The organism is Stenotrophomonas sp. STEN056, assembly GCF_056759635.1.
In genome coordinates this window covers 1-57,067 of the sequence record NZ_JBRRDL010000009.1, presented here as the reverse complement: position 1 = coordinate 57,067, position 57,067 = coordinate 1, and the positions used below count along the sequence as shown (strand labels likewise).

Annotated in this window: 50 protein-coding genes (1 of these 50 cut by a window edge); 32 read left to right on the top strand and 18 right to left on the bottom strand. The window is 65.6% G+C overall.

Translation table 11 applies throughout. From position 1 onward, the window contains the following. From ACVOLO_RS07390 to ACVOLO_RS07380, 3 genes are all read right to left on the bottom strand, one after another. A protein-coding gene (locus tag ACVOLO_RS07390; protein WP_481569606.1) for a TldD/PmbA family protein crosses the window boundary here: on the bottom strand, positions 1–29 show its start. The gene continues 1,306 nt to the left of window position 1, outside the view; the window shows 29 of its 1,335 coding nt (coding positions 1–29); it begins with the start codon at positions 27–29; its stop codon lies off the left edge, out of view. A 21-nt stretch (positions 30–50) separates the two neighbouring features. After that, entirely contained in the window at positions 51–1,685 is a 1,635-nt protein-coding gene (locus tag ACVOLO_RS07385; protein ID WP_481569605.1) for a TldD/PmbA family protein, read from the bottom strand. Positions 1,686–1,932: 247 nt separating this feature from the next. Then, positions 1,933–2,832, bottom strand: coding sequence for a LysR family transcriptional regulator (locus tag ACVOLO_RS07380; protein WP_481569604.1), 900 nt, complete (start codon positions 2,830–2,832; stop codon positions 1,933–1,935). 105 nt (positions 2,833–2,937) lie between these two features. On the opposite strand from ACVOLO_RS07380, the gene ACVOLO_RS07375 reads away from it, so the two are divergent. Beyond that, entirely contained in the window at positions 2,938–3,711 is a 774-nt protein-coding gene (locus ACVOLO_RS07375) for an SDR family oxidoreductase (protein WP_481569603.1), read from the top strand. Positions 3,712–4,026: 315 nt separating this feature from the next. Here the strand turns inward: ACVOLO_RS07375 and ACVOLO_RS07370 are convergent, their stop codons facing one another. Continuing rightward, positions 4,027–5,655, bottom strand: coding sequence for a TldD/PmbA family protein (locus tag ACVOLO_RS07370; RefSeq protein ID WP_481569602.1), 1,629 nt, complete (start codon positions 5,653–5,655; stop codon positions 4,027–4,029). 155 nt (positions 5,656–5,810) lie between these two features. On the opposite strand from ACVOLO_RS07370, the gene ACVOLO_RS07365 reads away from it, so the two are divergent. After that, entirely contained in the window at positions 5,811–6,440 is a 630-nt protein-coding gene (locus ACVOLO_RS07365) for a DUF938 domain-containing protein (protein WP_481569644.1), read from the top strand. 43 nt (positions 6,441–6,483) lie between these two features. Then, a complete protein-coding gene (locus ACVOLO_RS07360) occupies positions 6,484–8,385 on the top strand; it encodes a M61 family metallopeptidase (RefSeq protein WP_481569601.1) in 1,902 nt (633 codons plus the stop codon). Positions 8,386–8,626: 241 nt separating this feature from the next. Here the strand turns inward: ACVOLO_RS07360 and ACVOLO_RS07355 are convergent, their stop codons facing one another. From ACVOLO_RS07355 to ACVOLO_RS07345, 3 genes are read right to left on the bottom strand one after another with little or no spacing between them, the layout of a single operon-like run. Further along, positions 8,627–10,876: a TonB-dependent receptor gene (locus tag ACVOLO_RS07355; RefSeq protein WP_481569600.1), complete on the bottom strand. Its 2,250-nt coding sequence runs from the start codon at positions 10,874–10,876 to the stop codon at positions 8,627–8,629. A gap of 17 nt (positions 10,877–10,893) precedes the next feature. After that, entirely contained in the window at positions 10,894–12,114 is a 1,221-nt protein-coding gene (locus ACVOLO_RS07350; RefSeq protein ID WP_481569599.1) for an MFS transporter, read from the bottom strand. Next, positions 12,104–12,490: a hypothetical protein gene (locus tag ACVOLO_RS07345; protein WP_481569598.1), complete on the bottom strand. Its 387-nt coding sequence runs from the start codon at positions 12,488–12,490 to the stop codon at positions 12,104–12,106. The genes ACVOLO_RS07350 and ACVOLO_RS07345 overlap by 11 nt, the downstream gene beginning before the upstream one ends. A gap of 134 nt (positions 12,491–12,624) precedes the next feature. Here ACVOLO_RS07345 and ACVOLO_RS07340 point away from each other — a divergent pair, with 134 nt between their 5' ends. Both ACVOLO_RS07340 and mauJ read left to right on the top strand, forming a co-directional pair. After that, on the top strand, positions 12,625–13,572 hold the full coding sequence (locus ACVOLO_RS07340; RefSeq protein ID WP_481569597.1) for a helix-turn-helix transcriptional regulator: 948 nt from the start codon (positions 12,625–12,627) through the stop codon (positions 13,570–13,572). A 333-nt stretch (positions 13,573–13,905) separates the two neighbouring features. Beyond that, on the top strand, positions 13,906–15,132 hold the full coding sequence (gene mauJ, locus ACVOLO_RS07335; RefSeq protein WP_481569596.1) for a methylamine utilization protein MauJ: 1,227 nt from the start codon (positions 13,906–13,908) through the stop codon (positions 15,130–15,132). A gap of 32 nt (positions 15,133–15,164) precedes the next feature. On the opposite strand, the gene ACVOLO_RS07330 is transcribed toward mauJ, so the two are convergent. Together ACVOLO_RS07330 and ACVOLO_RS07325 are read right to left on the bottom strand one after the other, a co-directional pair. After that, a complete protein-coding gene (locus tag ACVOLO_RS07330; protein WP_481569595.1) occupies positions 15,165–16,148 on the bottom strand; it encodes a S1 family peptidase in 984 nt (327 codons plus the stop codon). A gap of 299 nt (positions 16,149–16,447) precedes the next feature. Then, the gene (locus ACVOLO_RS07325; RefSeq protein ID WP_481569594.1) at positions 16,448–20,158 is read right to left on the bottom strand and encodes an indolepyruvate ferredoxin oxidoreductase family protein; all 3,711 of its coding nucleotides are present in this window, start codon (positions 20,156–20,158) and stop codon (positions 16,448–16,450) included. A gap of 171 nt (positions 20,159–20,329) precedes the next feature. Here ACVOLO_RS07325 and ACVOLO_RS07320 point away from each other — a divergent pair, with 171 nt between their 5' ends. The 8 genes from ACVOLO_RS07320 to ACVOLO_RS07285 all read left to right on the top strand — a co-directional run bounded on the left by ACVOLO_RS07320 (position 20,330) and on the right by ACVOLO_RS07285 (position 27,594). Continuing rightward, positions 20,330–20,968: a tetratricopeptide repeat protein gene (locus ACVOLO_RS07320; RefSeq protein WP_481569593.1), complete on the top strand. Its 639-nt coding sequence runs from the start codon at positions 20,330–20,332 to the stop codon at positions 20,966–20,968. A 193-nt stretch (positions 20,969–21,161) separates the two neighbouring features. Next, complete coding sequence (locus ACVOLO_RS07315; protein WP_481569592.1) at positions 21,162–22,076, top strand: AEC family transporter; 915 nt, start codon at positions 21,162–21,164, stop codon at positions 22,074–22,076. Positions 22,077–22,133: 57 nt separating this feature from the next. Next, on the top strand, positions 22,134–23,177 hold the full coding sequence (locus tag ACVOLO_RS07310) for a hypothetical protein (RefSeq protein WP_481569591.1): 1,044 nt from the start codon (positions 22,134–22,136) through the stop codon (positions 23,175–23,177). Between the two features lie 275 nt (positions 23,178–23,452). After that, positions 23,453–24,085 carry a nucleotide-binding protein gene (locus ACVOLO_RS07305; RefSeq protein WP_481569590.1) on the top strand — a complete coding sequence of 211 codons (633 nt, stop codon included), beginning with the start codon at positions 23,453–23,455 and terminating at the stop codon, positions 24,083–24,085. Between the two features lie 18 nt (positions 24,086–24,103). Next, on the top strand, positions 24,104–24,580 hold the full coding sequence (locus ACVOLO_RS07300; protein ID WP_481569589.1) for a SixA phosphatase family protein: 477 nt from the start codon (positions 24,104–24,106) through the stop codon (positions 24,578–24,580). Positions 24,581–24,584: 4 nt separating this feature from the next. Further along, positions 24,585–25,163 carry a YceI family protein gene (locus ACVOLO_RS07295; protein WP_481569588.1) on the top strand — a complete coding sequence of 193 codons (579 nt, stop codon included), beginning with the start codon at positions 24,585–24,587 and terminating at the stop codon, positions 25,161–25,163. Continuing rightward, the gene (locus ACVOLO_RS07290; protein ID WP_481569587.1) at positions 25,160–27,133 is read left to right on the top strand and encodes a phospholipase D family protein; all 1,974 of its coding nucleotides are present in this window, start codon (positions 25,160–25,162) and stop codon (positions 27,131–27,133) included. Before ACVOLO_RS07295 ends, ACVOLO_RS07290 begins: the two co-directional genes overlap by 4 nt. A gap of 32 nt (positions 27,134–27,165) precedes the next feature. Continuing rightward, on the top strand, positions 27,166–27,594 hold the full coding sequence (locus tag ACVOLO_RS07285; protein ID WP_481569586.1) for a hotdog fold thioesterase: 429 nt from the start codon (positions 27,166–27,168) through the stop codon (positions 27,592–27,594). A gap of 279 nt (positions 27,595–27,873) precedes the next feature. Here ACVOLO_RS07285 and ACVOLO_RS07280 read toward each other — a convergent pair whose 3' ends face one another. Then, positions 27,874–30,447: an EAL domain-containing protein gene (locus ACVOLO_RS07280; RefSeq protein WP_481569585.1), complete on the bottom strand. Its 2,574-nt coding sequence runs from the start codon at positions 30,445–30,447 to the stop codon at positions 27,874–27,876. A 210-nt stretch (positions 30,448–30,657) separates the two neighbouring features. Here ACVOLO_RS07280 and ACVOLO_RS07275 point away from each other — a divergent pair, with 210 nt between their 5' ends. The 4 genes from ACVOLO_RS07275 to ACVOLO_RS07260 are packed head-to-tail and all read left to right on the top strand — an operon-like array spanning position 30,658 to position 35,249. Then, a complete protein-coding gene (locus tag ACVOLO_RS07275; protein ID WP_481569584.1) occupies positions 30,658–31,449 on the top strand; it encodes a lysophospholipid acyltransferase family protein in 792 nt (263 codons plus the stop codon). Between the two features lie 55 nt (positions 31,450–31,504). Then, on the top strand, positions 31,505–32,494 hold the full coding sequence (locus ACVOLO_RS07270; RefSeq protein ID WP_481569643.1) for a YheT family hydrolase: 990 nt from the start codon (positions 31,505–31,507) through the stop codon (positions 32,492–32,494). 59 nt (positions 32,495–32,553) lie between these two features. Beyond that, positions 32,554–34,623: a tetratricopeptide repeat protein gene (locus tag ACVOLO_RS07265; protein ID WP_481569583.1), complete on the top strand. Its 2,070-nt coding sequence runs from the start codon at positions 32,554–32,556 to the stop codon at positions 34,621–34,623. Positions 34,624–34,637: 14 nt separating this feature from the next. Further along, positions 34,638–35,249, top strand: coding sequence for a YbhB/YbcL family Raf kinase inhibitor-like protein (locus ACVOLO_RS07260; RefSeq protein WP_481569582.1), 612 nt, complete (start codon positions 34,638–34,640; stop codon positions 35,247–35,249). Positions 35,250–35,514: 265 nt separating this feature from the next. Here the strand turns inward: ACVOLO_RS07260 and ACVOLO_RS07255 are convergent, their stop codons facing one another. Continuing rightward, the gene (locus tag ACVOLO_RS07255; protein WP_481569581.1) at positions 35,515–36,330 is read right to left on the bottom strand and encodes a DUF4377 domain-containing protein; all 816 of its coding nucleotides are present in this window, start codon (positions 36,328–36,330) and stop codon (positions 35,515–35,517) included. A gap of 83 nt (positions 36,331–36,413) precedes the next feature. Beyond that, entirely contained in the window at positions 36,414–37,208 is a 795-nt protein-coding gene (locus ACVOLO_RS07250; protein ID WP_481569580.1) for an undecaprenyl-diphosphate phosphatase, read from the bottom strand. A 215-nt stretch (positions 37,209–37,423) separates the two neighbouring features. Here ACVOLO_RS07250 and glnA point away from each other — a divergent pair, with 215 nt between their 5' ends. From glnA to ACVOLO_RS07235, 3 genes are all read left to right on the top strand, one after another. After that, positions 37,424–38,833 (top strand): type I glutamate--ammonia ligase, encoded by a 1,410-nt coding sequence (glnA, locus tag ACVOLO_RS07245; protein WP_481569579.1) that lies wholly within the window; start codon positions 37,424–37,426, stop codon positions 38,831–38,833. 305 nt (positions 38,834–39,138) lie between these two features. Further along, the gene (locus ACVOLO_RS07240; RefSeq protein ID WP_481569578.1) at positions 39,139–39,477 is read left to right on the top strand and encodes a P-II family nitrogen regulator; all 339 of its coding nucleotides are present in this window, start codon (positions 39,139–39,141) and stop codon (positions 39,475–39,477) included. A gap of 163 nt (positions 39,478–39,640) precedes the next feature. Further along, positions 39,641–41,056, top strand: a complete 1,416-nt coding sequence (locus ACVOLO_RS07235; protein ID WP_481569577.1) for an ammonium transporter — start codon at positions 39,641–39,643, stop codon at positions 41,054–41,056. Positions 41,057–41,125: 69 nt separating this feature from the next. Here ACVOLO_RS07235 and ACVOLO_RS07230 read toward each other — a convergent pair whose 3' ends face one another. Further along, a complete protein-coding gene (locus tag ACVOLO_RS07230; protein WP_481569576.1) occupies positions 41,126–41,344 on the bottom strand; it encodes a DUF6500 family protein in 219 nt (72 codons plus the stop codon). A 248-nt stretch (positions 41,345–41,592) separates the two neighbouring features. On the opposite strand from ACVOLO_RS07230, the gene ACVOLO_RS07225 reads away from it, so the two are divergent. The 5 genes from ACVOLO_RS07225 to ACVOLO_RS07205 are packed head-to-tail and all read left to right on the top strand — an operon-like array spanning position 41,593 to position 46,135. Next, complete coding sequence (locus ACVOLO_RS07225) at positions 41,593–42,330, top strand: N-acetylmuramoyl-L-alanine amidase (RefSeq protein ID WP_481569575.1); 738 nt, start codon at positions 41,593–41,595, stop codon at positions 42,328–42,330. Positions 42,331–42,358: 28 nt separating this feature from the next. Continuing rightward, positions 42,359–43,417, top strand: a complete 1,059-nt coding sequence (locus tag ACVOLO_RS07220) for a two-component system sensor histidine kinase NtrB (protein WP_481569574.1) — start codon at positions 42,359–42,361, stop codon at positions 43,415–43,417. Next, positions 43,410–44,864: a nitrogen regulation protein NR(I) gene (gene ntrC, locus ACVOLO_RS07215; RefSeq protein ID WP_481569573.1), complete on the top strand. Its 1,455-nt coding sequence runs from the start codon at positions 43,410–43,412 to the stop codon at positions 44,862–44,864. The genes ACVOLO_RS07220 and ntrC overlap by 8 nt, the downstream gene beginning before the upstream one ends. A 42-nt stretch (positions 44,865–44,906) precedes the next feature. Beyond that, positions 44,907–45,473: a superoxide dismutase family protein gene (locus ACVOLO_RS07210; RefSeq protein ID WP_481569572.1), complete on the top strand. Its 567-nt coding sequence runs from the start codon at positions 44,907–44,909 to the stop codon at positions 45,471–45,473. 44 nt (positions 45,474–45,517) lie between these two features. Continuing rightward, a complete protein-coding gene (locus ACVOLO_RS07205) occupies positions 45,518–46,135 on the top strand; it encodes a superoxide dismutase family protein (RefSeq protein ID WP_481569571.1) in 618 nt (205 codons plus the stop codon). A 347-nt stretch (positions 46,136–46,482) separates the two neighbouring features. Here ACVOLO_RS07205 and ACVOLO_RS07200 read toward each other — a convergent pair whose 3' ends face one another. Continuing rightward, positions 46,483–47,370 carry a hypothetical protein gene (locus ACVOLO_RS07200; RefSeq protein WP_481569570.1) on the bottom strand — a complete coding sequence of 296 codons (888 nt, stop codon included), beginning with the start codon at positions 47,368–47,370 and terminating at the stop codon, positions 46,483–46,485. Between the two features lie 88 nt (positions 47,371–47,458). On the opposite strand from ACVOLO_RS07200, the gene ACVOLO_RS07195 reads away from it, so the two are divergent. After that, complete coding sequence (locus ACVOLO_RS07195; protein ID WP_481569569.1) at positions 47,459–48,754, top strand: acetyl-CoA C-acetyltransferase; 1,296 nt, start codon at positions 47,459–47,461, stop codon at positions 48,752–48,754. A gap of 220 nt (positions 48,755–48,974) precedes the next feature. Next, positions 48,975–49,919: a hypothetical protein gene (locus tag ACVOLO_RS07190; RefSeq protein ID WP_481569568.1), complete on the top strand. Its 945-nt coding sequence runs from the start codon at positions 48,975–48,977 to the stop codon at positions 49,917–49,919. Between the two features lie 78 nt (positions 49,920–49,997). Here the strand turns inward: ACVOLO_RS07190 and ACVOLO_RS07185 are convergent, their stop codons facing one another. From ACVOLO_RS07185 to ACVOLO_RS07170, 4 genes are all read right to left on the bottom strand, one after another. Beyond that, entirely contained in the window at positions 49,998–50,435 is a 438-nt protein-coding gene (locus ACVOLO_RS07185; RefSeq protein ID WP_481569567.1) for a hypothetical protein, read from the bottom strand. Positions 50,436–50,473: 38 nt separating this feature from the next. After that, positions 50,474–51,736 carry a heme biosynthesis HemY N-terminal domain-containing protein gene (locus ACVOLO_RS07180; protein ID WP_481569566.1) on the bottom strand — a complete coding sequence of 421 codons (1,263 nt, stop codon included), beginning with the start codon at positions 51,734–51,736 and terminating at the stop codon, positions 50,474–50,476. Next, positions 51,733–52,713: a uroporphyrinogen-III C-methyltransferase gene (locus tag ACVOLO_RS07175; RefSeq protein WP_481569565.1), complete on the bottom strand. Its 981-nt coding sequence runs from the start codon at positions 52,711–52,713 to the stop codon at positions 51,733–51,735. The genes ACVOLO_RS07180 and ACVOLO_RS07175 overlap by 4 nt, the downstream gene beginning before the upstream one ends. 115 nt (positions 52,714–52,828) lie before the next feature. Next, positions 52,829–53,617, bottom strand: a complete 789-nt coding sequence (locus ACVOLO_RS07170) for a uroporphyrinogen-III synthase (protein ID WP_481569564.1) — start codon at positions 53,615–53,617, stop codon at positions 52,829–52,831. 34 nt (positions 53,618–53,651) lie between these two features. Between ACVOLO_RS07170 and ACVOLO_RS07165 the strand changes: the two genes are divergently transcribed. From ACVOLO_RS07165 to ACVOLO_RS07145, 5 genes are all read left to right on the top strand, one after another. After that, entirely contained in the window at positions 53,652–54,110 is a 459-nt protein-coding gene (locus tag ACVOLO_RS07165) for a YiiD C-terminal domain-containing protein (protein WP_481569563.1), read from the top strand. Between the two features lie 26 nt (positions 54,111–54,136). Continuing rightward, complete coding sequence (locus ACVOLO_RS07160) at positions 54,137–54,568, top strand: hypothetical protein (protein WP_481569562.1); 432 nt, start codon at positions 54,137–54,139, stop codon at positions 54,566–54,568. Positions 54,569–54,617: 49 nt separating this feature from the next. After that, entirely contained in the window at positions 54,618–55,055 is a 438-nt protein-coding gene (locus ACVOLO_RS07155) for a rhodanese-like domain-containing protein (RefSeq protein ID WP_481569561.1), read from the top strand. Positions 55,056–55,158: 103 nt separating this feature from the next. After that, a complete protein-coding gene (gene secB, locus ACVOLO_RS07150; RefSeq protein ID WP_481569560.1) occupies positions 55,159–55,677 on the top strand; it encodes a protein-export chaperone SecB in 519 nt (172 codons plus the stop codon). Between the two features lie 19 nt (positions 55,678–55,696). Next, on the top strand, positions 55,697–56,725 hold the full coding sequence (locus ACVOLO_RS07145; protein WP_481569559.1) for an NAD(P)H-dependent glycerol-3-phosphate dehydrogenase: 1,029 nt from the start codon (positions 55,697–55,699) through the stop codon (positions 56,723–56,725). Positions 56,726–57,067 lie beyond the last annotated feature (342 nt).

Genomic DNA, 57,067 nt, shown 5'->3' with positions numbered 1-57,067 from the left:
TTGGCTTCCTGTTCGGTGAAGATGCTCATGGTTCAAAAGCTCCTTGACGATCAGCCGAGGCTGCGCGCGGTATTGATGACGTTGATGCCGTCGAAACGGGCGGTGGACGAGCCGTGCGACACGGCCGAGACCTGGCCCGGCTGGCCCTTGCCGTCGAAGAACGAACCGCCCAGGCGGTAGTCGCGTTCGTCGGCCACGGCGCTGCAGGCGTTCCAGAATTCCGGCGTGCGGATCTGGTAGGCCACGTCTTCGAGCATGCCGGTGATCTTGCCGTTCTTGATCTCGTAGAACAGCTGCCCGCCGAACTGCGCGTTGTAACGCTGCTGGTCGATGGAGAACGAGCCGTCACCGATGATGTAGATGCCGTTCTCCACGTCCTTGACCAGGTCGGCCACCGACAGCGGCGCCTTGCCCGGTGCCATCGACACGTTGGCCATGCGCTGGAACTGCACGCTGGACCACGAGTCGGCGTAGCAGCAGCCGTCCGATTCGGTTTTGCCCAGGATGTGGGCCTGGTCGCGGATGGTCTGGTAATCCACCAGCTTGCCGTCGGTGATCAGGTCCCAGCGCTTGGTTTTGACGCCTTCATCGTCGTAGGCCACCGCACCCAGCGAGCCGGGCTGGGTCTTGTCGGCAAACATGGTGACCTTGTCACTGCCGTACTGGAAGCGCTGTTCGCGCTTGTCCAGGGTGGCAAAGCTGGTGCCGGCGTAGTTGGCTTCGTAGCCGAGCACGCGGTCCAGTTCCAGCGGGTGGCCCACTGCTTCGTGGATGGTCAGCCAGGTGTGCGAGGGGTCCAGCACCAGGTCGTACTTGCCCGGTTTGACCGAGGTTGCCTGCAGTTTTTCCTGCGCGTGCCTGGCCGCGGCGATGGCGTCCTCGCGCATGTCGTAGGACTGGCCGTAGACGGTCACGCCGTTGGGCAGCACGGTCTTGGCGGAGGCATCGCCGTCCAGGTATTCAAAGCCCAGACCCATCGGCGAGGACAGGCCGGAACGGGTGCGGAACTTGCCGCTGGTCTTGTCGATGGCGGTGACCGTCATCGGTGCCCAGATGCGGTGTACGTCCTGGTCGATGTAGGAGCCGTCAGTGGAGGCGAAATACTTCTGCTCGTTGACCAGGAACAGCATGGAGTTGATGAAGCTGGCACCGGCGCCCATGGCTGCGGCGTTGACGCCCAGCAGCAGGTCGGCCTTGTCCTTGATCGGCACTTCCATCGCGTTCTTCTTGATCGGCGTGCGCCAGCTCACCTCGCCGTAGCCCGGCGCCTTGGCAAACTGCACCGGCGCGGTCTGCACCTTGGCATTGGCCCTGGCGATGGCAGCGGCCTGCTGCGCGGCCTTGACCACGCCGGCCGGGCTGAGGTCGTTGGTGGCGGCAAAGCCCCAGGCACCGTTGACGATCACGCGGATGCCGGTGCCGGTGGACTCGGTGTTCACCACGTTCTGCACCTTGTCCTCGCGGGTGATGACGAACTGGCGCAGGTAGCGGCCGATGCGCACGTCGCAATAGGTGGCACCGGCGGCGCGGGCCGCATTCAGCGCGTCATCGGCCAGGCGTTTTTTCAGCGCCGGGTCGAGCACGGTGAGCAGTTGCTCGGCGGCGATGGCCTTGCCGAAGAACGCGGGCACCATCAGCCCGCCAGCGGTAAGCCCGGTCAGGGCGAGGAAATCACGTCTTTGCAAGGCTGCTCTCCAAGGGACACGGCCCGCGCGGCGGGCGTTACGGCAACAAATGACGAGGGCTTCGCGGTGCGCTGCGAACCATTCGATTCTTGCGGTGACGCGCTTGCAGCGGTAGTGACTTTAGGCATGGAAGCGCAGGGTTATTTGTATTTCTGCGTACCGCTCACCCTCCCTTTGGCCATGGGCCAAGGAGAGGGCCGGGGAGGGGTGAGCTTCTGCTTTGCCTGCCAGCAGGCAAAGCATCCAGTTACCCAACCGCATCTCCCAGCACCTGCTGCAGCCAGTCCACGAACACCCGCAGCCGTTGCGAGGGATGCCGGCGATGCGGGAACAGCAGATGCATCGGCATGGGATCGGCACGATGCCCGGGCATCACTTCCAGCAGGCTGCCAGCCGCCAGCTCGGCACGCACGTCGTAGGCGGGGATCTGGATCAGGCCCAGGCCGGCCATGCAGCAGGCGATGTAGGCTTCGGCATTGTTGACGGTGACACGCCCGGCCAGTGACCGGCTGCGCAGGATGCCGTTCTCGCGCCACTCCCAGTCTTCCACCCGGCCGCTGCCGGGCGAGGCATACAGCACGCCCCAATGCGTGCCCAGCTGCGAAGGATGCATGGGCATGCCGTGCCGCTCCACATAGACGGGACTGGCGGCATTGACCAGTGTCAGCTGGCCCATGCTGCGCGCGACCAGGCGTGAGTCCTGCAACGGCCCAACCCGCAACGCACAATCCACGCCGTCTTCGACCAGGTCGATACTGCGGTCGGTCATGCCCAGTTCGACGTCGATCTGCGGATACGCCTGCAGGAAGCCGGGCAGTGCCGGGGCGAGGATCAGGCGACCGATACGGCCGGGCACGTCCACCTTGATCCGCCCGCTCAAACTCTGCGGTGATTGCCGGAACAACTGCTCGGCTTCGTCCGCATCGGCGATCAGTTGTTGGCAACGGGCATGGAACAACAAGCCGTCCTGGGTCGGCGTGACCTGGCGGGTGGTGCGGTGGAGCAGGCGTGTACCCAGCCGTTGCTCCAGCGTGCGTACCGCTTCGGACACGGTGGAGCGCGGCAGGTTGAGCTGGTCGGCGGCGCGGGTGAAGCCTGCGCAGTCCACCACCCGTACGAAGACGCGATACAGCTCGATACGATCCATGGTCATTGTTCGGGTGAGCCGACAAGTGAAGTCAGAATGACGGGCTTTATCCGCAAATCCAAGTCGATAGGCTCTGTTGGCATTCCCCCGCCACAGGAGTTCGCCATGACCGACCATCGCATCCACGGCAAGACCGTCCTCATCGCCGGTGGCGCCAAGAACCTGGGCGGGCTGCTGGCCCGTGACTTCGCCCGCCAAGGCGCCAGCGGCATCGCCATTCACTACAACAGCGACGCTGCCCGTGCCGAGGCCGAAGCCACCGCCGAGGCGGTGCGCACGGCAGGGGTCAATGCGCATGTGTTCCAGGCCGACCTGACCTCGGCTGCAGCGATGGAGCAGCTGTTCAGTGATGCCAGGCAGGCCCTGGGCAGCATCGACATTGCCATCAACACCGTAGGCAAGGTGTTGAAGAAGCCGATGACGCAGATCAGCGAGGCCGAGTTTGATGCGATGGATGCGGTCAACAACAAGACCGCGTTCTTCTTCCTGAAAGAGGCCGGGCGCAACCTCGCCGACAACGGCAAGGTGTGCACGCTGGTGACCTCCCTGCTGGGTGCCTTTACCCCGTTTTATTCCAGCTACGCAGGCACCAAGGCGCCGGTGGAACACTACACGCGGGCGGCGGCCAAGGAGTTTGGTGAGCGCGGCATCTCGGTGACCGCGATTGGCCCGGGGCCGATGGATACGCCGTTCTTCTATCCGGCCGAAGGGGCCGATGCGGTGGCGTATCACAAGACTGCGGCGGCGCTGTCACCGTTCTCGAAGACCGGGCTGACCGACATCGAGGACATCGTGCCGTGGGTGCGCTTTTTGGTATCCGAAGGCTGGTGGATGACCGGGCAGACGATCCTGGTCAATGGTGGGTATACGACGCGGTAATTGCTGGGTTTCGCTTGTTGGAAGCTCCCGCTCACCCCAACCCCCGCTCCGCGCCCCGGCCTTTGCGCTGGCGCAAGGGCGTTCGATGGGCAGCGAACCGATGGTTCGCAAGCTGCCCCTCTCACCCCGCACGCGGGAGAGGGGCTTTAAGCTACAGCTCGCAGTAGACACATCCCTTCTCCCGCATGCGGGGTTAAGAACAGGCGCTTATGAGCCAAAGGCTCGTGACTGTTCGTACGCCCCGCGTGCTACGCGGGGCCGGGGCGCGGAGCGAGGTGCCCCGAAGGGGCGGATGAGGGGAGCTCTTGCTCTGCCTTACCCCAACGACCGCGCCGTATTGATGATGTTCACCCCATCAAAGCGCGTCGTCGCCGAGCCGTGCGATACCGCCGACACCTGACCCGGCTGGCCCTTGCCGTCGAAGAACGAACCGCCCAGACGGAAATCGCGTTCGTCGCAGATCGCGCTGCAGGCATTCCAGAACTCCGGCGTACGGATCTGGTATGCCGCGTCCTCGACCATGCCGGTGATCTGGCCGTTCTTGATCTGGTAGCAAAGCTGGCCGCCGAACTGCGCGTTGTAGCGCTGCTGGTCAATCGAGTACGACCCCCGGCCGTGGATGTAGATGCCGTTCTCCACGTCCTTGATCATCTGCGCCGGGGTCAGCGGCGTCTTGCCCGGTGCCAGCGACACATTGGCCATGCGCTGGAACTGCACGCTCTTCCACGAATCGGCATAACTGCAACCGTGCGACGCGTTTTCACCAAGGATATGCACTTCATCGCGCGTGGCCTGGTAGTTGACCAGGATGCCGTCCTTGACCAGATCCCAGCGTTTGCACTTCACGCCTTCGTCGTCATAACCCACCGCGCCCAGGCTGTAGGGCTCGGTCTTGTCGGCGGTGAAATTGACGATGTCACTGCCCCAGCGGTAGCCGGCATCGCGCTTGTCCAGCGTGGCGAAGCTGGTGCCGGCGTAGTTGGCTTCGTAGCCGAGCACGCGGTCCAGTTCCAGCGGATGGCCAACGTTCTCGTGGATGGTCAAGAACAGGTTGGACGGGTCCAGCACCAGGTCGTACTTGCCGGCCTTCACCGACGGGGCGGTGAGCTTCTCGCGTGCGTGTTTTGCCGCAGCGATGGCGTCTTCCACCGGGTCGTAGGAATGGCCGTAGGCGATCACGCCGCCCGGCAGCTGATGCTTGTCCGCAGCGTTGCCGGCAAGGAATTCCCAACCCATGCCGGCCGGCGCGGAGAGCCCGGCGCGGGTGCGGAACTTGCCGCTGGCCTTGTCGATGGCGGTGGCAGTGAACGGCAGCCAGATGCGGTGCACGTCCTGGTCGATCCACGAGCCATCGCTGGAGGCGAAGTACTTCTGCTCGTTGACCAGGAACAGCTGCGAGTTGATGAAATTGGCGCCGGCATTCATCGCCGCCGCGTTGATCGACAACAGCAGCTCCACCTTGTCCTTGACCGGCACCGCCATCGCGTTCTGGCGGATCGGCGTCTGCCAGCGCACCTCGCCCACGCCGGGGGTTGGTGCCAGCTGCACCGGCTTGGTCTGGATCCTGGCATTGGCCCGGGCAATGGCGATGGCCTGCGCCACGGCGGCCGCCACGCCCTGGGCGTTGGTCTGGTTGCTGGCGGCAAAGCCCCAGGCGCCATCCACGATCACGCGGATGCCGACACCGGCCGACTCACTGTTGGTGACGTTCTGCACCTTGTCTTCGCGGGTGACGATGGCCTGGTTGAGGTAGCGGCCGATGCGCACGTCGCAGTAGCTGGCACCGCCGCGCCTGGCCAGCGCCAGCACGGTGTCGGCCAGGGCCTTCTTCTTTGCCACATCCGACGGCGCCAGCAGCTCCTCGGCGGCGATCAGGCGGGCATTGGGCAGCATCATCCCGGCGAAGCCGAGGCTGGAAAGCGTGAGGAACTGACGGCGTTGCATGGTGGACCAGGCTCCAGAGCAGCGATGCCACGCATCGCACATGACCCCCGAATCTCGGCGGCGGCGCACCCTGGGCACAAGTGACCATGGTCATGCGTGGGGCAGAAAACCCATTGCGGCACAATCAGCGCTGGTTTCCGTTGCCGCCCGTGATGATGCAAAAGCCGTATTCCGAATCCTGCGAACGCAACCGCGGCCCGATCCTGTCGGTGCTGCAGCGTTATCTGGGCGATGCCCGTCATGTCCTGGAGATTGGCAGCGGCACCGGCCAGCATGCGGTGCACTTCGCCGCGGCCATGCCGTGGCTGCGCTGGCAGGCCAGCGACCACGCCGATCACCTGCCGGGCATCGGCCAATGGCTGGAAGAGGCGGCATTGCCAAACACCCCGGTGCCCATTGAACTGCAGGCCGTGGCCGGTGCGATGCCCGGCCTGCAGCCGTTGCCGCAAACCGGCGTTGAAGCCGGTTTCGATGCCATCTTCACCGCCAACACGCTGCACATCATGGGCTGGGACAACGTGCAGGCATTGTTCGCGGGGCTGCCTGCGCTGATGGCGCCGCAGGCCTTGTTCATCGCCTACGGGCCGTTCAACTACAACGGTGCATTCACCAGCGACAGCAACCGCACCTTCGATGGCTGGCTCAAGGCGCGCGATCCGCGCTCGGGCATCCGCGATTTCGAGGCCGTTGATGCATTGGCCAACGCGCAGGGGCTCACACTGCGTGAGGACGTGGCGATGCCGGCCAACAATCGCCTGCTGGTATGGCAGCGCCTGCGTGGCTGAAGCCGGGCTAGGATGCACAAACTTCCGGGGAGGGTGGCGCGTGGTGAAGCACGGACGTAACTGGCTGTTGGCGATGGCAGTGGGCATGACGCCATGGTTGGTGCAGGCACAGCAGGTGGATGCGCGGCAGGCCGCCATGCAGGTGCAGGCCAGCTATCCCGGTGTGATCGAACTGGAGGTGGACGCCAGCGACGTCACGCGCCGCATCCAGCATGTGCGCGAACGCATTCCGGTGGCGCCCGGCCCGTTGAGGTTGTGGTACCCGCAGTGGATTCCCGGCAACCACGCGCCGACCGGGCCGATCAACCAGATCGCCGGGCTGGTGATCCGTGGCAACGGCCAGCCACTGCAATGGGCCCGCGATTCCGGCGACATGTATGCGTTCACGCTGCAGGTGCCCGAGAGCGTGAGCATGCTGGAGATCGAATTCCAGTACCTGTCGCCGACGGCATCGGACCAGGGCCGTGTGGCGATGACGCCGAACCTGCTCGACCTGCAATGGCACCGCGTGGTGGTGTACCCGGCCGGTGTTGATGCGCGTGGCATCCAGGTCAAACCGTCATTGCGACTGCCCGAGGGCTGGCAGAGCGGCAGCGCGCTGGATGTGGCACGCCGTGATGGCGGCACCGAGCACTACGCAACCGTGCCACTGATGACGCTGATTGATTCGCCGGTGTTTGCCGGTCGCCACTTCAAACGGTTTGCCTTGGATGAAGCCGCCAAGCAGCCGGTGTGGCTGGACGTGGTCGCCGAAAACCCTCAGGCGTTGCAGGCCGACGCAAAGGTACTGGACGCACACCGCGCGCTGGTGCGCGAGGCCGATGCGGTATTCGGCACACGCCCGTACACGCGCTACAACTTCCTGCTGGCGGTGTCGGATGTGTTCAGCGGGATCGGCCTGGAGCATGCACAGAGCAGCGAGAACGGCATGCACGACGGCTACCTGCGCGGTGAGCGTCCGTTCCTGGACAACGATCTGTTGCCGCACGAATACGCCCATGCGTGGGTAGGCAAGGCGTGGCGCCCGCGCCCGACCTGGGTGCCGCATTACAACGCGCCGATGCATAACGACGAATTGTGGATGTACGAAGGGCAGACGCAATATTGGGCGGTGGTGCTGGCCGCGCGTTCGGGCCTGTGGAAACTGGACTACGCGATGGCGATGCTGGCGCAGTTGCAGGCCAACTACGCCACCCAGCCGGGCAGGCAGTGGCGCGACCTGCATGACACCGTCCATCAGGGCATCCTCGATTTCAACTCCAGGCCGCAGGCCTGGGCCGACTGGCAGCGCGCATTCGAGTTCTACAACGAAAGCACTTTGCTGTGGCTGGGCGTGGATGCGCGCCTGCGTGCGTTGTCCAAAGGCAAGGTGACGCTGGATGACTTCGCCAAACGCTTCCATCAGGGCGGCAAACAGGGTGAGATTCGCCTGTATGACCGCGCCGATGTGATGCAGGGCCTGGAAGCGGTGCAGCCCGGCAACTGGGATGCCTTCATCGGCAGCCGCCTGGACGCGCGCGATGGCAAGGCACCGGATGGTTTGGCAACCGCGGGCTGGGAGCTGTACTTCGACGACCAGCCCAACCTGGTGGTCGCCGACGGCGAAGCTGATGGCGCTACCGACCTGCAGTATTCCTTGGGTTTGAAGATCGGCAGTGATGGCGTGCTGCAGGCCGTGGGTTGGGATAGCCCTGCCTTCAAGGCGGGCTTGGCCAAGGATGTGACGATTGTTGCGGTGAATGGCCTGGCCTATAGCGGCGGCCGGATCAAGCAGGCGCTGATCGATGGAAAACAGAGTGCGACACCGATCGAGCTGATCGTGCGCCAGGCGGACAGCTTCCGCACCGTGCGCATCGATTACCGCGACGGACTGCGGTATCCGCACCTGCGGCGGATTGAAGGAACGGCGGATTTGTTGACGAAGATTCTGGCGGCGCGGAGGTAACGAACTGCTCGCGCTGCTGGCTATTGCTTCTCCCGCTTGCGGGGTTAAGAACAGGTGTTTACGAGCCTGCGGCTCGTGACTGTTCGTACGCCCCGCGTGCTGCGCGGGGCCGGGGCGCGGAGCGAGGTGCCCCGCAGGGGCGGATGAGGGGAGCCTTAATAGCTTTGGGCCTGCTTGCTGGAAGCTTCCCCTCACCCCAACCCCTCTCCCGCGTGCGGGAGAGGGGCTTCAAGCCAAAGCCTCAATATTCCCAGCGATAGCCAAGCCCAAACGTCCGGCCCTGCGCCGGTACGCTGGAAATCTGCCCGTACGTCGCCGCCGCCTGCTGGCCATACACCGTCTTGTAGTCGCGGTCGGCCAGGTTGTAGATGCCCGCACTGAAGCGCCCCGCGCCCAGCGGAATTTCCGCGATCAGGTCGAACACCGCATAGCCGCTGATCCTGGCCGAGGGCGTTGCACGGATGGTCGGGCTGACCGCTGCCACGCGTGCGTCGCGCCATGCATGGTCGCTGCCGCCCACCGCCTGGCCCTGCAGGCGCAGCAGGCTGTCCTGGGCAAAGCGCCACTGGCCGTACAGGCCGGCCTTCAACGGCGACACGCGGAAAGCGTTGAGCTCGCGCCACTGGCCGGCAGCATCCTTGTACTGGCCGCGCGTGCTGGCCACGCTGGCGCCAAATTCCCACTGCTCGGTGGGCAGGTAACGCAGGTTGGCTTCCACGCCCCACACGCGCTCGTCGGTGTCGGCCACCGACACGCTGTAGTCGCGGTTGAACTGCACGGTCTTGTCCGAGCTGTTGTAGAACGCGGTCACGCCGCCCTGCAGCACCGTGTCGTCGCTGCGGCGCCAGCCCAGCTCGTAGTTGTTGACCTTGATCGGGCCGATGTTGCGGCTGTCGATGACGAAGCTGGCCGGCACGTCGCGCAGCATGCGCTGGGTGTCGGGCAGGCTGAAGCCCTGCGAGAAGTTGGCAAACAGCTGCTGGCCTTCGGCCACCTTGTAGACCACGCCGGCATTGAACAGCGTCTGCGAATGGCGCACCTTGCCGCCGTCCAGCAGCTTCGGCACATACGCCGGGTTGGCGGTGGCGGCGATGGCCTCGGTGTAGGGCACCGAATCATCGACGCGGTTGCGCAGGATCTGGTGGCGCATGCCGGCCTGCACGGTGACGCGCTCGGTCAGCGGGTAATCGCCCTGCAGGAACAGGCCGGTGGTGTCCACGCGCACGTCCGGGCCCATCGCATAGCGCTGGCTCGGCACATAGTTCAGGCCGTTGCTGGCGATGAAGGCATTGATGTCATACATCTGGCCGAGCTGGCTGTCCTTCTCGCGCTCGTGGTCCACGCCGTAGGAAAGCTGCAACGCGCGGCCATCCACGTCAAAGGCCTTGTGCAACGCGCTGCGCATGCCCCACACGTCGATGTCGGTGTTGGACTGCATGGCCACATAGGCAAACCCACCCGGCAGCGCCGGGTGCACCGCCGCCGACACCGACGGGAACCAGCGGCCCTTTTCATTGCGGTAATACGCTTCCACGCTCAACTCGTGGCCACCGAGGATGTCGCGGTTGCGGTACTGCGCGTTGATGCCCTGGTGTTTGGTGCGCGGTTGCTGGTCCAGCTGCAGGCCCTTTACCGCCAGGTGGCTGGGGGTGAAGGCGGGATTGAACAGCACGGCCAGGCGCGGGCCGTAGTCCGGGCCGTAATCGCTGTCCTGCTGGTCGTCGTACCAGCGCAGGCCCACGCTGAGCTGCTGCTTTTCGTCCGGGTTCCAGTCCAGGCGGCCGTTGAATTCCTTGGTCTCGGTGTCCTGGCGGTCGGTCTGGGCGATCTCCGGGCCGATGCGGCGGCCATGTGCATCCAGCGAGGCACCCTGGCGTGCGTAGTTGATGCCGGCCGCACCGCTGAGCGTGTCCTTGCGGAAGGTCAGTGTCTGCGCCAGGTTCCAGGCCAGGTTGTCGCCATCGATGTCCGACGGGCTGCGCAGGCCCAGCTGCGTGCTCATCGCCAGCGGCTGCTCGCCCGGCTGCAGGGTGATGATGTTGATGATGCCGCCACTGGCGCCGGCGCCGTACAGCGCGGTGGCACCGGAGATCACCTCGATGCGTTCGATCATCGTCGGCGAGATGCTGTTGAGCTGGCGCGAGCCATCGCGCGCGCCGGTCAGCGGCACGCCGTCGATCATCACCTGCACGCTGCGGCCACGCATGCTCATGCCGTAGTTGCTGGTGGTGCCCGAGGCCGGCGCCAGCGACGGCACCAGCTGGCCGAGGATGTCGGCGGTGCTGCGGCCGGCGGCAATCTGCTGCGCCACCTGCTCATGGTCGATGCGGTACACGGTGCCGGCGATATCGGCCACGCTGCGCGCGGCACGGGTGGCGTTGACGCTGACCGTATCCAGTTGCTGCACGGTGGTGTTGTTCTGCGCGTGCAGCTGGCCACTGATGGCCAGGCTCAACAAGGCGAGCGGAAGGGTTGCTGCGGTATGCCGCATGGTGTCCTCGGAACGTATCAGGGGGAAGAAAGAGAGGGTGCGAAGCGGCGCAGCAGTGGCCGGCACAACAGCAACCCAAGCGCGGAGACGATCGCCAGCGCCACGTAGTAAGCGGGGTAGCCCATGCCCTTGGCGAGGAAGCCGGACAAGGCACCGCCGATGAAATAGATCAGCAGTTCAAAGCAGACCAGCAGGGTGAAATCGGTGCCGGCCTGTTCGCGCGAGCTGATCCGCATGAACAAGGCATACAGGCTGGTCATGGCGACATAGCGCAGAGCGAGCAGTGCGATCACCAGCGCGCCCAGCCCAAACTGCGAGGAGGCAAGCACACCGCTGTACAGCAGGGCGGCCAGCAACACATACAGCAGCGTGCGCCACCAACCGGCGTGCATCAGCAGCTGTTCGGCGCTGCGCTGCTTGAGCAGCCAGGCCGCGCCCACGGCAGCCAACATGCCAACGCCGGCGCCCCCTACCGAAATCAGCAGGCCGATTTCGGTCAGGCTCCACTTCTGGTCGACCAGCAGCGGATTGACCATCGCCATCGCCGGTGCTTCCACCATGCGGTACAACACGATCAGCAACAGCGCCCAGCGCAGCTCGGGGCGGCGCAGCGCACGCAGCACGCTTGGCCGCTGGCTCGCCGCCGGCCGCGGCACCTCGTTGATCTGCTGCACGGCGAACAGGGTCAGCGCACTCATCGCCGCCAGGCTCAGTAGAGCCACGTTCCAGCCGCGGGTTTCATACAGCCACAGCACGCCGGCACCGCCGACCATGCTGCCCAGCGCCACGCCCACGCTCTGCGCCATGCTGCCCAGGCGGTGCTCGGCGGGGGCCAGTGCTTCGACCGTATAGCCGTCGATGGCGATGTCCTGGGTGGCGGCAACGGTGGATATCCACATGCCGACCAGCACGAACACGGTCAGGCCGTGGTCCAGCCCGGTGAAGGCCAACGCCAGGATGCCCACCAGCAGCAACAGCTGGGTCAGCCACAGCCAGCTGCGGCGGCGGCCCAGCGCAGGCAGGTGCCAGCGGTCCACCAGCGGCGCCCACAGGAACTTGAACGCCCACGGCAGATATAGCAGCGACAACATGCCGATCCAGCGCAGGTCCACGCCCTGGCTGCGGAGGATGGCCGGCACCGCCACGTTGTAGAAATACAGCGGCAGCGCGTGGGCCATGTACAGCACCACGATCACGCCCAGCCCGAGGTGCGAGGCGGCGGAGCGCTCAGCGCGCATCGGCGGACTCCATTTGCATGCACACCCAATGCGCGCCAGCGGCGGCATCGGTGGTGACGAAGTAGGGCACGCCCCAGGCCGCATGCAGGGCGGGGGTGTCCAGGCGCTGCTGTTCCTCCGGCGAGGTGGCAATGCGCACCAGGCCCTTGCAGTAGCGGCGGAAGGCGGCCTTGTGCCGCTTGTACCAGACCGCCTGGATGGCCCGGTAGTCCTCACAGAAGCCGGCGCCGGGCAAGGTGGTGGCGATGAAATAGAAGGGCATGCGGGCCACGATCAGGCGCTCCACGCCGGCCAGCCATTGGTGGATCTCCTTTGCGCTGACCTCGTCGTGGAAGACGGCGCGGATCACCGTCGCCTGCTGGATCATCAAACCCATTGCTGCTGCCTGTTCAGAAAGTAAACGGCAGCAGCGCACGCCACGGCCTTAAATGAGAATAGTTACCAATTCCATTGCAAGTTTAGGCGCGGCGAAGGAAAATTTAGCCACGACGACATTCGTGGGTGCCTTGCATGCAGGTCTACACCTGCGCCGAATTGATGGATGCAGCCCATGCCCTGGGCGGCCAGGTGGACTTCGAGTCCGGCCTGCCGGACGCCATGCCGGTGCTGGCCGGATGGCAGCAGGTGCAGGCCGTGGACGCGGGCCTGGTGCTGTACCTGAGCCGCAGCCGCGACATGGTGGGCGGCCGCAGCCACAACCGTTTGCCCGGCGGCTTGACCGCCAGCTTCCTGCTGCAGGGCGAGGCCGACGTGGCCATCGGCGACGAACGCCTGCGCCTGGACAGCCGCCGCAACCGCAACCCGGCCATGCTGATCCACCTGCGCGAGGACGATCAGTTCCTGCGCCACTGGCAGGCCGGCCGCCAGGAAACCAAGGTCAGCCTGCACGTCAGCGACGACTGGCTGGCGCAGCAGCTCGACGCCGTCGCCACGCCAGGCATCACCCGGCTGCGCCGCAGCCACGGCCGCAACCATCGCTGGCAACCGCCCGTCGCGCTGATGCAGCGTGCAGCGGGGCTGTTTGAAACCGATGACGCAGGCCCGCCCCTGTTGCGGCGCCTGCAACAGGAGAGTTTTGCCCTGGAACTGGCGGCCGGCGTGGTGCACAGCCTGGTGGCAGAGCCGGGCGAGCGCGCGCTGGGCGCACGCCTGCAGCGCTGCGTGGAACGCCTGCAGCAATGGCTGCACAGCGGCGAGGCCGACACCCTCAGCATTACCCAGATGGCACGTCAGCTGGGCACCAACGCAGTGGACCTGCAGCGCGGCTTCCAGCAGCAACACGGCAGCAGCATCGCTGCTTACCTGCGCACATTGCGATTGGAGCGCGCGCGGCAGGCACTGCTGCAACAACGCGTGCCGGTGGACGTGGCCACCGCCATCGCCGGTTACGCGCATACCAGCAGTTTCAGTGCCGCGTTCAAGCGGCAGTTCGGTGTGTCACCGTCGCAGGTGAAGTAGCCCCAATCGGTGAGAGCGGTTAAGCCGTGAAGCCGGAAAAATGAAGTGCCACAGGAATGATCGAGCTGCGCATGATTGCAGGGGAATTAGCATTAATGCCTTGGCTGCTGCTGCAGTTGTTGTTGATCCTTCTGGCCTGCAAAAGAATGTGAGTAGTAACCCGGTACTTCATCAACTGGCTCGTCGGATGATCTCGATGGCAGGTTGCGACCCTAAGCCGACGTCCACTGCTGGCAGAGGTCGCTAGTGAAATCACAATTACTGATACTGTAATGCTGAATGGAAAGCAACGTGAATAATCCAAGTTGGTGATAGTTGAAATAAGGACTTGTGATGACAACGATTGATGGGCTCTTACTGGGCGGGCGTCCTGACTCGGAAGGTGATTCTGGCCACGGGGCAGCTATTGCATATCGCCTTCGCGCGCCCTGCCAGGAAAGCCGTTGCGACGAGATCGACGGCTGGAGCGTGGAAAGCGCCATGGGCAAGTCCACCATCGTGGCGCGGTCGCCGCAGAAACTCAGCAAGCGGGAAGCGATTGAGGCAGGAACGGAGTGCATCCAGCGCTTTCTTGACCTGCTGTCCTACGAGCGATTCAAGGTCTCTGAGTTCGCTGGTATCGGAAGCAGCCACGTCCTGCTCTATACGGAGGGGAATCGCTACGTCGTGGAGATCTTGGCGACTGATGACATGGTACTGGGCGTTTCCGCGACGGCTGTTGTCTACGACCGCGACGGCAATCCGAAGCCGACACCGCCCGCCCCCCGCCCGGTGTGGACACCGGCGCTGCGTTTTTACCGGCTCTCGCAGGCGAGCAGCGATCTATACGAGGCCTACCGGAACCTATGGTTGGGCCTGGAGGCTCTGCTGTCCGCCATTAGCGCAAAGAGGGCGGATGAGGGCGAACGCAAGTGGTTGCGTCGTGTGCTCGCCGAGATCGATACCAGAATCGACGTGCGGCAATTGCTTCCTGACAACCGAGATTTGGCTGACTATATGCTGGCCGATCAGTACGAACGCATGCGCTGTTACCTGTTCCACGCAAAGCCGGAGGAGGGAATGGCGGCGCCGACCCTTCCAGATCCGGAGGCGCTGGCGCTCGCATACGCGCAGTTGATCCGGATCTGGCGTGACATTGCCCATCATCTCATCGGAGTCCGCCAAGGTGGGATTGGCGTCGTCACTTACGAAGGTTTCAAGGCCTTGCTCTTTACGCCATTTTCGTCAGGCTTGGGAGTTGTTTATTCGGATGCCAGAGCCCCAGCAGGCAATGCTGATACCCAGATCAATCCCAACGGAGAGAGTAGGATCGAGCTCGAGAATCCCAGTTACCAGGATGGTGCAATGCCGGGATTAATCTCGGTATCTGCATCGCTGCTGACAGAAGGGCAGGACTCGCTGCCGGTACTATGGCGTTTCGGTTGCGAGATCGGACCTGAGAAGAAATTGTTCTGCGTGGGGAGAGTCGAAGGTGGTCTTCGGCTATCTGGCGTCGACCAGTTGGACATCCTGCAAGTATTCCGTCTGAAGAATGCGTCCTCGCCCAAGGTGTCGTTTTGATTGATCGCTGCCGGCCGGCAGCATCATTTCGTTCAGACGCTCAGATCTACGAAATTAGTGGTACCAATTCGATTGGCGATTGGTCGGACGTCGGCGGATCCCTCGAGCGTCGATGCAGCGACTTCGGCTTGTTCCTTCGTGGCATGCATACTGATTGGCTCGGGAGTCACCGAGGCGAACACGCCCCAGCATTTGCGCCAACCTGGATTGAACCTATCTACGTTCGGCGTCAGTAGTTCGATGTCGCGGGCCAAGCTGAAATGCACCGCGTACCCGGTGCCGGCATGCTCGGATTCGGCGCGCAGTGACCGACTCACCATGCCAACGACCTCGCCGTCGCGGTTGAACACAGGTCCACCACTCATTCCCCCGGGCCAATCGCTCTCCACCTCGAATACCGGGGTAGGATTCGATCGACTAACCCCTTCCTCATGGATCGCCACAATCCGACCATAGGCGCCGTACATGCCTTCGTCGAGAAGGGACGATTGCTTGGCAACGTCTACTTCGGAGAGATCTAACTTTGGGAAGCCGACCGCGAGCACTATCTCGCCTACTCTCGGCGCCCAGCCGTTTGTCCGTATCGGCAATGTCTGTGGTGGCCGTGCGCCTGGACCGATCGGTTCGGGCTTCAGCAAAGCCACGTCAATGGCCGGTCGCCGGGAGGCTTGGCCACGGAGCGCTGCCATCGGATCGTCGGACTCCATCATCGAGGCGATCACCTCGTCCGCAGGTACGAAACAGTCGGGCGGAATGTTGATCGTTCCGAACACGACCGCATGCATACTCAGGAACAGGATCGGGCGATCGGAAAGATGCTTTTCGACAAAGTCGATCACGTGGTAGGCGGTGAGGAAGTTGTCGAAGCCATCGACATGGAACGCGGTCCCTACGCCATACATCCGTCCATCTACCTGCTGGCAGAACACCGGAATGATCGCGTTGCGAAGGCCGAAAGGATCATAGATCTCGAAGGGCGCGAAGGGCTGGTCCGGTTTCGGTTCATAGCCGCGCACGCGCGGCCGAGTTCCGGAAGGACCCTCGCAAGTTCGGATGACGAAAGGCTCGAATGCATTCAATCGAAGCAACCCCCTCGCGATGGCACAGCTAAGCCTCCGTGCAACTCTGGCTGAACAGTCAAAAGATTACCGAGAATAGTGACATATCTAGCGACTGCTCTTGGCCGGAAGCGGATTCCGCTGGCGCAGGTTCAGTCGGAAGCAATCCGTAGCTTCAACGCCAACGCTGAAGCTCACGCCTCGCAATGCAACCCGCGAAGGTTGCATCGCGCAAAGGCAACGCATCCGTTGCCTGCTCAGGCCATCTGCACGATATGCAGCGCCTTCGGGTTGCGCCACGTTGCCAGCAGCGCGGCCTCGCGGGCCTTGGCTTCGTGCAGGTGCGCTTCCTTGACGTGGCCGTAGCCGCGGATGTGCTCGGGGATGCTGGCGATATCCACTGCCAGTGCCAGGCGACGCGCATCCAGCGAGCCGATCAGTTCCTGCAGGGTCTTCTCGTAGTCACTGATCAGCTGGCGCTCGCCGCGGCGTTCTTCGGTGTAGCCGAACACGTCGAAGCGGCTGCCACGCAGGCCCTTGAGTTTGGCCAGCAGGCCGAAGGCCTTGAACATCCACGGGCCGTATTCCTTCTTCTGCAGCTGGCCGTGTTCGTCGCGCTGGGCGAACAGCGGCGGGGCGAGGTGGAAACGCACCTGGTAGTCGCCTTCAAACTTCTCTGCCACGCGCTTGATGAAGTCGCCGCTGGTGTACAGGCGGGCTACTTCGTATTCGTCCTTGTACGCCATCAGCTTGAAGAAGTAGCGCGCCACCGATTCGGTCAACGCGGTACTGCCCGGGATGGCCTGCTGTTCGGCGCTGCGCACCGCATCGACCAGCGTGCGGTAGCGGTTGGCGTAGGCGGCGTCCTGGTAGTCGGTGAGGAAGCTGCTGCGGCGGGCGATCAATTCGTCCAGCGAACGCGACAGGTGGGCGTCGTCCAGCGGGGCGAACGCGGCTTCGCTGTTGAGCACGCTTGCAGCGGGCAGGCCACGCACGTCCGGTTCGTTGTCCGGGTTGCGCGGTGCCGACGGCGCGCCGGCTTCGCTGCCTTCCCAGTCGCCCGGCGGCAGTTCGCGCAGTGCGGCCGGCTTGCGCTCGGCATCGGTCGGTGCGTTGTGGACCAGGCCGGCAGCCTGCTGCACGGCCTGCGGATCAATCGCAGCCAGGCGGCCCCAGGCAAACGCGGTCTGGTTCATCGTCACGGCGGCGCCGTTGAGCTCCACCGCGCGCATCAGCGATTCCAACGACAGTGGCACCAGGCCCTGCTGCCAGGCGAAGCCGAGGATGAACAGGTTGGAGGCAATCGCATCGCCCAGCAGGGCGGTGGCCAGCTGGGTGGCGTCGAGCAGGATCGGGTCGCGCCCGCCCAGTGCCAGCTTCACCCCGGCAATGATGTCGGCGGCCGGGAACTGCATGTCCGGGTGCGTGGTGAAGGTGCCGGGCATCGCTTCGTAAGTGTTCAACACCACCTGCGAGCGCTCGCCGCGCACCTTGGACAGCGCCCAGTAGTCGTTGACCACCACCATGTCGCAGCCCAGCACCAGGTCGGCCTCACCGGCGGCGATGCGCACGGCGTGGATGTCGGCCGGCGTATTGGCCAGGCGGATGTGCGTGGTGACCGCGCCGCCCTTCTGCGCCAGGCCGGTCTGGTCGAGCACGCTGGCGCCCTTGCCTTCAAGGTGGCCGGCCATGCCCAGCAGCGCGCCGATGGTCACCACGCCGGTGCCGCCGACGCCGGTGATCAGGATGTTCCAGGGCTGCGAGAAATCGGTGCGGAACGTGGGCGCCGGCAGGTTGTCGAGCAGGCTGGCGGCATTGCTCTTCTGTCCCTTGCGCAACTGGCCGCCGTGCACGGTGACGAAGCTCGGGCAGAAGCCCGTCGTGCAGGAGAAATCCTTGTTGCAGTTGGACTGGTCGATGTCGCGCTTGCGGCCGAATTCGGTTTCCTTCGGCAGCACCGACACGCAGAAACTTTTCTCACCGCAATCGCCACAACCTTCGCAGACCAGCGAGTTGATCATGGTGCGCTTGGGCGGATCGACCAGCTTGCCGCGCTTGCGGCGGCGGCGTTTTTCGGTGGCGCAGGTTTGTTCAAAGATCAGGATGCTGGTGCCCTTCACCGTGCGCAGCTGCTTCTGCACGGCGTCGAGCTCGGCGCGGTCGTGGAACTCCACATCGCTGGGGAATTCATGGCGACGTGCCTTCCACTTGGCGATGTCGTCGGACAGCAGCACGATGGTCTGCACGCCCTCCGAGCGCATCTGCTGGGCGATCTGCGGCACGGTCAGGGTGCCGTCCACCGGCTGGCCGCCGGTCATCGCCACCGCATCGTTGTAGAGAATCTTGTAGGTGATGTTGACGCCCGCAGCGATGGCCTGGCGGATCGCCAACGAGCCGCTGTGGAAGTAGGTGCCATCGCCGAGGTTCTGGAACACGTGCGCGGTGTCAGTGAACGCAGCCTGCCCGGCCCAGGTGACACCTTCGCCGCCCATGTGGGTGAAGGTGTCGGTGTCGCGGTCCATCCACGTCACCATGTAGTGGCAGCCGATGCCGGCCAGCGCACGCGAGCCTTCCGGCACGTTGGTGGAGGTGTTGTGCGGGCAGCCGGAGCAGTAATGCGGCACGCGCGGGAACTGCGCGCGCGGCAAGGCCATTTCGGCTTCCTTGACGTCCATCCAGCGCAGGCGTTCTTCAATCGAATCGGTATTGAAGAAACGCTGGATGCGGCGGCCAATCACGCCGGCAATCGTGGCCGGTGTCAGCTCGCCGGTGGACGGCAGGATCCAGTCGCCCTGCTCGTCGTACTTGCCGACGATGGACGGGCGCGCGCCCCAGTTGGCCGGCCAGTTGTAGAAGTATTCCTTCATCTGCCGCTCGATGAAGGCCTTCTTCTCCTCCACCACGACGATGTCTTGCAGGCCGCGGGAGAATTCACCGATGCCCTGCGGCTCCAACGGCCAGGTCATGCCGACCTTGTAGACGCGGATGCCGATGTCGGCGCAGGCCTTTTCGTCCAGGCCCAGGTATTCCAGCGCCTGCAATACGTCCAGGTAGCTCTTGCCGGTGGTGACGATGCCCAGCCGCGCCTGCGGCGAATCCATCACCACCTTGTCGATGCGGTTGGCGCGGGCAAAGGCCTGCGCCGCCTTCACCGCATAACGGTGCAGGCGCATTTCCTGCTCCATCGGCGGGTCCGGCCAGCGGATGTTGAGGCCGGCGGCGGGCATGTCGAAATCTTCCGGCAGGATGATCTGGCGGGCGAACGGGTTCACGTCCACCGACGCGGACGACTCCACCGTCTCGGCAATGGTCTTGAAGCCGATCCAGCGGCCGGTGTAGCGGCTCATCGCCCAGCCGACCAGGCCCATGTCCAGGATGTCCTGCACGCCGGCCGGGTTCAGCACCGGCATCATCGCGCTGACAAATTCTTCCTCGCTGCCGTGGGGCAGGGTGGAACTGCGACAGGCATGGTCATCGGCGGCCAGCGCCAGTACGCCACCGTACTTCGAGGTGCCGGCGGCGTTGGCGTGCTTGAACACGTCGCCGCAGCGGTCAACGCCCGGGCCCTTGCCGTACCACATGCCGAACACGCCATCGACGTTGGCGCCGGGGAACAGGTTGGTCTGCTGCGTGCCCCAGACCATGGTCGCGCCCAGGTCTTCGTTCAAGCCGGGCACGAACTTCACCTTGGCCGCTTCCAGGTGCTTGCGCGCGCGCCACAGCTCCAGGTCGAAGCCGCCCAGCGGTGAGCCGCGGTAGCCACTGACGAAGCCGCCGGTGTTCAGGCCTGCGGCACTGTCGCGCTGCTGCTGCATCAACGGCAGGCGTACCAGTGCCTGCACGCCGCTCAGATAGATGCGGCCGTCGGTGCGCGTGTATTTGTGTTCCAGCGTGTAGTCGGAATCGCGTACGCCGATCAGTGGATCGTTGGCGGAGGCAGGCGAGGTAAGTTCGGCGGTACTGGTCATGGCTGGCCCATTGCAGAAACGGCTGGCGGCAGGCAACGCGGGGCAGTGCCCGCGGCGGTCGGCGATTGTAGCAGCGCCGCTTTCATCACCCTGTAACGCAGTCGCGTCATGGGCCGGGAGCGGTTAGCATTGGCCGCTTGGCTTGATAACTGATTCATGGGGAGTGCAGTTATGGGGTTTTCTAGGCGCATGGCAGCCGGGGTGGCGCTGCTGGCGGGCATGGTGTTTTCGACGGTACAGGCGCAAAGCCTGCCGAAGATCGCCGAGTTCTATTTCGATGACGATGCGGCGGCCAAGCCCATCGTGGCGGTGCCACCGGAACAGATCGACGCGGTTGACCAGCTGATGAAGCTGCGCGATCGGGGCCGCAAGGCGTTCGAGGCCACCGTGCAGCTGGCCGGCGTGGCCTATTCCGAAGGCCGTGTCGAGCTTGGCGAAAAGCTGTACCAGGAGGCGTTGGGGTCGGTCTCGGACAACTCGCTGCAGGCACGCAGCGTGCGCTGGAACCAGGGTTGGGATCTGTACCGCCAGGGCGACGCCAATGCTGCCCTGGCGCACTGGACGCGGGCGGCGGAGGGCATGCGTGGCAATCCCTCGTGGCTGCCGCAGACCCTGGCGCTGGTGCTGTGGAAACTGGACCGCAAGGACGAAGCCGTGGCCTGGTACGCCGCAGCCGTGCGCACCGAGCCGCAGCAATGGAACGATCCGGCACAGTTCTCGCGGTTGCTGCCACAGTGGCAGGACGGCGAGCGGGCACAGCTTGCCCAGGTGCAACAGGTCTGGGCGGCCAATCCACCGGCCTGGCCCTGAGCCGAAAACCGTTGTCGCGCTGGTTTGCATGAGCCTCACCCCGCGCAGACGGGGACCGCGCCTGGACACGCTGGCCCGCCCGTAACAACACCCAGGCCCCGCCCGTTGTCACTTGCCAGCCGGCTGCGCGTACCCGTCAGACTTAGGTCGAAGGACGGTTCCATCGACTGCACCGCCGGTGCATGCTTGATCGATGGCCTTTGATGCATTCGCGCTGATCCTGGCCATGCTCGCGTTGGGCATGGTCTTCGCAAGGTTGCGCACCTTTCCCGACAACGCCGCCGACACCCTCAACAAAGTGGTGCTGTATGTGTGCCTGCCCGCGGCGGTACTCACCTACGTGCCGCGCCTGCAGCTGGATGTCTCGCTGATCGGCATCATCGCCACGCCGTGGCTGCTGATGCTGCTTACCGTCGGCCTGGTCAGTGCGGCGACGCGGGTTTTCGGCTTCGAGCGGCAGGTGCATGCGGTGCTGTTGCTGTGCGTGGCGCTGACCAACTCCAGCTTCATCGGTTACCCGATGGTGCGCGCGCTGCTCGGTGACCACGCCCTGCCGTATGCCGTGGTCTATGACCAGTTCGGCACCTTTGTGCTGCTGTCGACCTTTGGCCTGTACGTGCTGGCGCGCTACAGCGGCGACACCCCGCCGACCACCGCGCAGATCCTGCTGCGCATTCTCAAATTCCCGCCGCTGTGGGCACTGCTGTTTGCCTTGACGCTGATGCCGGCCACGCCGCCGGCATGGGTGGCATCGGCGCTGAAGAACCTGGCCGATGCCATGTTGCCACTGGTGATGCTGGCGGTCGGCCTGACCATCCAGCTGCGCTTGTCACGCGCCGAGCTGGCGCCCTTGTCGATTGGCCTGCTGCTCAAGCTGGTGGTGCTGCCGGTGGCGGCGATCGGCTTGTCACTGGCGTTTGGGTTGCAGGGCGAAATGCTGCGGGTCAACGTGCTGGAGACCGCCATGCCGACCATGATCACCGCCGCCGCCCTGGCCATTTCGCACCGGCTGGCGCCGCGCCTGGCCGCGGCCATGGTGGGTTACGGCATCGTGCTGTCACTGGTCACCCTGCCGGCCTGGGTGTGGGTGCTGGGAAAACTGTCGTGATGGCATCCACGGCCTGACCGTGGCAGGCTCATTGCCCAGTCCAGGGAGGCGACGGTGATGAAGAACAGGCAGTGGATTGTCGCTTGCGTGGCCGCGATGGCGGCCCTGAGTTCGTTTGCCGTGGTTGCCGCCAGCGCGCCTGCGCCGGCCGTGCAATCCGAAGCTGCTGGTTGGGCCGATTTCCACGCACCGTTGCGGGAGCGGGCACAGGCGGCCGCCGCCAGCGGCCAGCCGCTGGATCTGTTGGTGGCCTCGCGCTTGATGCTGCCGTCGGAGCTGTCCGCAGCGCAGGCGGCATCGACCACGGCGCAGCAGGGTGCGGTGTGGTTGGAGCAGGCAATACGCCTGGGGAGCGACCAGCCGGTCATTGCCCGCGCCGCGGTAACGCGTTGCCTGGGCGGCGGCAGTTGCGATATTCCCGCGGCGGTTCAGACCTTGCAGACCCGGGAATCGGACGACGTCGTCGCACAGTTGCTGCTGTGGCAGATGCACACAGCCAAGGGCGATGCCGACGCGGCCGCACAGGCGTGGGCACGCGCCACGCAGGCGACGCGTTATGCGGACGATGTTGCCGAAGGCGTAGCGTTGTTGGACCGCGCCACCGGCGGCGTGCGATGGCCGGCATCCCCTGCCGGCGGCGATCAAGCCTTGAGCGTCGATGGTGAGACCAATCGCGCCATTACCGTATTCGCCTTGGTATCGGCATCCTTGATGCCGGGGCTTTCGGACATCTATCGCCAGTGTCCGCCCGACGTCGCCGCCGAGCGGCGTGAGCCGTGCCGCCATCTGTTCACGGTGATGGCCGAGAGTGGGTCGCACATCGCGGCCCTGCTCGGTGTCGGCCGGATGCGTGACCTCAGCGATGATGCGGCAGAACGGGAAAACTGGGAGGCACGCAGGCGTGAGCTGATGTGGCTGTCGCTGCGTTCGGCGGAGCTGCTGTCCGCCGGGTCCAATGATGTGTCGCCACTGAACACCAGCAACCATCTGAAATGGACGGGCGAAATGGGTGAGCTGCCCGCGTTGCGCCGCTTGCTTGCCGACAACAGCGTCGCGGCACAACCACCGGCCGACTGGAAGCCCGCCTGGCCCAGCAAATGAGAGAGCTGGCGCTGCCGTGGGCAACACGGCCTGACGGGACACCATCACATGGCGCGAGTTGCCGCATGCAGGCCCGCAGGTGACAGCCCGGCTGTCCGTCCCTGGTCCTGGGGCCGGATGACGGACAGCATCGCAGGGCCCTGTGGTTCAAGCCATGGAGTTCCATCGGGGGAGCACCCGGTGGCGCAGGATCGGCGGCTTCCTCACTTGATGACTACCTTTGGCAACGCGCCGCGGTGTACGCTGCGGACAGGTTCAGCGGAAACGAGGCGTGCATGAAGACGATCCTGGTAGCCGGCTCCAAGGGCGGTGTCGGCAAGACCACCATCGCCACCCATCTGGCCGCGCATTCGGCGCTGGCCGGCAAGGCAACGGTCATCGCCGATGCCGACCCGCAAGGCTCCAGCACCCGCTGGGCGCAACGCCGTTCCATGCTCGACAGCGCCGTGTTGCCCGTTGACGTGCACCGCAAGAAGAACTGGGAAAAGCTCATCCCCGACGGCGCCGAACAGGTCATCGTCGATGCCCCGGCCGGTGCCTACGCCGAGGACCTGGAGCGCTTCCTCGACCTGGCCGACGCCGTGGTGGTGCCGGTGCTGCCCTCGGCGCTGGACATCGAAGCCATCGTTGGCTTCCTCAACAGTCTGTCCAAGATCAAGCGCGTGCATTCGCGGGCGTTGCCGGTGGGCCTGGTGCTCAACCGCACCAAGCCATGGACGCAGACCTCGCAACAGGCCCGGCAGATGCTGGCGCAATGGCCGTATGAGGTTGTCGCGCAGTTGCGTGACAGCCAGAGTTACGTGGTGATGGTCGGGCTGGGCCGCAGCCTGTTCGACTACCACTCCGCCCAGGTACGCGAGCACCAGCAGGACTGGGACCCGCTACTCAAATGGTTGAACAAGGTCTGACAGGAGTACTACCCACCCATGCGTGAATTGATCTTGCTACGGCATGCCCATGCCGAACCGGCCGACAACGGCCAGGCCGATATCGACCGACCGCTTTCCCCGCACGGGTTGGCCGAGGCCGAAGCCGCCGGGCGTTGGCTGCATGAACAGCGGTTGGTGCCGGACCGCGTACTGTGTTCACCGGCGCGGCGTACCCGCGAGACGCTGGAAGCGGTGCTTGGCCTCACCGGCTATGTGGAACAGCGCCTGGACGAACGCATCTACGACGCCGTGCCCGGTACCCTGGCCGCCCTGGTGGATGAGCATCGCGAAGTGGAGCGGCTGCTCGTGGTGGGCCACAACCCGGGCCTTGAACAACTGGTGGCGCTGATGCACAGCGGCCAGTCCGGTGATTACCGTGGCATGCCGCCGGCATCGGTGGCGGTGCTGTCCTTGCCCATGGAAGCGGCGATCGAGCCCGGCATCGCCCGTTTGGCAGCATTCTGGTGGCCGTAAGCGCATGGCGGCAGTACGGGGGGTGTTGCTGCTGATGGCATGGGCGCTGGCGGGCACGGCATTGGCCGGACCGCCAGTGGCAGTGCCGCAGATTGATACGGCGCGTTCGCAGTTTGGCTTTGAGATACGCACCCGCTTTGGGCAGAAGATCGAGGGCGTGTTCCCACGCTTTGAAGCCCTGGGCACGCAGTTGCCCGATGGCCGCCACCAGATGCGGTTGCGGATGTATGCGCAGTACGTGGAAATCCCCAACAAGCCCCGCTATACCGGATGGATGCGGGGCGAGGATTTTTTCGACGTGGCGCGTTACCCGCTGGTCGAATTCCAGTCCGATCCCTATTCGCCTGAGCTGATCACCCACGGCGGGGCGGTCGAAGGCTGGCTGACCATCCGTGGCATCAGCCGCCGTGAAACACTGCGTCTGGCAGAACCTGAATGTGCAAGGCCCGGCTATGATTGCGACCTTGTCAGCCGAGGTACCGTCCTGCGCGGTCGTTACGGCATGGACAGCTGGCAGATGGCCCTGGGTGATCGAGTGACCTTTATCTTGCGTACGCGTCTTGTTGGCGCCCCTCAACCGTGAACCCGGCGATTCGGCTTTTCCTGCTGCTGGCGATGCTGCTGGCCGGTGGCTGCGCCTCGCTGTCGCCGCAGCAGCGCGAGCGTGCCCAGGGCATCGCGGTATCGGCGCGCTCGACCACGGTGGAATGCACCCAGCCGGACCGTTGCGCGCTGGATTCGCCGCTGCGCGCGCTCGGTGGCCGGGCGATGGCCGAATCCACCGCGCAGGCGCCACGGCACTATGCCACCATCCTGGATGAGGGTGAGCTGTCATTGGTGGCGCGGCTGAACCTGCTGCGCAGCGCCACCCGCAGCATCGACCTGCAGACCTACATCTTCGATACCGACGACAGTGCGCGGCTGGTGATCGACGAACTGCTGGCTGCGGCGCGGCGCGGGGTCAAGGTGCGGGTGCTGATCGACCAGCTTTCGGCGATCTCCGATGTGCAGATGCTGGGCGCGTTGTCCGGAGCGCACGTCAATTTCGAGCTGCGGGTCTACAACCCGGCCTTCGGCAAGGCCAAGCTCAATTACCTGGACTACGCCGGCAGCGTGCTGTGTTGCTTCCGCCGCTTCAACCAGCGCATGCACAACAAGCTGCTGGTGATTGACGACGTGATTGGCGTGGTCGGCGGCCGCAACTACCAGGATGACTATTACGACTGGGACTCGGAATACAACTTCCGCGACCGCGACGTGATACTGGCCGGGCCGGAAGTGCGCGAGATGGCGGCCAACTTCCAGGCGTTCTGGGACGCGCGGCGGAGCGTGCCGGCTGAGCGGCTGAACGATGTCGGCAAAACCCTGTTGCGGGGCGGGGTGCCGGCCATGCCCGACGCCGCGTTCCGCTACCCCGAGCGCATCGCGCGGGTCGATGACGAGGCCTCCGATGCCGGTTTCATCAGCCGTGAATTTGTTGATACGGCATTGCCGGTGGCGTCGGTCAGCTACGTCGCAGACCTGCCCCGCAAGCACCGCAAGGAACGCGAGAAAGCACCGCTCGACGGGCAGCATCTCACCGAGCCGACGCTGGATGCATTGATCGCCTCGGCACAGAGCGAGGTGCTGCTGCAGACCCCGTACCTGGTGTTGTCCAAGCCGGCGCAGAATCTGTTCAAGAACCTGCGCAAGCGCGAAGCGCCGCCGCGGGTGGTGGTTTCCACCAACAGCCTGGCGGCGACCGACAACCCGGTGGTCTATGCGCTGTCCTACAAATACAAACGCCGCAATCTGCGTGAGTTGGGCTTCAACATCTACGAATACAAGCCGTTCCCGCTGGATGCGCCGGTGGATTACGGCAAGCTGGTGCCGGCGCCGCTGGGGGACGTGGCCAAGGGCACCTCGCGCGGCAGCGTGATTGGTGGAAGCGCGGCGGGCAGCAATGTGCGCGGCAGCGGCGCGGGCCGCAGGTCCACACCGGGCGGCAGCGAGGTGGAGCGTGAGGTGCTGCGCACTGAGACCCGGCCCTCGTTCCTGAGCACACGCCCGGCCAACCGGCCGGTGCCGGTGACCCGCGACGGCGCGCGCATGGGCCTGCATGCCAAGTCGCTGGTGGTGGACCGCCGCATCGGCGTGATCGGCACCCACAATTTCGACCCGCGCAGCGAGAACTACAACACTGAAGGCGCGGTGATCATCGACGACCCGGTGTTTGCCGAACAACTGGCGCAGAGCATCCTGCGCGATATCCACCCGGACAACTCCTGGGTGGTGGCGCCGCGGCAGAAGGCACCTGTGTTTTCCGGCCTGAACTACAGCCTGGGCAAGGCCTCCGAGGCACTGCCCGTGCTCGATTTCTGGCCCTGGCGCTACGCCACCAATTATGAGTTCCAGCCGGGCGCGCACTGCCTGACGCCACTGCGCCGGCAGGACCCGCGCTTCCACGAGTGCTACATCGCCGTGGGCGATTTCCCCGAGGTGGACGTTGGCCCCAAATGGCTGCTGGTGCGCATGCTGACAGCCTTCGGCGCCGGCCTGGTCCCCATTCTGTAAACCTTCTTCATTCCCCCGAACAGGTCATGCCCATGTCCCGAGTATTCCGTGAGCCGGTCGATCTACAGCAGGTCAATGCACTCAGCCGTGGCACCTTGATCGACCACCTGGGCATTGTGTTCACCGCCGCCGGTGATGACTGGATCCAGGCCACGATGCCGGTGGATGCGCGCACCCGCCAGCCCTATGGCCTGCTGCATGGCGGTGCCTCGGTGGTGCTGGCCGAAACCCTGGGCAGCAGCGCCGGCAACCTGTGCGTGGACCCGGCAAGCCAGGTCTGCGTGGGGTTGGAGATCAACGCCAATCACCTGCGTGCCGCCCGCGAGGGAGTGGTCACCGGCACCGCCCGCGCGCTGCATGTGGGCCGCACCACCCAGGTCTGGGAAATCCGCATCGAGAATGAAGCCGGCAAGCCGGTATGCATTTCGCGGCTGACCCTGGCGGTCGTGGCGAAGGCGTGAGGGCAGGGCGGTTGTGGGTGTGAGGGTGCAACTGCAGGCGCTGAAAGCACCCCTCCCCAACCCTCCCCTTCGCTCACGCGAAAGGGAGGGGGGATCCTGCGAGGGCTGTCAGATCACAGTGAAAGCTGCTTCTGCTCCCTCCCTTTCGCGTGAGCGAAGGGGGAGGGTTGGGGAGGGGTAGCGCGCGTGAGCGCATTGTTGAAGTAATTGCGATCAGTGACGGCTTTGTGCATTGCCGCACCGTCACCATGACGGCGTACGTGTGGCTTGCCACTGCGCTCAACTCACCAGCACGCCTCCCTCGCTCCTGGCCTTTACCCAGTTGGCCAGCGCCGCAGCGGGCAGGGGCGGGGTGAAGTGGAAACCCTGTGCGATGTGATAGCCCTGGATGCCCAGCAACTGCAGCTGTTCACTGTTTTCCACGCCTTCGGCCACCACTTTCAACTGCAGGCTGTGGCCGATGTGGGCGATGGCCTGGGTCAGGGTGCTGGCCACGGTGTCGTGGGCGATGTCATGGACAAAGCTGCGGTCGAGTTTGAGTTCACTGATCGGCAACTGGCGCAGATAGCTCAGGCTGGAATAGCCGGTGCCAAAGTCGTCCATCGACAGCCGCACGCCCAGCGCATGCACCTTGTGCAGCGTGCGCAAGGTGGTGGGGTCGGCGTCGAGCAGGACGTTCTCGGTGATCTCCAGGGTGAGGTCCGAGGCCTTGAGGGATTCCTCGCGCAGGATCTGCCAGATGGTGTCCGGCAGCGCCGGGTTGTGGAAATTGGTGGGTGACAGGTTCACCGAGACCGACGGCACCGCCAGGCCTTCGTGGCGCCAGCAACGCAGTTGATGACAGGCCTGCTTCAGGGCCCATTGGCCAAGCTGCCCGATCAGCCCGGTTTCCTCGGCCAGTGGGATGAAACGAGCCGGCGACACCTCACCCAGCCGGGCGTGGTTCCAGCGGGCGAGGGCTTCAACGCTGTGCAGGCGTCCACTGCCGATATCGATCTGCGGCTGGTAATGCAGTTGCAGCTGCTCCTGGTCCAGGGCTTCGCGCAGTGCTGTCTCCAGTCCCAATCGTTCCTGCGCGCTGCGGTCCATCTCGCTGCTGTAGAAGCGCGCATGGCTGCGGCCGCTGTGCTTGGCCTGGTACATGGCCATGTCGGCATGGTGCAGCAGGCTTTCCATGTCCGAGCCATCGTTGGGAAACACGCTGATGCCGATGCTCGCCGAAGGCCGTATCTCCACCTCGCCCAGCTGCAGCGGTTGCCCCAGTGCGCGCAGGATGCGTTCGCTGCGCTCGCCGGCGGTCTGCCCGTCACAGGGGTTGAACACCACCACGAACTCATCGCCGGACAGCCGCCCGACGATATCCATCGGCCCGGTCTCCTGCTGCAGCCGCCGCGCCACGGTGCGCAGCAGTTCGTCGCCGCCGGGGTGGCCAAAGGAGTCGTTGACCTGCTTGAAGCGGTCCAGGTCGATGAACAGCATCGCCAGCGAATCGTTCCGGTGCGCGGCGGCAGAGATCGCCGTGTCGGCCTGCGCATGCAGCAGGCTGCGGTTGGGCAGGCCGGTGAGGTCGTCGTAGAAGGCCAGCCGACGGATGCGGTTGCGGGCTTCCTCGCGCTCCAGTGCCAGCGCGCACAGGTGCACGATCACCTCCACCAGGCGGCGGTGGAAGGTGTCCGGGTCGTGCGGCTGCCGGTAATAGAAAGCGAATGTGCCCAGCACGCGGCCATCGCTGGCCTTGATCGGCGTGGACCAGCATGCGGCCAGCCCGTGTTCCAGTGCGAAATGGCTCAGGCCTTTCCAGTTCGGGTCGGTGGCGATATCACGCGCCAGCACGGGTTCCCCGCTGTAGGCCGCGCTGCCGCAGCTGCCGCAGTGCGGGCCGATCAAGATGCCATCCACCAGGCGGTTGTAGGCATCGGGAAGGCTGGGCGCGGCCAGGGTGCGCAGCTTGCCGTCCTCAAGGCGCAGCATCGAGCACAGCACCTGCGGCGCGATGTGTTCCACTTCCAGGCACATCTGCTGCATCAATTCGACGATGGGCACCTCGCGCACCATTGCATCGAGCATCTTGTGCTGCAGCACCTCATGCACCTTGGTGCGGGTGATGTCCATCAGCACGATGACCAGGTTCACCAGCGCGCCGTAGTCGTCGAAGATCGGGTTGGTACTGACCGAACACCATAGCGGCTGGCCATTCTTGCGGTACACGCGCTCGTCGGCCTGGACGGGCCGCCCGGCGCCCAGCCGCGAGGCATAGGAGGCGATGTGTGCGGACGAGTAACCCTCCGGTGCCAGCAGGGCCGGAACATAGCGGCCCAGTGCCTCGGCATCGACAAAGCCGAACAGGCGCCGGAAACCCTTGTTCAAATGCACGATGCGGCCCTTGCCGTCGGTGATCAGCACCGCGCTCTGGGTTTCGTCAAAGCCCAGTGACAGCAAGCGCTCGCGGGCCTGGGTCATGCGCCGCGCGGTGACATCGGTGACCAGCGCCATGCGGATGTCGCGGCCATCACTGTGGATCTGCGAGAGGGCCACGCTGATCCAGCAATGGCTGCCGTCCTTGCGGACCAGCTGGATGTCGTGCGGCATCTGCGCCAGTTCCTGCACCCGGTTGCTGTCACCGGGGTAGATGCGCGTGTCGTAACGCTCGCGCATGGGCAGCGGCGCCAGCACGCCAAGGTTCTGGCCCAGCACCTCCTTGCGCGACCAGCCGGAGATCGCCTCCATGGCGTGGTTGAAGTACACGATGCTGTTGCTCTCGTCGAACAGGATCACCCCGTTGCCGATCTGCTCCAGCGCCGTGGAAAAGAACTGCAGCATGTCTTCGGTCGAGGACAACAGCTGCCGGTCCATCGTTCGCCCCCTTGGCTTTGATCTTCGCTTTTACACCTTATTGCGTCCCTGCGGCGTGCAATGTGTGGCCCGGGCCCGGATTCAAGCGCCGCCAGTGTGGCCCCGAACCGCAGAGCGTGCGCGGCCGTACGTTTGAACGGACGGGCGCAGCGGTGGCCCGGCAGGTTGCCGCGCTGGCGGAAGCCCGACCCCATCCGGTATCGTTCGCGGATGACTTCCCCCCCTCCCGCCCGCCAGGGCGGTGTGGCTCGCGTGTTCCGTTACCTGTACCGCGTCCCGCTGCTGCTGGTGCACATTGTCCTGTTCCTGCCGCTGATTCTGCTGCTGATGCTGCCGCCGTTCGGGCGCATGGGTGGCCCTGCCGATCCCCTGGAGCACCGGGTGGTGCGCTGGTGGTCGGGCTGCCTGATGTGGATCTTCGGCTTCCGCCTGCACCGTTACGGCCAGCCGTTGCCGGGGGCGGTGTTGTTCGTGGCCAACCACGTGGGCTGGGTGGACATCAGCATGGTCCACAGCCAGCAGATGGTGGGCTTCGTGGCCAAGCGCGAGATCGCCCACTGGCCGGTGGTTGGCTGGGTCGCCAGCCGTGGCCACACCATTTACCACCAGCGCGGCAATACCGAGTCGCTGGGTGGGGTGATGGAAGAAATGGTCAAGCGCCTGCAGGAGCAGCGCCCGGTGGCGGTGTTCCCGGAAGGCCGCACCCGCGGGGGCACGGAAGTCGGGCCGTTCCACGCGCGCATCTTCCAGGCCGCGGTTGAAGCCAATGTGCCGGTGCAGCCGGTCGCCCTGCGCTACGGCGAGCGTGGCGATGCACAGACCGTGGTCGCGTTCGCGCCCGGGGAGAGCTTCGCGGGCAACTTCCTGCGGCTGCTGGGCGAAGCGCCGCGCCGCGCCGAAGTGCATTTCCTGGAGCCGATCAGCGGTGCTGATCTGGAAGGCCGCCGCCGCATCGCGGAAACCGCGCGTGCGCGTATCGTGGCGGTGATGGAAGGGCCATAAGGATGGCGATGGCCCACGTCGCGTTCTGTCGCAGCGGCGCTGCATGAACGCCGTGCTGGATGCCGCCGGGTACCAGCCGCCGCGGTGGCTGCGCAATCCACATCTGCAGTCGATGCTGGCTTCCAGCCGGGTACGGCTGCGCCGTGGCCAGCAACTGCTTGCCTCGACCGGGGCGCTGACCACCGAGCTGATGCTCGACGGTGGAGATGGCGTGCGATTGCAGGCCTGGCACAGCCGCCTGCCGGGTGCCGCGCCGCTGGGGATGGCCCTGCTGCTGCATGGCTGGGAGGGCAGTGCCGAGTCCAGCTACATGCGCATGACCGCCGCGCGCATGCTGCAGAGTGGTTTTGATGTGGTGCGGCTGAACTTCCGCGACCACGGCAATACCCATCACCTGAACCCCGGCATCTTCCATTCCTGCCGTATCGAGGAAGTGGTCAATGCGGCCGGCGACATCGCCGCACGTTTCCCGCAGTTGCCGCTGGTGGCCGCCGGATATTCGCTGGGGGGAAATTTCGTCCTGCGGCTGGCCCTGCATGCACCGGCGGCGGGCGTGCCGGTGCAGCATGTGGCTTCGGTCTGCCCGGTGCTGGACCCGGCCGTGACGATGGACAGCATCGAGCGCGGGCCGGTGATGTACGACTGGTATTTCCGTCGCAAGTGGACCAGTTCACTGCGGCGCAAGCGCACCTTGTTCCCCGAGCTGGCCGATTGCGACGACACCGTGCTCAAGCTCGACATCCGCGCGCTGACCGGCTGGCTGGTGGACCGGCATACCGACTTTGCCTCGCTGCAGGATTACTTCGACGGCTATTCCATTGCCGGGCAGAAACTGGCCGCGCTGCAGGTGCCGGCCGACATCCTGATGGCGCAGGATGATCCGGTGATTCCCTTTGCCACGTTCGACCAATGGCAGTTGCCGTTGCACGCGCGCCTGCAGATCGCCCGTTGGGGCGGCCACTGCGGTTTCATCGAGAACCTGCGTGGCGATGGCTTCTCCGAGCGCTGGGTGGCGCAGCAACTGGTGGCGGCCGTCCAACGCTGAACCGTGTGCCGCGGGTATGGCCGCTACAATGTGGTTTTTGCGCTCAACGCTGGACCACCATGCAAGACAAGATCATTGAAGCCCTGCGCCGCACCGCCACCGATGAGGGCGTGGCCCTGGCCCGTGAGTGGGCCACCGCCGAACCGCAACAGGCCCAGGCCCACCGCTGGTTGGCACTGGCGCTGCAGCAACAGGGCCAACTGGCCGAGGCGCAGGCCAGCCTGGAGCAGGCCCTGGCCCTGGCACCGGACGATGCCGCCCTGCACCTGCAGCAGGCGGGCCTGTTGCTGGCCCTGCGCCAGATTGACGCCGCCGGTGAAGCGCTGGAGCGCAGCACCACGCTCAACCCCAATGAATTCTCCGCCTATCTGATGCAGGCGCATCTGGCGCTGGCCCGCGATGACGCCGACGAAGCCGACCGACTGGCCCGCATGGCCGCGCGCGTGGATCCGGACAGCCCCGAGCTGGCCGGCATCCAGGGCATGGTCGCGCTGCGTCGTGGCGACGTGGACCGCGCGCTGAGCGTGCTGTCGGCCGCCAGCCAGCAGTTGCCCAATGACCCGCGCCTGCTGCACGCACTGGGCTTTGCCTACCTGGGCAAGGACATGCTGGCCTTCGCCGAACAGGCGTTCCGCCGCGTGCTCGAACTCAGCCCGGGCACGCAGGCCCTGCGCGGCCTGCTGGTGCAGCTGGCGCTGCGCCAGGGCCATGTGGACCGCGCCGCCGAGGTGATGCGCGAGGTGGTGAGCAATGAAGGCGGCGACAGCCCCGGCATGCGCCGCCTGGCCGGCGAGCTGGAACTGGCCTCGGGCCAGCCGCTGCAGGCGCTGGAGCAACTGCGTCCGCTGCTGGCCCAGTTGCCGGGTGACCGCGCCACGCTGCAGATGTTGCTGATGGCATGGCAGCGCCTGGGCCGCGACGAAGAAGCGCGTACTGATCTGGAAGCTGCGCTGCAGGAAAACACCCAGCTGCACGACCTGTGGCTGGCACGCCTGGCTGTCGCGCCGGTCGGCAGCGACGAAGCCGTGGACGTGGTCGATCGCTGGCTGGCCGCCATGCCCGAGCATCTGCCGGCACTGGAAGCCCGCATGAGCCTGCACGACATGAGCGAGCAGGCCGATGCCGCCGAAGCCATCGCGCGTCGCATCATCGCCCTGGAGCCGGGCCGCGTCAGTGGCGAGCAACGCATTGTCGAAGCCCTGCTGGTGCGCGAACCCGCCGCCGCAGTGGCGCATGTGCAGGCCTTGCTGGACAACGCCCCGGAAAGCGCCCAGCCGGCGCTGCGCACCTGGCTGGGCAGCGTGCAGGACCGCGCCGATGATCCGGCCGCGGCACTGGCGACCTGGATGAGCGTGCATGAAGCCCAGGCGCCGACACGCCTGCCGCTGCCGCCGCAGGCCAAGGCCCCCGGCGAGTGGCCGGCATTGGGTGAAGTGAGCGAAGGCAACGCAACCCGCCCGATGTTTGTCTGGGGCGCACCGGGTTCGGGCGTGGAACGCGTGGTGGCGGTGATGGATGCGGGTAGCCGCGTACTGCGTGGCGACCGTTTCGGGCCGACGCCGCCCAACGATGGCTTCCAGAATTTCTTCACCCTGCAGCGCCTGGCCACCGACGCGCTGAGCCCCGAACAACTGGTGCAGCAGTGGCGCGAACAACTGCCGTCGCGCGGCATCGAAGACGGCAACATCATCGACTGGCTGCTGTGGTGGGACAACGCACTGCTGTGGGCATTGCGCCCGCAGTTGCCCGAAGGCCGCCTGGTTGTTGTCCTGCGCGACCCGCGCGACATGCTTGTGGAGTGGCTGGCGCTGGGCGCACCGGCACCGCTGGCGCTGACGTCCTCCGGTGAGGCGGCGCAATGGCTGGCGCGGTCGCTGGAGCAGGTGGCCGAGCTGCACGAGCAGGATCTGTACGCGCACCTGTTGATCCACACCGACGAGGCGGTCAACGACCCCGCCGCGATGGGCGCGTTGCTGGAACAGGCCTTTGGCCTGCGTTTCCCGCCGGTGCGCAGCCTCGGGCCGGGCACCATCGCGGCTGGCCATTGGCGCAAGTACGCGCAGGTGCTGTCGGCCGAGTTCGCACGCCTGACCCCGGTTGCGGTGCGTCTGGGCTATCCCGAAGTCTGAGCGGAGGAATGACGATGAAACTGGACAGCCAGAGCTTCCACAACACCCAGCCGATCCCGGCCACGTTTGCCGCCGGCGATGCCAACGGCTTTGCCGGCAACCGCAACCCGCAACTGGCCTGGAGCGAGGTGCCTGAAGGCACCCGTTCCTTTGCATTGCTGTGCGTGGACCCGGACGTGCCCACCGTGCCGGAGCTGGTCGGTCGGGACGATGTGACCATTCCGCTGGACCAGGTGCGCGGTGACTTCGTGCATTGGGTGATGGTGGATATCCCGGCGGACGTGCGCGAAATTGCCGCTGGCAGCTGCAGCGAGGGTTTCACGGTGAAGGGCAAGCAGCAGCCGGCCGGGCCGGCCGGCGCGCGTCAGGGCATCAACGACTACACCGGCTGGTTTGCCGGCAACGCGGAGATGGCCGGCAGTTACTACGGCTATGACGGCCCGTACCCGCCGTTCAACGACGAGCGTCTGCACCGCTATTTCTTCCGCGTGTTCGCGCTGGACGTGGCAACGCTGCCGGTGGCCGGGGCGTTCACCGCTGCCGAGGTATACCGCGCCATGCAGGGCCATGTGCTGGCCGAAGCCACTTTCCACGGCACGTATACGCTCAATCCTGCATTGGCGTAACGGTGGGTGGTTTGGGTGGGGGGCTTTTCCCCTCTCCCCAACCCCCGCTTCGCGCCCCTCTCCCCAACCCCTCTCCCGCGAGGGGAGAGGGGCTTTGAAGCTGCAACTGCAGGCAGTGCTTCAACTTGCCGTAAAGCCATAGCCCCTCTCCCCTCGCGGGAGAGGGGTTGGGGAGAGGGGGGGGAGAGCTTCCAGCGCCCCAATCCCTGAAAACAAACAAGGGCGCCTCGCGGCGCCCTTGTTCGTATTGCTTGGCCAGCGGGAATTACTTCACCAGTTCCGAGCTGACCACCATGTCCAGCACATAGGCCACCGAAGAGGCATCGGCCGGCGGATTCTTGACCTGGTAGCGCTTCAGGCGCAGCACGTTGCGCACGCCCGGCTCGTGGGTGTAGCCCTCGATGTTGCCGTAGAAGTTTTCATACGCGCCGCGCTTGCCCTGTTCCAGGCCCTTGTCGTCGTACTTCACTTCGCGCACCTGCATGCACTGGTAGTCCTTCATCAGCGGGTGCGAGCAGGGCTTGGTCTGGGCATCGATTTCCATGAACACCTGCTCGCCTGCGCCGCCGTAACGGGTTTCTGCGGTCGGCTCACCACGGAAGGTCAGCACGTCGCCGCTGGCCGTTGCCAGGACCAGGGTCGAAGCGTCCAGCGAGCGCACCGTCAGCGTGCCCTCCAGGCGCTCGCCAACCAGCTTGTCCAGTTCCATCAGGCCCGGTTCCGCGCAGGCCTTCATGGTGGATGCCAGGTTGCCCACGGTCAGGGCGTCACCGGCCAGTGTGTAGCCGCCGCCGATGTGGTTGCAGGTGTTGCTGGCACTTACCCGGCCGTCCATGAAGTCCAGCGTGACCGGCTTGTCGGCACGCACGAACAGCCCGTCGATACGCTTGCCGCTGGCGTCCACGGCGTTGTCCAGCAGCCAGTGGTTCGCGCCCAGCTGGCTGGCGTCGATGGCCGCAGCAGCCGTTGCAGGTGCGGTGGTCCCGGCCGGCGTGGTGGTTTCCGGCTTGGTGCCGTTGGACGGGTTGCTGCAGGCCACCATCATGGCGAACGGCAGGGACAAGAGCAGGATGCGCTTCATGTTCAACTCCTTTGGAGCATGGGTAGGTTCAGGACGACAAACGGATCAGTCACGTGGCCGGGGTTGCGTTTGTCGTTACGCATTCAGTTTCCAGCAGGCAAAAACAGCAGCAGGCCGATGCCCAGCGCGATGCGGTATAGCGCAAAGCCTGTGAAGGGCCGGCGTTTGATATACCCCATCAGCCACTTCACCACCACGAAGCCGGTGGCCACGGCGGCGGCAAAGGCCACGCCGACATCGGTCCAGTTTTCGCTGGCCAGTTTCCCGTCCTTGGCAAGTTCCAGGAACGCGTAGCCACTGGCGGCGAACATGGTGGGAATGCCGACCAGGAACACGAACTCGGCCGCGGCGGCGCGGCGCGTCAGGCCCAGCAGCATGGCCAGGAAGATGGCCGCCGCCGAGCGCGAGGTGCCGGGGAACACACCGGCAATCACCTGGGCCAGGCCCACGGCGACAGCAACCTTCCAGGTGACAGTGTCACGGTCGGGCATGCGCGAGGCGAAATGTTCGGCGACCAGCATCCAGGCACCGCCGATCACCAGCGCCCAGGCCACCGGGGTGACGGTTTCCGGCAACTCCCAGCCGGCCAGGCGCACCGGCAGGCCGACCAGGGCGGTGACCAGGAAGGCCACGCCCAGTTTCATGACGTAGTCGCGGTTCTCGCGCTCGCCCAGCCCGGTGGCCAGTGACCACAGGCGCTGCCGCAGGGCCAGGGTCACGGCAAGAATGGCGCCGGCCTGGATCACGATGTTGAAGAAGTCCGAGCGCGCGCCCAGCCAGTGCTGGGCAACCAGCAGATGGCCGGTGCTGGAGACGGGGAGAAATTCGGTGAGGCCTTCAAGAATGCCCAGCAACAGGGCGGAAATCAGGTCGGACATGGAAAGGAATGTGGTGAAAGGCCGGCACAGCATAATTCATTCAACCCAATGCACCGATGTGGTGCAAATCGACGCATTTGCACCAAAGTGATGCATTGAGAGGGTGCGAGCCTCACTGCATCATCAATAAAAACAAGAGCTTGCGGCTGCCATGACGTTGGCACACAAGTTGCTGTATCCCACGTACACCATCATCCACCCGAGGTTCCACCCCGATGTCCCTGGAAAACGTTGAGAAGCTGATCAAGGACAACCAGATCGAGTTCATCGACCTGCGTTTCGTCGACATGCGTGGCATCGAGCAGCACGTGACCTTCCCGGTCTCGATCATCGAGCCGTCGCTGTTCGAGGAAGGCAAGATGTTCGACGGCAGCTCGATCGCCGGCTGGAAGGGCATTGCCGAGTCGGACATGGTGCTGATGCCGGATGCCGACAGCGCCTACGTCGATCCGTTCTACGCCGACCCGACCCTGGTGCTGACCTGCGACGTGCTCGACCCGGCCACCATGCAGGGCTACGGCCGCTGCCCGCGCGGCATCGCCAAGCGCGCCGAGTCGTACCTGAAGTCTTCGGGCATCGCCGACCTGGCGTTCTTCGGGCCCGAGCCGGAATTCTTCATCTTCGATTCGATCCAGTTCGCCAACGACATGGGCCACACCTTCTTCAAGATCAACTCCGAAGAAGGCGCCTGGAACACCGGCAAGAGCTACGAAGGCACCAACACCGGCTACCGTCCGACCGTGAAGGGTGGTTACTTCCCGGTGCCGCCGACCGACGCGCTGCACGACATCCGCGCCGAGATGTGCAAGGTGCTGGAAAAGGTGGGCATCGAAGTCGAAGTACACCACCACGAAGTGGCCAATGCCGGCCAGTGCGAGATCGGCGCCAAGTTCAACACGCTGGTGACCAAGGCTGACGAGCTGCAGCGCATGAAGCACGTCATCAAGAACGTGGCCCACCGCAACGGCAAGACCGTCACCTTCATGCCCAAGCCGCTGGTCGGCGACAACGGCAGCGGCATGCACGTGCACCAGTCGCTGGCCAAGGGCGGCGCCAACCTGTTCTCCGGCGATGGCTACGGCGGCCTGAGCCAGATGGCGCTGTGGTACATCGGCGGCATCTTCAAGCACGCCCGTGCGATCAATGCCTTCACCAATGCCGGCACCAACAGCTACAAGCGCCTGGTGCCGGGTTTTGAAGCGCCGGTGATGCTGGCCTATTCGGCCCGCAACCGTTCGGCTTCGTGCCGCATTCCGTGGGTGTCCAACCCGAAGGCGCGCCGCATTGAAATGCGTTTCCCAGATCCGATCCAGTCCGGCTACCTGACCTTCACCGCGCTGATGATGGCCGGCCTGGACGGCATCAAGAACCAGATCGACCCGGGCGCACCGAGCGACAAGGACCTGTACGACCTGCCGCCGGAAGAAGAGAAGCTGATCCCGCAGGTGTGTTCCTCGCTGGACCAGGCGCTGGAAGCACTGGACAAGGACCGCGAGTTCCTCAAGGCCGGCGGCGTGATGAGCGACGACTTCATCGATGCCTACATCACCTTGAAGATGAAGGAAGTCACCGCGTTCCGCGCCGCGACGCATCCGCTGGAATATCAGCTGTATTACGCAAGCTGAGTCCAGAGGGCGATGGCGAAGGGCTCCCTCCCACCTTCGTCATCGCCGCTGTTGTCGTGGCTGGGGAGCCACGACAACGGTCCTGGGCAACACGCAGGGCAACACCCCAGGGCAAGAGAAGCCGCACGCGCGTCATGGGCCATGGTTCCCTCCCGCGTCACTGCTGCCACCGCCGTTGGAGGCGACGGCAACAGTCTGGTTCATGACACGTCCGGCGCAACAACCAGCGGCCGTACCACGGCCGGTGGACGACACGATTCCGGCCCGCAGCCTGGGGCCGGCCTTCTCCACATCGGGACATGCGCATGAAACTGATCTCCGCCATCATCCGGCCGTTCAAGCTGGACGACGTACGTGAAGCACTGGGCGCTGCCGGCGTTTCGGGCATCACGGTGACTGAAGTAAAGGGTTTCGGGCGCCAGAAGGGACACACCGAGCTGTATCGCGGCGCCGAGTACGTCGTCGATTTCCTGCCCAAGATCCGCATTGAAACCGCTGTCACCGACGACAACGTGGATGCGGTGATCGAAACGCTGCAGGCCGCTGCCGGCACCGGAAAAATCGGCGACGGCAAGATCTTCGTCACCCCGCTTGAGCAGGTGGTGCGCATCCGCACCGGCGAAACAGGCGCTGACGCGCTCTAAGCATCCGCACACGTTCCTGCTGCGTTCGACAGTGGGCCCGCGCACGGTGCAGGGAATGCCCGCGTATCCCGCATACGTGGTGTCCCTGCGCATGGCCGGCATGACTGGTTCTGCACGTGGCAGCACGTGACCGGGTTCAACCCCCTACCGTCGGAGTCAAAAAATGCGAACGGAATTTTTCACCGGGTTCAAAGCCCGGCTCGGTTTCCTGTGCCTGTCATTCATGCTCGCGCTGGCTGCAGTGGGTGTGTTTTCCTCGGCCGCCACCGCGCAGGAGGCGGCACCTTCGCCGACCACGCAGGGCGCCGTGGTCGAACCGTTGCAGGCTGCACCTGCGGTTGATGCAGCCGCTGCCCCCGGCTTTGATCGCGGCGATGTCGCGTGGATGCTCACTGCCACCTTGCTGGTGTTGATGATGGTGGTGCCGGGGCTTGCCTTGTTCTATGGCGGGCTGGTGCGCGCCAAGAACGTGTTGTCGGTACTGAGCCAGGTGCTGGTGGTGTTCTCGCTGGTGCTGATGCTGTGGGTGGCCTACGGCTACAGCGCGGTGTTCAGTGCCGGCAATCCGTTCTTCGGTTCGTTCACGCAATTCGCTTTCCTCAACGGCTTCACCCCCGATTCGGTCGGCAACACGCCGATTGCCGGCCTGCCGGATTTTCTGTTCGTCGCCTTCCAGTCCACCTTTGCCGGCATCACCACCGCGCTGATCGTTGGTGCCTTCGCCGAGCGCATCAAGTTCCGCGCGGTGCTGTTGTTCTCGGCGCTGTGGTTCACCCTGAGCTACATCCCGATGGCGCACATCGTCTGGGGCGGTGGTTATCTCGGTGAAATGGGCGCGATCGATTTCGCAGGCGGCACCGTGGTGCACATCAACGCCGGTGTCGCCGGCCTTGTTGCCGCGTGGTTTGTCGGCAAGCGCCTGGGCTATGGCCAGACCGCATTGAAGCCGCACAACCTGCCGTTGACCTGGATCGGCGCAATGCTGCTGTGGGTGGGCTGGTTCGGTTTCAACGCCGGCTCGGCCGCTGCTGCCGATACCGTGGCGGCGCTGGCCTTCATCAACACGGTGCTGGCAACGGCGGCGGCGGTGCTCGGCTGGACGTTGGTGGAAGCGATCAGCAAGGGCCATCCGTCCGCACTGGGTGCGGCCTCCGGCGCGGTTGCAGGCCTGGTCGGCGTGACCCCGGCCTGCGGCACGGTGGGGCCGCTGGGTGCGATCGTTATTGGCTTTGTCACCGGCATGGTCTGCGTATGGGGCGTTACCGGCCTGAAGCGTCTGTTGAAGGCCGACGACACCGCCGATGTGTTCGGCGTGCATGGCGTGGGCGGCATTGTCGGCGCGCTCCTCACTGGCGTGTTCAGCGCGCAATCGCTGGGCGGCACCAAGGTGGATCTGGATATCGGCCAGCAGCTGTGGGTGCAGGCGGTCAGCGTCGGCTTCACGGTGTTGTGGAGCGCGGTGGTCACGGCAGCCATCCTGCTGGTGGTGCGCGCGCTGGTCGGCCTGCGTGTCAGCGAGGAAGCCGAGCGCACCGGCCTGGATGTCACCACCCACGGCGAGTCCGCCTACGAGGTGTAAGTACGGGCGTAAAAAGCCCCTCTCCCGTTCACGGGAGAGGGGTTGGGGTGAAGGCGCTTCTGCAGTGCGTCAGCCCTCCGCCAACACCAACGCCTTCACCTTGCTTGCCTTCTCGAAATGATCCAGCCGATGGGTCTGAATCCACCACGTCGCCGCTTCCATCAACAACGCCGGATCATCATTGCGGTTGGCAAAAAACGCATAGAACGACAAACCAACCGTTGGCCCTTTGCTGGCGATCTTCCGATCGCAGGTTTCGATGATTTTCTGTTTGAGTGAATCGCGCATCGCTCGCCTGCCGGGCTGTCGAATACAAAAGAGCGGTGCAGCCTAAACAATTGCGGAGCAACAGGCCCGCGCAGACGTGCGTTTGAACCGGCCGCACAGGTTCTTCTGCGGCCATGTATCGGATTCCCCAACGCCCGGAGCAGGCCTCCTGATGCATGCAATCGACATCAATGCCGCTGCCCGCCGACCGCCGGCTGTGTGCCTGAGCGCACTTGCAAAGCCGCGCGCGGCGACGTGCAATGCCCCGCATGACTTCCAAACTCCTGTTGCCGCTGGCGCTGGTCGCCGCACTCACCGCCTGCACGTCCACGCCGGAGCGCAACCCGCTTGCGCAATGGGTGCCGTCGCCGAACCACAACGCCCGCCAGCCGGTGTTGATCGTGCTGCACCACACCGAGCAGGGCTCGGTGCAGGAGAGCCTGGACACGCTGCGCAGCGCCAACAGCGGTGGCAAGGTCAGCTCGCACTACCTGGTGGGCCGCGAGGGTGATCTCTACCAGCTCGTGGCCGACGGCGAGCGCGCCTGGCATGCCGGCGGTGGCCGCTGGGGCGGCTTCACCGATCTCAACTCGGCCTCGCTTGGCATCGAGATCGACAACGACGGCAGCAGCCCGTTCACTGCACCGCAGATCGCCACCCTGCTGCGCCTGCTTGAGGACCTCTGCACGCGCTACAACATTCCGCGCAACCAGATCATCGGCCACGCGGATCTGGCGCCCACCCGCAAGGCCGACCCCAGCCGCTTCTTCCCGTGGCAGCAGTTGGCCGACGCCGGTTTCGGCATCTGGCCGAACCCGGCACACGGCCCGGCCCCGGAAGGCTTCGACCGCTGGATGGCGCTGCAGGCGCTGGGTTATTCGCTGGAAGACCGCGCCGCCGCAGCCAAGGCATTCCACCGCCGCTTCCGTGGCAGCGACACGCTGCCGGCCGAACTGGATGTCGAGGACGCGCGCATCCTGCATTCGCTGCTGCTGCAGAAGCAGTAAGCCCCGGCCTTTGCACTATATTGGTGCAATGATCGATCCCGCCGCCGTGCCTTCCCCCGAAACGATGGCCACGCCGCTCGTCTGGAGCGGCGCCGATGGCCGCATCCTCGGTGCCAATCCGGCGTTCTGCCGCTGGCTGGGAGTGAGCGTGCGGCGTCTGCTGGGCCAGCCGCTGGTTTCGCTGGAAACCCAGGGCGAGAGGCTGGCGGACCGCGTGGCCGCACCGCTGGTCAGCGATACCGTGTGCCTGCCACGGCTGGCGCTGGCGCTGCCCGGCGACGCCCCGCGTTTTGCCGATGGCTGGCTGAGTGCCTTCAACGGCGAGGGCTGGTTGCTGGAAGCGCACCCGGTGGACGAATTCCAGGCGGCCGACCCGGCGCATGTGCTGCCCGGCGCATTCAGCGCCGCGCTCAAAGGGTTGGCGCACGAGCTGCGCAATCCGTTGGCCGGGCTCAAGGGTGCCGCGCAGTTGCTGGCGCGCCGCGCGGTGGGCCGTGATGCCAGCGAGAGGGAGTTGATCGAGCTGATCGGCTCGGAGATCGAGCGCCTGAACACGCTGCTTGAGCAACTGTTGTCGCCGGCACCGCAGCGCCCGCACGCACCGTTGAACATCCACCTCGCCCTGGAGCGCGTGCTGCGCCTGGTCGAGAACGAAGCCGGCTGGTCGGTGCGCCTGCTGCGCGATTACGACCCCAGCATTCCCGAGTTCCCCGGTGATACCGACCGCCTCACCCAGGCGCTGCTCAACCTGGTGCGCAACGCGATCCAGGCCGGCGCCACCAGCATCACCCTGCGTACCCGCGTCGAGCACGGCCTGCGCATCGCCGAACAACCGCACCCGCTGGCGTTGCGCCTGGAAGTGGCCGACGATGGCCGCGGCGTACCCGAAGAACTGGCCGAGCACTTGTTCCTGCCCTTGGTCAGCGGCCGCGCCGAAGGCACCGGCCTGGGCCTGGCATTGGCACAGCAGGTGGCGCGCGAGCACCGTGGCACGCTGAGCTACCGCTCGCGCCCGGGCCACACCGTGTTCACCGTGCTGTTGCCGCTGCCGCTGGTCGAAGATTCCCCGGAGGTGGGTGATGCGTGAGTCCTCGCAGGTGCCGGCAACGGTGTGGGTGGTCGATGACGACCGCTCGGTGCGCTTCGTGCTCACCACCGCGCTGCGTGACGCCGGCTACACGGTGGAAGGGTTCGACAGCGCCGCCGCCGCACTCGATGCAATGACGCAGCAGCCCGTGCCGGACCTGCTGTTCACCGATGTGCGCATGCCCGGCGATGACGGCCTGGTGCTGCTGGACAAGCTCAAGGCCGCGCACCCGCAGCTGCCGGTGATCGTGATGTCGGCCTATACCGATGTGGCGAGCACGGCCGGCGCGTTCCGTGGCGGCGCGCATGAATTTCTGTCCAAACCGTTCGACCTGGACGATGCGGTGGAACTGGCGCGCCGGGCCTTGCCTGAAATCGACGCAACGCCCGCGCCGGTCACGCCGCCGCCCGCTGCCCGTGCTGCCGAACGCAGCCCGCAGCTGATTGGCGACACCCCGGCGATGCGCGCGCTGTTCCGCGCCATCGGCAGGTTGGCCCAGGCACCGCTGTCGGTACTCATCAACGGTGAAACAGGTACCGGCAAGGAGTTGGTGGCTAACGCACTGCACCGCGAATCGCCGCGCGCCAAGGGGCCGTTTGTCGCGCTCAACACTGCCGCCATTCCGGCCGAACTGCTGGAAAGCGAATTGTTCGGCCACGAGGCCGGCGCGTTCACCGGCGCCAGCAAGCGCCATATCGGCCGCTTTGAACAGGCCGACGGTGGCACCTTGTTCCTGGATGAAATCGGCGACATGCCGTTGGCATTGCAGACGCGCCTGCTGCGCGTGCTGGCCGAGGGCGAGTTCTTCCGCGTCGGCGGGCGTGAGCTGATCCGCGTCGATGTGCGGGTGGTCGCGGCCACCCACCAGGATCTGGAAGCGCTGGTCGAGCAGGGCCGCTTTCGTGCCGACCTGCTGCACCGGCTGGACATGGTGCGGCTGTGGTTGCCACCGCTGCGCGAGCGCCTGGGCGATGTGCCGCAGCTGGCCCATACCTTCCTGGCCAACGCGGCGCGTCGGCTGGATGTTCCCAGCAAGCGCCTGTCCGCACCGGCGGTGCAGGCGCTGCGCGAACACCACTGGCCGGGCAACGTGCGCGAGCTGGAGAACGTGTGCTGGCGCCTGGCCGCATTGGCGGTGGCCGACGTCATTTCCGCCGATGACGTGCGCAGCGCACTGGCCCGTGGTGGCCGTGCCGTGCGCCCGGCCGCCAGCGCGGCCGCGTCACCCGCGCAATGGGACGCTGCACTCGGGCAATGGGCGCGTCAGCGCCTGGCCGAAGGTGCCACCGGGCTGCACGCCCAGGCGCGCGAGCGGCTGGACGCGGTGCTGCTGGAGGCTGCACTGGACTTCACCGATGGCCATCGCGCCGATGCCGCCGCGCGGCTGGGACTTGGCCGTAACACCGTTACCCGCAAACTCGGGCCTGGCCGTCGCCGCGGCAGCTGATCGCGTGCCAACGCCCGCCCGTTCCATAGCAAGGAGATTCTGATGCGCATTCCTCTTTCCCTGACCGCGCTGGGCACCGCATTGCTGCTCAGCGCCTGCGGGTCCGGCCCGGCCCCCAGGCCGGAAGCACCGCCACCAGCCGCCGTCAGCACCGCCAAGATGGCCGAAGCCAATCTGTCGCCGGCATCGGCCAGCCTGGTCAGCGGCCGCCTGGCACTGGTGCCGGAAGCCGGTGGCGTGCACATCACCGGCGTGATCGGCGGTCTGCCGCGCGGCCGGCCCTCGGCGTTCCATGTGCATGAAAAGGGCGATTGCAGCGCGGTGGATGCAAGCAGTGCCGGCGGTCACTTCAACCCGACCGCACAGGTACACGGCCGTGCGGGCGCCGGTGCGCACCATGCCGGCGACATGGACAACCTGCTCGCCAGCGCCGACGGTGTTGCCCATGTCGATATCCACCTCCGTGGCGTCACGCTGGGCGGAGGCGCGGCCAACGACATTGCCGGGCGTGCGCTGGTGGTGCACGCTGCAGCGGATGATTACCGCAGCCAGCCAGCCGGCAATGCCGGCGCCCGCGTCGCCTGCGCGGTGATCCGCGTTACGCGCTGAATGCGCTCATCGTTCTGTTTTCACCCATTGAAGGGAGCAAGACCATGCGATTGATCCACACCACGCTGTTCCTCGCCAGCGCACTGGCACTGACCGCCTGCGGCAAGCCGGGCGCCGAGCCAGACGCCGCACCGGCTGACGGTGCCGCGGCCACTCCGGCGGCCACGCCGGCCCCCGATCAGGCTGCACCGCCGGCCATGGCCAAGCCCGTTGCCACCGCACAGCTGCAGCCGACCAAGGACAGCAGCGTCGCCGGCACCATCACTTTCAGCGTTGTCGACGGCAAGCTGCGCGCCAGCGGCGACATCAGCGGCCTGAAGCCGGACAGCGAGCACGGCTTCCACATCCATGAAAAGGGTGACTGCAGCGCGCCGGACGGCACCAGCGCCGGCGGCCACTTCAACCCGGGCAGCAGCGAGCACGGCAGCATCGACGCCACCGCCCACCACGGCGGCGACATGCCCAACATCAAGGCCGACGCCCAGGGCAACGCGCACATCGACGGCCCGGTGGCCAGCAACGTCAACGCCGGCAATGGCGATGCGTTCGACATCATCGGCCGCGGCCTGATCGTCCACGCCGACCCGGACGACTACAAAACCCAGCCGACTGGCAATGCCGGCGCACGCCTGGCCTGTGCGGTGATCAACAAGGCGGAGTGAGTCTTTTGGGGGTGGGCGTGTGTGTGGTTTCGGTTGACCGATGCGCGCAGTGCACCCCCAACCCGCCCCTTCGCTTACGCGAAAGGGAGGGGGTAAACGCGCATTTCCCTGCAATCTGCAGCGGCATTCGCAGCGGTCTGACAGACCGCAACGAAAGCTGCTTCTGCCCCCTCCCTTTGCCGCAGGCAAGGGGAGGGCGGGGGAGGGGTGCTTTTGCAGGTAGAGGAAGCGCGCAAAAGACCAACCCCCTCCCAACCTCCCCCTATGTGCTTCGCACGCAAGGGGAGGGGGAAACGCACAAAGAAAAAGGCCGCTTTCGCGGCCTCTTCTCAATCCAGCAGCGCAGATCAATGCGCCAGGATCGCCTTCGCATCCTGTCCGGCGTGTACATGCACGTACAGCACGTCAACGCCATGGGCTTCCAGCACCGCGGCCATCTGCCGCTGGCGCATCAGGTACTGCTCGTAGACCCGTTGCAGGCGGTCACAGTCGTTGTTGTCGTGTGCGTAATGCGAGCACCAGCCGGCGGGGTCAAACAACGCCATGCGCACTTCACCGCCGACATAACGCAGCAGCGGTTCGGGCGGTGCTTCCAGCCACTGTTCCTGGCCCGGTGCGAACATCGCGGTTTCCAGCAGCGGCCACAGCGCGGCCAGGCCCTGGTTGTCGTACTGCATGGCCATCATCGCGGCCAGGTCGTTGATGGTGAAGTAACGCGCGTGTTCGATCTGCGCGCCGAAGGCGTTCTGCGCCAGCATCGCGGTGTCCGGCTGTGCCATGCCATTGGCCAGCAACACTTCTTCCAGTGCATCGCGCGCTTCCTGCAGCAGGCCGGCGTCGCTGCCCGTCAGTACGAACGGCACCACCCGCAGACCGCCGCCGGTCAGGCTGGTATCAGCTTGCAGCGGCAACGGCACCTCGCCATTCACGTCTGCACCAAAGGCCAGCAGGCGTGGGCCCTGGTTGCGCCCCGGGGCGCGCATCTGCAGTTCTTCCAGGCGCCGGTGGATTGGCCAACCCGGGCGCAATACTTCGGCCGGATCAAAATGTGCGGCGGCCAGCACCAGATCCAGGCCGCTGGCCTGTGGCACCAGCTTGGCCAGGTCACGGCCCACCAGTGCGGCCAGTTCACCTGCCTGATCCGAAGGCAGCGCGGCCTTGTCCGGTTGCTGGCCACCGGCCAGTTCCAGAGCCATCAGGCCCAAAGCGTTCATGTCGGGGTTGGAATTGCTCATGGTTCGCGGTTGGCCCATCACGGCCTCGAAGCTACACTCAACGCCATTATGCCTGCTATCACGTGCAGGCCACGTTGCTCACAACCCCATGTCAGGTACCCGCATGCCCAGCGCTCGTCCCGTCGCCATCCTCGGTGGTGTTCGCATCCCGTTCTGCCGCCAGAACACCGCTTATTCGGATGTTGGCAATCTCGGCATGTCGGTGCGTACGCTCGGCGCCCTGGTTGAACGGTTCGGCCTGCACGGCCAGCAGCTGGGCGAAGTGGCGATGGGTGCGGTGATCAAGCACCCCAGCGACTGGAACCTGGGCCGCGAAGCCGCGCTGTCCTCGGGCCTGTCGCCGCTGACACCTGGCATCACCCTGCAACGTGCCTGTGGTACGTCGCTGGACAGCATCATCACCGTGGCCAACAAGATCGCGCTGGGCCAGATTGAGTCGGGCATCGGCGGCGGATCGGACACCACCTCCGACGTGCCGATCGTCTATGGCAAGAAGCTGCGCGCGCGCCTGCTGGCGGCCAACCGTGCCAAGAGCACCGGCGACAAACTGCGTGCGCTGACCAAGGGCTTCAAGTTCTCCGAGCTCAAGCCTGAATTCCCCGGCGTGGCCGAGCCGCGCACCGGCAAGAGCATGGGCGACCACTGCGAGGACATGGCCAAGGAATGGAACATCTCGCGTGATTCGCAGGATGAGTGGGCAGTGTCTTCGCACAGGAAGCTGGCCGCCGCGTACGAGCGGGGCTTCTTCAACGACCTGATCGCGCCGTTCCGCGGCGTGGAACGCGACAACATCCTGCGCCCGGATACCTCGCTGGAAAAGCTGGCCACGCTCAAGCCGGCCTTCGACAAGGTGTCCGGCCGTGGCACGCTGACCGCCGCCAACTCCACGCCGCTGACCGACGGCGCCGCCGCGGTGTTGCTGGCCAGTGAGGAATGGGCGCGCGCGCATGGTCATGAGCCGCTGGCGTACCTGCGCGACTCGCAGGTGGCGGCGGTGGACTTCGTGCATGGCGAAGGCCTGCTGATGGCGCCGACCATCGCCGTGCCGGAAATGCTCAAGCGCAACGGCCTGACCCTGCAGGATTTCGACATCTACGAAATCCACGAAGCCTTCGCCGCCCAGGTGCTGTGCACGCTGCGTGCGTGGGAGAGCGAGGATTACTGCCGCAACCGCCTGGGCCTGGATGCGCCGCTGGGCAGCATCGACCCGGCCAAGATCAACCCGCTGGGTTCGTCGCTGGCCACCGGCCACCCGTTCGCCGCCACCGGCGCCCGCATCATCGGCACCGTGGCCAAGGAACTGGCCGCACGCGGCGGTGGCCGCGCGCTGGTCTCGATCTGCACCGCGGGCGGCATGGGCGTGGTGGCCATCGTCGAGCGCTGAAGCCGATGCGGTAGAAGGGCGTAGATCGCAAAGCCGGTACCGCTGTTTCTGCAGCGCGCAGCCACGCTGCGCCTGGCCTTCCGGGTGGAATCGCTGCCGAGCATGGCTCGGCACCATCGGCTCCGGGCTTGCCTGCACCGTCCTGCTTTTCACCCAACGTGGGCGTCAAATCTGCTGCTATTGTCTGCCGACCACAGGACGGGGCAGGGCAGGGCAGGGCATGAAACGTATCGCGATTGGTTTGGCGGTGTTGGCATCGGCAGTGGCGGCCCCCGTCGCAGCGATGACCTTCATGAACGTGGAGCATGTCTGCCCGATTGGCGGTGAGCGCTTCAGCGCCCAGGAAATGGGCTCGGGCACTTCGTTTGGCCATTTTCTCGACGGCCGCCAATATGGCGCGATCCAGTCACCTTGGCCGTTGGTGTCCTGTCCAGGCAATGGTTTTGTCATCTACAAGGATGACTTCAGTGCTGATGAGATCAAGCGGCTGACCACGCTGGTCGAAAGCGATGAATACCAGCGCATGCGCGACACCGACACCAGTTATTGGCGGTTGGCGCGGCAGTTGCAGGCGGTCGATGCGCCCGCGCAGGAACGAGCGCATGTGTTGCAGCGGGCTACCTGGCAGGCCTCGCCCGCGCAGTACCCGGGCTATGTACAGGCCGCCGCTGCCGCTTTTGCCCGGCAATGCCCCGATGCCACCAACGGTACTGCGCGGGATGAGCCCTGGCTCTATTGCCAGATGCTGCTGGGGGAATGGGAGCGCAGGTTGTCGCGCTTCGATGTGGCACGCATACGCTTCGAGCGCCTGCAAACGCTGCCGCAGCAGTTGGTCGTTGGCGAGGATCGTGCGCCCGCCCAGCGCCAGTACGTTGCAGAGATCGGGCAACAGTTGCAGCTGATCGCCGATGGCAACGCATTGAATGTGATGGCGGTGGATGCCAATGCGCCGGTGGGCAGGGAGGGCGCCGATGGTGTTTCGTCCGCCCAGCAACACGGTGACGCCGCCGCAGCAGCAGCGGCAGCACAGGCTGCGGCGGACACCGCCGCTTCGGCCGCCGATGCCGCTGCCAGTGCCGCCGCCGCGGCTGCCGATGCGACTATTGATGCGGCGGCGCAAGCGGCCGATGCCAGCGAACAGGCGCTCCGCGAGCAGGGACGCTGAGCATGGCTGCCGGCACGTAAACGTCAGCCTTCGTTGTGCCGTCCCTTTTGACGTGCAGCGGCCAGATGCTGCGCAGGTCTATGCGTGTTCGCCAGGCTGCGAATGGTCCAGCAGGAACTGGCTGATGGCCTTGCGTAGTGGCAGGTCGTCGCTGGTGCGTGCGAACGCATCGGCATGCAATGCATGCTCATGCGCAGCTTCTGCTGCGTCGAGGTTGGAATAGCGCTCGGCCAGTGCAAGGTGGATGGAAGCGGTGTATTCGTTGGCGCCGGCAGCGACAGCCAGAGGCAATGCACGCTGGTACAACGCAATGGCGGCTTGGTCGTTGCCGGTGAAGTCAGCCAGGGTTTCCCACAGGAACGGGTGGTCGCGGCCCTCTGCGGCGACCGCCTCGCAGTAGTCACGCAGTTCCTCGTACAAGGACCAACTGCTACGCCTGTCGTCGGACTGTCCTGCATTGACGATCTCTGCGGCCAGGCCAGCTACGCGCTCGTGGATATCCGGTGGAATTTTCATGGTGTCGGTTGGCAGTGCGGGGGCTGGATTCTGGAGATTTAGCCCGGCAGACGTGGGAACCCATGTTCGTCCCGCTCTTCGGCCACGGCCTGGTCCTGGATCTGCTGGCGCAGGTCGCGGCGGTTGATGGGCAGTGGTGCCTGGTCGCGGCGCTGGCGCACGGCGTTGAGCAGGCATTGCCGGGCCAGGGCGTCCTCGCCCTGCGTGGCAAACCCTTCGCCCAGCATTTCCCAGGCATCGGCACCGGCGCCCTGGGCGATGGCGCGATGCAGGAATTCCTCGCTCTGCGTCCACTGACCCTGGCCGTCGGCCAGCCGCGCCAGGGTCAGCAACAGTGCCGGGCTGGACGGATGGGACTGCAGCCAGCGTTGTGCACTGGCGCGGCGTGAGTCGAGTTTGTCCACCGGCAGTTGGCCGTAGAGCGTGACCAGCGCTTCATCCCACTGGCTGTCCAGGGTCTGTTCGATGACCCGCAGCGCGACATCGTTCCAGTTCAGGGCAACCGCGCGCTGTGCGTAACGCGCTACGGCTTCGGGGCTGACGCGCAGGGTTTTCGGCAGCACTTCCCAGCGTGCGGCAAGTGCATTCACATCCGTCGCTTCGTCCAGCATCTGCAGGGCCAGGCGGCTCTCCAGTGCGGCAATCACATTCGGTGGCAGCGCCTGCTGTTGGCGCAGTGCGCCCAGCTGGCCATAGGCTTCTTCCGCGCGGCCGGCGCGCGCCAGCGCATCGGTGCGCAACCACAGCCCGCGCGGCGGCAGCGGTTGAACGCCGGATGCATCCAGGGCGTTGATCGCTTCCAGCGGTTTGTCCTGCTGCAACCAGCGCTCGGCGCTGTGCAATGCATGCAGCGTGGGTTCGGCGCTGCCCAGTTGCTGCAGGTGCTGCCCGGCGGCGGCGCTGTCGTCACGCGCTTCGGCCGCACGCATGGCCGCGACCAGTGCGATCGGGCGTGCTTCTTTCTCGGTGGCGGCGCTCTGCAGCAGCTTTTCGGCGCGCAGCCACTGGCCACCATCGAGCGCCTGCAGGCCATCAATCAGACGAGCGCGGCCCTGCTTGCGGCGATAACGTGCCCAGCTACGGAACGGGGCGCTGACCAGCGTCCACAGCAGCCACAGCAGCAGTGCGGCGATCACCAGCGCCAGCACCGCCTGCGGCAGCGTGGCGATGTAGTCGTGGCCACCGGCACGGACGACAACTTCGCCCAGCGCACGGACCGATTCCTGTCCAAGCCACTGCGCGCCAAAAATGCCGATGGCGGCCACCAGCAGGATCACCAGCAGGTAACGGAACGCCTTCATGGGGTCTCCTTTGCGGCGCGCATGGCACGCAGTTGCTGCAGGGTGCTGCCCAGTTCGGGGATGGCAGGACGCAGCTGCACATCGCGCATGGCCCGCAACTGGTCGCGATGCTGCTCGCGTTGCGGTGATTCGGGCCACAAGCGCAGCGTCCAGCCGTCGGCGCGGTCCAGGGCCTGCTGCCAGCCCTGCACGTCGCCACGTTCCAATGCGGCGCGTGCCAGGCTCAGTTCAATCTGCAGTGCATCGTTGGCGGCCAACCGTTCTGAGCGCGCGATCAACACGCGGCTGTCGGAGGGCTGGATCTGCACCAGCGGCGAGAGCAGTTGCTGCCACCAGGGTTGCCCGGCATCGGTGCCGTGGGCGACCTGTTCGGGCAGGGTATCCAGTGATGTGGCCCAGGCCGCCAGCTGCGCGGCGGTCGTGGCGCGGATGCCGGGGCCGAGGGCATCGATTGCGTTGCGTTCCTGGATCAGGGCCTGGCGCAGGTTGAGGTAGTCGGGGCTGTTGGTGTTTTCCAGGGCTTCGGCGGCCATGGCGTACAGACGGCGCGCGCCTTCCAGGTCTCCGGCGTAGACCAGGCGTTGCTCGGCCTGGCTGAGCAGCAGCTCGGCTTCCTCGCGGCGCACGGCCTGTGCGCCCTGGTGGGAGCTGTCCACGAGCTTGGCCAGGTTGTCTTCCAGCAATGCGCTGCGCTGGCCAAGGCCAAGTACTTCATCGCGCAGCACACGGTTGGTCGCGGCGGCGTCCTGCAGGCTGCGGGCATTGTTACGCTGGTCGCTGCGCAGGGCTTCCATGCTGTCGCGCAAGGCGCCCAGCTCCTGTGCGGCGTTGTTGCGGGCAAGGGTGTTCTGCTGTTGCCAGGACTGCCAGGTGCGCCAGCCGAACCAGCCTGCCGCGCACAACACGCCCAGCACGATCAGCGGCAGTGCCCAGCGCAGCGGACTGCGGCCGGAGGGGGTGGGGGAATCGTCATTCATGGAAGTACAACATCCTTGGCAGGCAGGCCCACAACAGGGGGTTTGTGACGTGGGTCATGCTGACAAAGCATCGCCCGTGCCGCTGCTCGCCTGCAAGCTGCGCGCCGTGTGAGCCTCAGCAGGGTGGGCGCACGACGGCGCGCGCGGCATCAACCATCTGCGCCGGCAACGGCCCGGCAGCGGTGCTTACATGGTCAAAGCCGCGTGACTGCACCAGGGCACTGAGCCGCGCGCTGGCGGTTACCACGGGTGCCTGCTGCCAGCGTTGCAGCAGGGCCGCCGGCAATTGTGGCAATACCGTCTCCAGTGCCTCGCCGCTGCTGACCGCAAGCACGGTCGGTTCCGGCAGTGCCTGCAGGCGCGCGATGCTGGCGGCGGTGATGGGTACCGGCACGCGTTCGTAGACATCCACCCGGGTGAGCGCGGCGCCGCGCTCGCTGACCTGCGTGGCGATCATGCCGCGCCCGCCGGGTGCGGTGATCAGTGCCACCTGCAGGCCCTGCAACGATTGCATGCAGGGCAATGCGAGCAGGCCTTCGCTGTCCATCCGGGCAGGTGCCTGCACATCAAGCGCGCCGTGTCTGCGCAATACGCGCGCGGTGCCTTCGCCCACGGCAACGACAGTACCCATGCGTAGGGTGTTCAACGGCAGCATGCGTGCCGTGGCTTCGGCTGCGGCAGGGCTGGTGAAGATCAAACGGTCGCACTGTGCGGCGTCTGTCAGGCGCTGGCGTGTGGATGGATCGTCACGAAGTACAAGCCGCCACGGCGAGAGCGCCACGGTGCGTGCACCCACGCGTGCAGCAGCACTGCGCAGCGCATCGTGCTGCCCTTGTGGACGCAGCGAGATCAGGTGCCAGGCTGTGTCGGCTGGCACATAGGCGCGGGGGTTCATTCGATGCATTATGCGTGCGCTTTCCGTTTCAGTGCGCTCTTCCATGCCCGAACCTGTTGATACCTCCGCCTTGCTTGCGCAGTTGCAGGCAACCTTGTCCGCAATGCCGCCGGTAGCGGCGATGGACATCCGCATTGCCGGCTATGACAACGGGGTACTGCGGATGCACGCCCCGCTGCAGGCCAACGTCAACGACAAGGGCAACGCTTTCGGTGGCAGCCTGGCCTCGGTGATGACGCTCTCCGGCTGGGCCCTGGTCAGCCTGCAGCTGGCGCAGGCAGGCAAGGACGCGGAGGTGTACGTGGCCGACAGCAGCATCCGTTACCGGGCGCCGGTGTATGGCGAGCTGATGGCCTCGGCCCGGGCCGCGCCGGACCAGGACTGGGACGGGTTTCTGGCGTTGTTCAACAAGCGCGGCCGCGCGCGGGTGACGGTGCGCGCCGAGATCGTAGGCGGCGCGGCGGAACTGGAAGGGCGTTTCGTCGCCATCCGCAAAGGCTAGGATGGGCACCTGCCCCGGGGGATGCCATGCACAAGTACCTGCTCCAGTCCGTCACCGCATTGCTGCTGTTTGTCGCCACGCTTGCCCAGGCCGGTGACGGCCCCAGCCGCAGCCAGCGCGCCAAGCTCACCCAGACCCAGGAGGCCTATGTGGCCCTCGTGCGCTGGAGCGATTTTGAAGGCGCCGAGCGCTTCATCGACCCGGAGTACCTGACGCTGCAGCCGCTCACCGACCTGCAGCGCGAGCGCTACCGCCAGGTGCAGGTGTCCGCGTACCGCGAGCGTTCCAGCAGTGCCGGCGCCGATGGCAGCATTGAGCGCCGGGTGGAAATGAGCGTGATCAACCGCAACACCCAGGCCGAGCGCACCGTGATGGTGAACGAGCGCTGGCGCTGGGATCCGGAGAACAAGCGCTGGTGGCAGTCCGCCGGCCTGCCGGACCTGTGGCAGGGCCGCTGAGCCCCGGCTGTGCGACAATCCCCGCCCGCTTAATCGACCCGTGACCTGAGTGAATTACGAAGAGTTGCTGGCCTTCGCCGGCCGAAATCCGATGCTGTCGCTGGCCCTGGTCGGCCTGACCGTGGCCATCATCGCCACCGAGATCGCGCGCCTGTTCCGCGGTTACAAATCGCTCAAGCCTGCCGAGCTGACCCACCTGATCAACGCCGGCAACGCGGTGGTGATCGACCTGTCCAGCAGCAGCGAGTTCGAGAAGGGCCATATCGTGGGCAGCCGCAACCTGCAGCCGGCCCAGCTGACCCCCGCGCACAAGCTGCTGGCTTCGGCCAAGCAGTCGCCGGTGGTGCTGGTGTGCCGCACCGGCAACGCCTCGGCCACGGCCGCCAAGGCCCTGAAGAAGGCCGGTTTTGAGCAGGTTTCCGTGCTTGAAGGCGGTATTCCGGCATGGCAGGCGGCCGATCTGCCGCTGGTCAAGGGCCGCGCCTGAGCAGTTAATTTGCGTTAAGGCCTTGTGCATGGCGGGCACCGCCCCCATCGCAGGGTGGTACCAATCCCATTAATTGAAACAAACAGTTCTGGAGTCTTGAGAAATGTCCGAAGAGAACACCAACGGCGTAGTCCCGGCTGACGAATCCGCAAACGGCCCGGCTTTCACCATCGAGAAGATCTACGTCAAGGACGTCTCTTTCGAATCCCCGAACTCGCCGAACATCTTCAACGAGAACGTGCAGCCGGACCTGCAGCTGAACCTGAACCAGAAGGTGCAGCGCCTGTCCGACACCGCTTTTGAAGTGGTGCTGGGCGTGACCCTGACCTGCAAGGCCGGCGACAAGAATGCCTACGTTGCCGAAGTGCAGCAGGCCGGCGTGTTCGGCCTGATCGGCCTGGAGCCGCAGGCCATCGACGTGCTGCTCGGCACCCAGTGCCCGAACATCCTGTTCCCGTACGTGCGCTCGATGATCAGCGACCTGATCCAGGCCGGCGGCTTCCCGCCGTTCTACCTGCAGCCGATCAACTTTGAAGGCCTGTACGCCGAAACCCTGCGTCAGCGCCAGAGCCAGGGTGAAGGCACCTCGCTGGCCGACTCCGAGCCGGCTGGCAACGCCTGATCGGCGTTTGCGACATCGCATGAGTACGACTGACGCGAACAAGATCGCCGTCCTCGGCGCGGGCTCCTGGGGCACCGCGCTGGCCACCCTGCTGGCCCGGCACGGTCACCCGACCGTGCTGTGGGGGCGAGACGCTGCCATGGTCGAAGCGATCGACCAGCGTCACGAGAATCCCCGGTATCTGCCGGGGATTCCCTTGCCTGAATCCCTGCGTGCCAGCACCGACCTTGCCGCCACCGTCGCCGGTGCCCGCTGGGTTCTGGTGGTGGTGCCTTCGCATGCCTTTGCCGAAACCGTGCGCGCGCTGGCGCCACTGCGGCCGGCAGGGGCGGGCGTGGCCTGGGCGACCAAGGGCTTCGAGCCCGGTTCGGGCCGCTTCCTGCACGAAGTCGCGCGCGAAGTGTTGGGCCCGGACGTGCCGCTGGCCGTGGTCACCGGCCCGTCCTTCGCCAAGGAAGTCACCCTGGGCCTGCCCACCGCGATCACCGTTCACGGTGACGACGAGGCGTTTGCCCAGGAAGTGGCCGACGCCATGCATGGCCCGGCGTTCCGCGCCTATACCGGCGATGACATGGTCGGTGCCGAGCTGGGCGGTGCGATGAAAAACGTACTGGCCGTGGCCACCGGCGTGGCCGACGGCATGCAGCTGGGCCTGAACGCCCGTGCCGGGCTGATTACCCGTGGCCTGAACGAAATGCTGCGTCTGGCTGCCGCCATTGGCGGCAAGCCGGAAACCCTGATGGGCCTGGCCGGCCTGGGCGACCTGGTGCTGACCAGCACCGGCGACCTGTCCCGCAACCGCCGCCTGGGCCTTGCCCTGGGCCGCGGGCAGAGCCTGCCCGATGCGGTGAAGGAAATCGGCCAGGTGGTGGAGTCGGTGCAGACCGCCGACGAAGTCATGCGCCAGGCCAACCGCCACGGCATTGATCTGCCGATTTCCAAGGCGGTGCAGTCGGTGCTGCATGGCGAACTCAGCCCCGCCGAAGGCCTGCAGCAACTGCTGGCCCGCGAGCAGAAGCCGGAATACCCGGACACGCTGTTCAAGTAAGGATTGGCGAAGTTCCAACAAAAAGCCCGGCGATGCCGGGCTTTTTGTTGGTTGGGAGTCGGGAATGGGGAATGGGGAATCGCAACGGCACCCCTCCCCAGCCCTCCCCTGCGCCGTCGGCGCAAGGGAGGGAGCGGTTCGCGTGGCTCGGGCAGATCGCTGCGCAACCGCTTTGGCTCCCTCCCTTTCGCGCAGCGAAGGGGAGGGTTGGGGAGGGGTGCTCTTGCTTTTGCGAATCCCCAATCTCGATTCCCGATTCCCGATTCCCGGCACCCAACCCCCAAACAGAAAGAAGCCCGGTCTGGGGGAGACCGGGCTTCCGGGGCGCGTGGGAGAGAGAGC

Bases quoted from the DNA above. Each gene is read 5' to 3' on its own strand.
- ACVOLO_RS07380 (WP_481569604.1), bottom strand. From the start codon at position 2,832: ATGGATCGTATCGAGCTGTATCGCGTCTTCGTACGGGTGGTGGACTGC.
- ACVOLO_RS07375 (WP_481569603.1), top strand. From the start codon at position 2,938: ATGACCGACCATCGCATCCACGGCAAGACCGTCCTCATCGCCGGTGGC.
- ACVOLO_RS07370 (WP_481569602.1), bottom strand. From the start codon at position 5,655: ATGCAACGCCGTCAGTTCCTCACGCTTTCCAGCCTCGGCTTCGCCGGG.
- ACVOLO_RS07365 (WP_481569644.1), top strand. From the start codon at position 5,811: ATGCAAAAGCCGTATTCCGAATCCTGCGAACGCAACCGCGGCCCGATC.
- ACVOLO_RS07355 (WP_481569600.1), bottom strand. From the start codon at position 10,876: ATGCGGCATACCGCAGCAACCCTTCCGCTCGCCTTGTTGAGCCTGGCC.
- ACVOLO_RS07350 (WP_481569599.1), bottom strand. From the start codon at position 12,114: ATGCGCGCTGAGCGCTCCGCCGCCTCGCACCTCGGGCTGGGCGTGATC.
- ACVOLO_RS07345 (WP_481569598.1), bottom strand. From the start codon at position 12,490: ATGGGTTTGATGATCCAGCAGGCGACGGTGATCCGCGCCGTCTTCCAC.
- ACVOLO_RS07340 (WP_481569597.1), top strand. From the start codon at position 12,625: ATGCAGGTCTACACCTGCGCCGAATTGATGGATGCAGCCCATGCCCTG.
- mauJ (WP_481569596.1), top strand. From the start codon at position 13,906: ATGACAACGATTGATGGGCTCTTACTGGGCGGGCGTCCTGACTCGGAA.
- ACVOLO_RS07325 (WP_481569594.1), bottom strand. From the start codon at position 20,158: ATGACCAGTACCGCCGAACTTACCTCGCCTGCCTCCGCCAACGATCCA.
- ACVOLO_RS07320 (WP_481569593.1), top strand. From the start codon at position 20,330: ATGGGGTTTTCTAGGCGCATGGCAGCCGGGGTGGCGCTGCTGGCGGGC.
- ACVOLO_RS07315 (WP_481569592.1), top strand. From the start codon at position 21,162: ATGGCCTTTGATGCATTCGCGCTGATCCTGGCCATGCTCGCGTTGGGC.
- ACVOLO_RS07310 (WP_481569591.1), top strand. From the start codon at position 22,134: ATGAAGAACAGGCAGTGGATTGTCGCTTGCGTGGCCGCGATGGCGGCC.
- ACVOLO_RS07305 (WP_481569590.1), top strand. From the start codon at position 23,453: ATGAAGACGATCCTGGTAGCCGGCTCCAAGGGCGGTGTCGGCAAGACC.
- ACVOLO_RS07300 (WP_481569589.1), top strand. From the start codon at position 24,104: ATGCGTGAATTGATCTTGCTACGGCATGCCCATGCCGAACCGGCCGAC.
- ACVOLO_RS07295 (WP_481569588.1), top strand. From the start codon at position 24,585: ATGGCGGCAGTACGGGGGGTGTTGCTGCTGATGGCATGGGCGCTGGCG.
- ACVOLO_RS07285 (WP_481569586.1), top strand. From the start codon at position 27,166: ATGTCCCGAGTATTCCGTGAGCCGGTCGATCTACAGCAGGTCAATGCA.
- ACVOLO_RS07280 (WP_481569585.1), bottom strand. From the start codon at position 30,447: ATGGACCGGCAGCTGTTGTCCTCGACCGAAGACATGCTGCAGTTCTTT.
- ACVOLO_RS07275 (WP_481569584.1), top strand. From the start codon at position 30,658: ATGACTTCCCCCCCTCCCGCCCGCCAGGGCGGTGTGGCTCGCGTGTTC.
- ACVOLO_RS07265 (WP_481569583.1), top strand. From the start codon at position 32,554: ATGCAAGACAAGATCATTGAAGCCCTGCGCCGCACCGCCACCGATGAG.
- ACVOLO_RS07260 (WP_481569582.1), top strand. From the start codon at position 34,638: ATGAAACTGGACAGCCAGAGCTTCCACAACACCCAGCCGATCCCGGCC.
- ACVOLO_RS07255 (WP_481569581.1), bottom strand. From the start codon at position 36,330: ATGAAGCGCATCCTGCTCTTGTCCCTGCCGTTCGCCATGATGGTGGCC.
- ACVOLO_RS07250 (WP_481569580.1), bottom strand. From the start codon at position 37,208: ATGTCCGACCTGATTTCCGCCCTGTTGCTGGGCATTCTTGAAGGCCTC.
- glnA (WP_481569579.1), top strand. From the start codon at position 37,424: ATGTCCCTGGAAAACGTTGAGAAGCTGATCAAGGACAACCAGATCGAG.
- ACVOLO_RS07240 (WP_481569578.1), top strand. From the start codon at position 39,139: ATGAAACTGATCTCCGCCATCATCCGGCCGTTCAAGCTGGACGACGTA.
- ACVOLO_RS07235 (WP_481569577.1), top strand. From the start codon at position 39,641: ATGCGAACGGAATTTTTCACCGGGTTCAAAGCCCGGCTCGGTTTCCTG.
- ACVOLO_RS07230 (WP_481569576.1), bottom strand. From the start codon at position 41,344: ATGCGCGATTCACTCAAACAGAAAATCATCGAAACCTGCGATCGGAAG.
- ACVOLO_RS07225 (WP_481569575.1), top strand. From the start codon at position 41,593: ATGACTTCCAAACTCCTGTTGCCGCTGGCGCTGGTCGCCGCACTCACC.
- ACVOLO_RS07220 (WP_481569574.1), top strand. From the start codon at position 42,359: ATGATCGATCCCGCCGCCGTGCCTTCCCCCGAAACGATGGCCACGCCG.
- ntrC (WP_481569573.1), top strand. From the start codon at position 43,410: ATGCGTGAGTCCTCGCAGGTGCCGGCAACGGTGTGGGTGGTCGATGAC.
- ACVOLO_RS07210 (WP_481569572.1), top strand. From the start codon at position 44,907: ATGCGCATTCCTCTTTCCCTGACCGCGCTGGGCACCGCATTGCTGCTC.
- ACVOLO_RS07205 (WP_481569571.1), top strand. From the start codon at position 45,518: ATGCGATTGATCCACACCACGCTGTTCCTCGCCAGCGCACTGGCACTG.
- ACVOLO_RS07200 (WP_481569570.1), bottom strand. From the start codon at position 47,370: ATGAGCAATTCCAACCCCGACATGAACGCTTTGGGCCTGATGGCTCTG.
- ACVOLO_RS07195 (WP_481569569.1), top strand. From the start codon at position 47,459: ATGTCAGGTACCCGCATGCCCAGCGCTCGTCCCGTCGCCATCCTCGGT.
- ACVOLO_RS07190 (WP_481569568.1), top strand. From the start codon at position 48,975: ATGAAACGTATCGCGATTGGTTTGGCGGTGTTGGCATCGGCAGTGGCG.
- ACVOLO_RS07185 (WP_481569567.1), bottom strand. From the start codon at position 50,435: ATGAAAATTCCACCGGATATCCACGAGCGCGTAGCTGGCCTGGCCGCA.
- ACVOLO_RS07180 (WP_481569566.1), bottom strand. From the start codon at position 51,736: ATGAAGGCGTTCCGTTACCTGCTGGTGATCCTGCTGGTGGCCGCCATC.
- ACVOLO_RS07175 (WP_481569565.1), bottom strand. From the start codon at position 52,713: ATGAATGACGATTCCCCCACCCCCTCCGGCCGCAGTCCGCTGCGCTGG.
- ACVOLO_RS07170 (WP_481569564.1), bottom strand. From the start codon at position 53,617: ATGCATCGAATGAACCCCCGCGCCTATGTGCCAGCCGACACAGCCTGG.
- ACVOLO_RS07165 (WP_481569563.1), top strand. From the start codon at position 53,652: ATGCCCGAACCTGTTGATACCTCCGCCTTGCTTGCGCAGTTGCAGGCA.
- ACVOLO_RS07160 (WP_481569562.1), top strand. From the start codon at position 54,137: ATGCACAAGTACCTGCTCCAGTCCGTCACCGCATTGCTGCTGTTTGTC.
- secB (WP_481569560.1), top strand. From the start codon at position 55,159: ATGTCCGAAGAGAACACCAACGGCGTAGTCCCGGCTGACGAATCCGCA.
- ACVOLO_RS07145 (WP_481569559.1), top strand. From the start codon at position 55,697: ATGAGTACGACTGACGCGAACAAGATCGCCGTCCTCGGCGCGGGCTCC.